Below are 55,372 nucleotides of genomic sequence, written 5' to 3' on the forward strand. Positions count from 1 at the left end.
CTGAGATCGAGGATGCAACCACCTGGTTGGCGCCGGTGGCGACGGCAACGACGGGCGGAATGTTGTAGAATATCAGCAGTGGGGTGATCAGAAAGCCGCCGCCCACCCCGAACATCCCGGACAGGAAGCCGACGGCCGCACCCATGCCGAGAATGATGAAAATATTCACCGACAATTCTGCGATAGGCAGATAGATTGTCACAGCCGACCCCGATTTGCGAGCTGCCCGGCGGGCAGGCGTGTTCCCACGTCCCGTTCGAATAGGGCACGATACGGCGAAATCATTGCCATAGGCTTTCGATCAGCGACATGTGGCCCTCTAAACATCCATGGATTATGAATAATCGGGCTTTTTTCAGGTCCTGTGACAATCCGGAGACGGTGAGCGCTGTTGTTTCACTGAAGGACACGTGCTCGGCCGAGCCCCCTGAGGTCCTGCGTCATTGAAAGCCGGCCGTCCCCCGCCTAGATTGGCTGGCGACGAGATGTTTTGCGAGGGTTGCGTGAGGTTAGGCGTTCGGGTTTTGGTGCTGGGGTTGTCGGTCGCGGCAGCGCCCGACGTTGCGCTTGCACAGTGGCAGGCAATCGAGGAGGTGCGGACCTATCCGATCGCCGGCAGCTCGGGCTCCGAGCTCTATCGCTCGATCGGCGAAAACGGGCCGCTGGTCGGCGGGCAGGCGCGCGTCATTGCCCACACCACCTTCAAGCTTACCTGGACCCGAAAATACGAGCCGCAGAACAACACCTGCGTCCTTGTCACCGCCAAGCCGAAACTCGTCATCTTCTACACGCTGCCCAAGCCGTCCGCTCCTCTGGCCGGGTCGGTAAAAGCCAGTTGGGATGCCTTCCTCGACGGCGTCCGCAACCACGAGAAGGTTCATGGTGAGACCATCGTCGACATGGTGCGGCAGATCGAGGCTATGAGCGTCGGCCTGTCCGCGCCGGACGATCCCGACTGCCGCAAGATCAGAGTGGATCTGACGAAGCGCCTTGGCGAGCTGTCCGCTAGGCAGCGTCAGCTTGGCCGCGATTTCGACCGAACCGAAATGGGCGACGGCGGGAATATCCGTGGGCTCGTCCTGAAGCTTGTGAACGGCCCCTGACGGCGAATGCCGCGGGGCCGGCGTTCAGCGTTCTCAGCCCATTGCCGCGACAACTGGCGCCACGTGAGGCCACACTTCCATTGCCCCGCGATAGATCATGTGCAGAGCGACATAAAGGATGATCGCGAGACCGACATAGGCAATCCAGTGGTAGCGGTTCAGCAGTCGGGCGATGAAGTTGGCTGCGATACCCATCATGGCGATTGAAAGAACGAGACCGATGACGAGAATGGTCGGATGCTCGCGGGCAGCGCCTGCGACGGCCAGGACGTTGTCGAGAGACATGGACACGTCGGCCACGACGATCTGCGTGGCCGCCTGCACGAAGGTCTTCCGTGGCGCGGCGGAGCCGTTCGCATTCGCGCCTTCGGCATCGGCGGCTTGGCCGGCGCGAAGCTCGCGCCACATCTTCCAGCAGACCCAGAGCAACAGAATGCCACCGGCGAGCAGCAGGCCGATGATCTCCAGAAGCTGCACCGTCACGGTTGCAAGTGCGATGCGTAGAACGGTGGCGGCAATAATGCCCACCAGAATGGCTTTCTTCCGCTGATCGGGCGCGAGGCCCGCTGCCGCCAGGCCGATAACCACGGCATTGTCGCCGGCCAGAACCAGGTCGATCAGAATGACCTGCAAAAGCGCCACCAAACCGGCCGACGTGAAAATTTCCATCATGCGATAATGTCCTTACCCTACGCGAAGCGCCTCCCCGGCGTAACCAACGCTTAAAGGATGGTTCGCCAGCGGATCAAGTGCCGTCGCAGCGGCTCAAGCGTTTAAATTTCGGCTGGCGCGGACGGTTCCGCATGATCGCTACATTGATGTCCGGGAAGGCGATGGTCGAAATCTGCGGCGATATCAGCTACGGTCACCGAACGAAAGCGTTCGAGCAAGAGTGTCTCCGCCGCCCGCAACGCGTCCCCGAGCTTGGCATCGACGGCCTGTTCCACAAGACAGTCGGGCTGATCGACCGACGGCCCGATGGCAAAGATCGGCGGCTCGCCGATGGCCCGATAAATGTCGAGAAGAGTTATTTCATCGAGGCCGCGCGCCAGCTCCCAGCCGCCGCCGTGGCCCTGCTCGGAGCGAACATAGCCCTGCTGCCTAAGGCCCGCCATGGTGCGCCGAACGACGACCGCGTTCGTGCCGAGCATTTTAGAAATCGTGTCCGAGGTTGCGCGCTTGTAATGGCGATCCATGTGGATCAGCACATGCAGCATGCGAGATAGGCGACTGTCGCGTCTCATCCGAGTCTTACTCCGTGTCCCCATCAAGCTAGCCCGATACGCCATCTGTAACAAGATGGGTTACGTGTATTGACGGAGCGTCGCTATCCGTAACATATGAAGATGCAAAAACAGGAGCACGTCATGTTTTACGATGTCATTGTCATAGGCGGCAGTTTTGCCGGCCAATCCGCGGCCATGCAGCTGGCGCGCGCGTCGCAAGGTTCTGGTTGTCGACGGCCGCAAGCCGCGCAATCGCTTTGCGGGGACCTCGCACGGCTTTCTCGGCCAAGATGGAAAGGCGCCGGCGATAATCATCGATGAAGCGTCGCGCCAGCTTGCTGCCTATCCAACCGTCACTCAGATCCACGGGGAGGCCGTTCAGGCAGGCCGGGAGAAGGGTCAATTCAGTGTCAGCCTTGCCGACGGCCGGCAGATGCCTGCTGCGCGCATTGTGCTTGCAACAGGTGTTCGCGATGAATTGCCCAACATCGCCGGAATCGAAGAGCGCTGGGGCAAGACCGTCCTGCATTGTCCCTATTGCCACGGCTATGAAGTCGCCGACCGTCCGCTCGGACGACGGTCGCGGGCATATTTGCGGCTGGTGATGCGGCAAGGCCGATGGCAAATGCCACGCTCGCATCGGCGGCCGGCGTGATGGCCGGCGTGGCCGCACACAGATCGCTGTTGATGCCGGCCTAGCGCCTATACGCGACCGGAGACCAGCCAACGCAAATGCCCGGCAGACGTGTTCCTGCCGGGCATTTGCATTGTCCTCGTCAATCAGGCTTTCGTCGCCGGTGCCTTGTTGCGCGCGAGCAGCGCCTTCACGGTGTCGTCGTTGATCTTGCCGCTGGGATCCTGCCCGATGGACTTCTGGAAGCTCTTGATGGCGGCAACCGTCTTTGCGCCCATCTCGCCGTCCGGCTGACCGGCGTCGAAGCCGCTGTTGTTCAGGATCGCCTGAATGTTACGTATCGCCCGCTTCATGTCGACAGTCGATGTCTTTGTGGCGACACCGGCCCACTCGTCGGGCACATCGATCGCATTTGCCTTGTTGTCCATCGGCTCGACCTTCCAGAGGTCGGCCTTGGCGCGTGCCTTCTCGAGCTGATCGGGCTTCATTGCGTTTGCGACTTCGTCGCGCTTCTGGGAGGCGTCCTTGTCGCCACCCTTGGCTGCGATCGCAAACCACTTGTAGGATTCCGTCAGGTCCTGGACCACCCCGTTGCCGCGGGCGCAAAGGATCGCCAGGTTGAACTGGCTGTCGGTGATGCCGAGGTTGGCAGCCTTGGTGAACCAGTTGGCCGCCGACGTGTAGTCCTGCTGGCCAAGCGCGCCGGAGGCGTACAGGACGGCAAGGTTGTGCATGGCGCTGGCGTTCCCTTGAATGGCTGCCTGCTCGTAGTACTGCTTGGCCTTGTTGATGTCGCGCGGGACGCCGGTGCCCTTCTCATAGATGCTGCCGACACGGTATTCGGCCGGCGCGAAGCCCTTGTCGGCTGCGAGCTGGTACCAGGTTGCCGCCTCCTTCGGGTCTGCAGCCAGGCCGGCACGGCCATCGCTGTAGCGCGCGCCGATTTCAAACAGTGCCACTGGATCGCCGCCCTTTGCCGCATCGGCAAGCGACTTCGGCTGAACGGCGTCCGGAACCGCGATCGTCGATGCAGCCGGCGGCGCTGCCACGGCGGCCGTTGCCGGGGCACTGTCTTTTAAGACGAAGCCGGAGGCATCCTGCGGCGCGCCGGCGGGGGCAAGCGGAATGGCATCGTCACCGCCCAGCGGCGCTGTGGCGGTCAGGTGCTCGGCTGAGGCAGGTTCGGTCGTCGGAGACGGTAGCGGTGCAGCGGCGGCCGGCGGTGCCTGCATGTCGGCAGCGGGAGCTTCGGGCGCGGCGGCGAGCGGCGCAGGAGCCATGCGAGGCTCAGGCGCGGTTTCGCTATCTGTGGGGAGCTGCTGATTTCTTGTGTCGGCCAGCGTCGCGACTTCCAAGGAAGGAGCCGGTGCGCCGTTTGTCAGGGTGCGGGCAAGCGGGAACGCCATGATCGCCAGTAGCACGGCGCCGACCGCGAGCAGGATCGGGCGGCGGAAACGGGAGAAGGCGCTCCCTTTCGCTGGATCCTTGGTCTTGGTTTTCTTCTCGCCTTTTTGGTTTGCGCCCGCGTCCACTTCCATGGCCGCCGCTTGTGCGGCCCGGCGTGCAGCGGCAATATAGTCGGCGCGGTCCGTGTCGCTAGCGGGCTTGGGGTTGTTCCGGGCGGCATTCTGGCTTGCGCGCACGCGCTCGAGGATCTTCTTGACGTCGGGCGCGCCGGACCCAGGCTCCAGCGGTTCGTTGGCCGCTTCCGGCGGCATCACATCGATCGGGTCGATCGACGGTGCAGGATGGATGATCGTGCGTTCGCTCGTCTTGGCTTTCTTGCTCGGCAGCAGGCGCTTGCCGAGGCTGACGAGCAGGCTGCCCTTTGCCTGCGCGGTAGCGGGTGCAGGTTTGGTGGCCGCCTCGATGGCAAGCGCGCTAGTCTCGATCGAGGCCATTGCCGGAGCATCGTGGCCGACGTCGTGGTGGAGCATCGTCGGCGCTCCCCGCGTGCCGAATACGGCCGGCTTGTCCGCGTCCTCGGCGCCTGCCGGGATCAGCGAATAGGGGTCGACAGTGAAATCGACACCAGCTGCGGGCATACGTGGGGCCTGACCGACGCCGCGGCCCTCCATGTCGTCGAGCCTGTCGGCGATCTGGACGAGGGTTTCGTGCAGCGCCTGGAAGGTCTTGTGCGTGCGCTCCTCGCTGTTGCGGCTGAGATCCTCGAGGTGGCGCAGATCGGCGGCAAGCGCATTGAGGGCGGAGATGTCGGCGGACGCAGCACCGCCGTGAATGTTGCCGTGGCGTACATAGGCTTCCACCACAGCCTCGGCTGCCTGGCGGGCCGCTTCGACGATGTAGTCGTCGCTTGTCGCCAAATGGTCTTCGATCGCGCCCATGCGGCGGTCGAAATCGGCCGGAATTTCGGCACCCGGCCGCGGTTCGCTCATCAGCGCAGAAAGATGGGAGATCTGATCTTCGAGATTGCGCAGTGCCTCAGTATCGCTAGCGGGTGCGGCAGCGCTCTCGTCGAGGCGCGCGGCGATGTCGCTGAGCCTGCCTTCGATCCGCAGAAAGGCCCCATCGTCGATCGGCGCAGAGAGGGGCTGAAGCGGCTGGAACTCCATCTCGTCGATGCGGCGGGCAAGATAGTCCAGGCGCTGTGCGAGCACGTCGTTGACGGCGCCGCTTTCGAGCGCGTCGATCTTGCGGGAGATATCGGCAAGCGCGCCGGTCAGCTCCGGCTGCGGTGCCGCCCTCTGGCCCTTCTCGAGCATGAGTGAGAGATGTTCGAGCCGTTCGTCGAGCCGAGAGGATGCCTCGACATTGGCGAGCTCCTCGACGCGTGCCGTCAGTGCTTCCAGACGGTCGGCCAGATCGTCGGTGGGGGCCGCCCGGTTAGCCACGCTGTGACCCATCAATTCTATCTGTTCCGCAAGGCCGTTCAGCCGGCCTTCGAGACGATGCATCAGGGCCGTGTCACCGCTGGCAGTTGCACGGCCAGTTGCGGCAATCGCCCGGCTGATCTCGTCGAGACGGCTGTCAACTGCGGCGAACTGCTCGGACATCGCCCGGTCATGCGGCTGGATCATGCTGCCGAATTGCTCCATCGCCGTCGCAATGGAGATCAGCTTGTCTTCGAGTGCGCGCACAGCCGGGCTCTCGCCCATGCCGCCGATGTGGCGCTTGATATCGTCGAGACGGTAGGCAAGTGCTACCAGCTCTTCCTGCAGGCCGGCGGTGTCCAGCGCGTGCAGCTGGGTTTCAAAGCCGTCCCAACGGTCTTCTATGTGACGCAGCGAATCCTCGCGCGCCAGCCCGTCCATCAGCGAACGCAGTTCCTCGAACTCGCCGCGCAGGCCGTGGGCATCCGCAGTATCCGAACGGCCTGCGAGCTGATTGATGCTTTCCGCAAGCCGACCCATGTCCGCGTGGATGTCACTGGCGAAATGCCCGCCCGCAGCACTTGTCGTGATTTCGCGAAGCTCGCTGCGCAGCGCATTCATTTCGCGGGTGACGCCTTCGGAAATGTCGCGCTTCAGATCCTGACGCAGGTTGACGAGCGCCTGCGCGATTTCGGTCATCGTGTCGTCCGACGCACGGTGGGCAGCGACCGGTGCTGCCGGCTGCGGCATCGCAGCGCGTGGCGCGGGGAGAGGGCGTTCGGGAGCGGGAGTGTGAACAGGTGCCGATTGCCGCGGATACTCGGTCCGCTCGCGCGTCGCATAAGGTGCTTGCTCGCGCACGGTCGGCCGTTCGCGGTCTGCATCGATCATGCGCTGGCGTCGACGGATTTCCGCCAGCGGATCAGGCCGGGGCTCGGCGGCGTAAGGCGCTCGCGGGGCGTAGGCTTCGGACAAAGTCTCGTGTTCGGGCGCGGCCGGGCGTGGCCGCTGGTCCCGGACGCTATTGCCGATCAGGCCCTCGATTCGAGCCTCGAGCCCTTCGATCGTGCGGTTCAGCGCATCGAGCGACGCTCTGTCGGAATGCCGTGGGGAATTTGATCGCGATCCGTTCATCTTCTTGCTCGCTTCGACTTTCCGAACCCTCGTCAGGGTCGATCTTTGGGCTTTTCCGTCAGCGCCGCACCGGAGTGCGAACCAGAGAGCGCCGTTTATGAGGAAGTAATCAATTAGGCTTTCCTCAACCTGTACGGCTTAGCGGCATCCATAAAACGCGAGACTTGAACCAAAGAATGCAAGCCGCCATTGCTCAACAAGCACCATTCACGAAACGTGGTAAACAACCCGTTAATCCGCGTGCAAATTTTCTAATTTTTGATGAATCTCGGGAGGCTTCTGCACCGAAACATGCCGCAGCGAATCCGCGCGCGTCGCAAGGTCACGTAGGCAGGAATGCTATGTAGTTGTCAGAAGGATTCCGTCCACGGCCGCAACTCGATCTCGTGCGACCAGGCGCTTCGATGCTGCAGAAGGACGCCGATGTAGCTTTGCGCGATAGCCTCCGGATCGAGCATGCCATCAGGCTTGTCCGGATTTTCCGGTCGCACGGCGGATCGGATTGCCCCGTCGATGACGAAGTGCGCGACGTGAATGCCCTTCGGTCCGAGCTCGCGGGCCGCGCTTTGGGCGAGGCCACGAAGCGCGAACTTGCCCATCGCGAAGGCTGCCGACTGGGAAAATCCCTTGATACTCGCCGTGGCGCCGGTAAACAGGATCGCACCCCGACCGCGCGGAATCATGCGTCTTGCTGCCTGCTGGCTTACCAGAAAACCGCCGAACGCACTGACGGCAATTGCCTGTTGTACCTCGCTGGGATCGAGTTCGGTCAAGGGGCCGCGGACCCGGCCGCTGGCATTGTAGATCACGACCTCGGGGTCGCCGATGGCGTCGGCGACATCATCGAACAGCGCGGTGACGGATAACGGCTGCGCCGCGTCGGCGGCAAATACCTTCGCGCCCGTCACGTTCGCCACACTCTTCAGCTTGTCGACGCCGCGTGCCGCCAGCGCGACCTTGACGCCACGCGCAGAGAGGTGCCGGGCCAGTGAAGTACTGACGCCGGGGCCGGCCCCGACGATGAGTGCTGTGCCATAGGGAAAATCGGTCATGAACAGGCTCCTCCGGATCGATGCATCTCGGAATTAGGTATTGGGAAGGCACGGAACCACCGGTAACGGAAAAAGAATTCGGCGGTCTTCAGCAGAATCTATGGAAAGGAGGCCGGGCCAACTGTCTGGTTGCCGGCGACCAGCGGGACTAAACCCGTCGCGCCTTGATTGTATTCATCACGAAGCTCGTCTCGATCGTATCGACGCATTTGAGGCGGGCGATCTTCTCCTTGATGAAGCGTTCGTATTGATCGAGACCGGCGCTCATCACCTTCAGCACGTAGTCGCGCGACCCGGTGACCAAATGGCACTCCAGAACCTCGTCCCACTCGCGCACCGCATTTTCAAACATCTGGATCTCGTCCTCGTGCTGGCGGCTGAGACGGACGGAGGCGAGCGCTGTCATCGTCCAGCCTTCGATCGCCGGATCGATGACGGCGGTATATCCCTGAATGATATCAGCCTCTTCCAGCCGCCGCAGCCGGCGAAGACAGGCCGAGGCCGATAGTCCGACGCGCTCGGCGAGCTCGTTGTTCGCGACGCGGGCGTCGGTCATGAGGACTTTCAGGATCTTTCGGTCCATGCCGTCTGCAATTTTCTGCGCCATAAAGCTTCATTCTCCGCAATAAGTTGTCTCATAGGGCTCGTGCGCGTGGCAAATAGCAAGGACTGTCGGCGGGTTTTGATATAATTTGCAAGCTTCATCGGCATCCATCCAGGCAGGAGACGACAATGACCGCGCCGCATCCCTCCAAGACCCATATCGGCAACCACGCCCTGCATCCCGAAACGCAGATGCTGAACTACGGGTACGATCCGGAACTATCGGAAGGCGCCGTCAAGCCACCGGTCTTCCTGACCTCGACTTTCGTATTCAAATCCGCCGAGGACGGCCGCGATTTCTTCGACTATGTTTCGGGACGCAAGGAGCCGCCGGAAGGCAAGGGCGCGGGCCTCGTCTATTCCCGCTTCAATCATCCGAACAGCGAGATCGTCGAGGATCGCCTTGCCGTCTACGAGCGGACTGAAAGCTGCGTCCTTTTTTCCTCCGGCATGTCGGCCATCGCAACGACGCTGCTTGCCTTCGTGCGCCCCGGCGATGCCGTGCTTCACTCGCAGCCGCTATACGGCGGCACCGAGACGTTGCTTGCGAAGACGTTCCTCAATCTCGGCGTTAAGGCTGTCGGCTTCGCCGATGGCGTTAGCGAGACATCGGTGCAGGCGGCTGCGGAGGAGGCCATGGCAAAGGGTCGCGTGTCGGTGATTCTCATCGAAACCCCCGCCAACCCGACAAACAGCCTCGTTGACGTCGCGATGATCCGCCGGGTTGGCGATGCGATCGGCAAGAAGCAGGGACACACGCCCATCATAGCCTGCGACAACACGCTGCTCGGCCCGGTCTTCCAGCGCCCGATTGAGCATGGCGCCGACATCTCGCTCTATTCCCTGACGAAGTACGTGGGTGGTCATTCTGATCTGATTGCCGGCGCGGCAATGGGTCCCAAGGCTGTGATGAAGCAGGTGAAGGCCCTACGCGGCGCGATAGGCACGCAGCTCGATCCGCATTCCTGCTGGATGCTTGGCCGCTCGTTGGAAACGCTGCAGATCCGCATGGAACGGGCAAACAGCAATGCGCTCGCAGTCGCCGATTTCCTGCGCGCCCATCCCAAGGTCGAGGCGATCCACTATCTGCCCTACCATGACGCAGCTTCGCCGCTCGGGCGAACGTTCGCGGCGCAGTGCACGGGCGCTGGGTCGACCTTTTCCTTCGATATCAAGGGTGGCCAACCGTCATCGTTCAAATTCCTGAATGCGCTTCAGATCTTCAAGCTGGCAGTCAGCCTCGGGGGCACCGAATCACTTGCGAGCCATCCCGCGACTATGACGCATTCCGGCGTCCCGGCTGAGGTCCGTCAGCGCATCGGCGTGCTGGAATCGACCATTCGCCTGTCGATCGGCATCGAGCATCCGGATGATCTCATCGCCGATCTGACGCAGGCGCTTGACGCAGCGTGAAGATGCTGCGGCGGGTTAGGCCGCCGCCGTCTCCCTGACGTCGTCGAGCAGGAAATGCACCGTCACGTATTTCGTCGTGTAGTGACGCCCGCTGTCGGCGACATTGTCAACGCTGCCGCCATCGGCCGGATGCCAGCGGTGATAATGCGGGTTCGTGGTGATCAGGGTTATCGCTTTGCCCGCAAGCTCGCCGCCGAGCCTGTAACGCATCTCGGCCAGTGGCCAGATACGTTCATACTCCTCCATCGGCATGCTGACCTTCAGGGCCTTGCGGCTGACCGCTTCGGTGTGCGATCCGTCCTCATGTTCGATCAACGGCAGGTCGAGTGTGACTTCGTCTGCGCCGTTCAGGATGGAGTTGAACTCTTCAGGCCACGTCCGTCTCATGAAATCGCTCCTCCCAAGCTTTTTCGTCGGTTAGCCAGCAAAATCTAGCGTGTCTTGGCGCAGATGCAAACGGTCGTTGCCGAATTTTGCGGAGAGAAATGCGTACAGCATTGGAACTGTTCAACTTATCCACCCTCGTGCGAGGAAATGGGATCATCGCCAAGCCGGTTTTCGGCCGGCGCGGAGGACCCGTCGAGCAACCGCCCTGATACCACCTGACGGCACGTGAACTCGTCGAAGCTTCAAAGAGTCTGTCTTGATCTCGGCCCGCGCTGCGTCATCTACCGGCCGGAAGGCATCCCGGCCCGCCAGAACGGCGCCGCCTATTGTTGCCAGCGGACAGCAATATATGTGCCCGAATGCTTACCTTCGCGGCCGTAGGTGATCTCCGCCCCGAGCGTCGTTGCCATTGCGTTGATCAGGCGCGTTCCTAGACCGGTTCCCTTTGGTCCACTGGCGCGGTTATATCCGATTCCGTCGTCCTCGACGGACAGAAGGGCGATGCCCTCGGCGGTTGATTGCAGGACGATTCGCACCTCGCCGATTCCCGCCGGATAGGCGTATTTCGTCGAGTTGGTAACAAGCTCGATCAGTATAACGCCGAGCGCTACAGCCCTGTCTGCAGACGTAGCAATCCGACAAAGATCAGGCTTCAGCGATATGCCTTGGGCAGCTGCATTCGTGCTCTCGAGCTCTGCAAGCAGCGGGCCCAGATAGACGTTGAGCTGCACCTCTCCGACATTCTCCGAGGTGTAGAGGCTGCGGTGAACGCCGGCGATTGCGGTGATGCGGTTCTGGGTTTCGTTGAGTGCCGTCTTGGTCTCTTCGCTGCCGGAAATCTGCATCTGCATGCGGATCATTGCGGAAACCAGCGAAAGACTGTTGGCGATGCGATGGTTCATCTCGGCAAGCAGCAGTTCCGCCCGCTCCTTGGCGACAACAAGCTGCCGATCCGCTTCATCCTTCTCGCTGCGAAGGCGCGCATTTTCCAGCGCCTGGTTCAGCGCGCTTACGAGCAGGGGGAAGAAGTCGTCGGTCGCCGTTTTCACGACGTAGTCGGCTGCGCCGCCCTTGAGCGCCCTGATCGCTACGTCGGCATCGCTCGATCCGGTCACGTAGAGAACCGGTGTCGGCCTTCCGATCTCGGCGATCGCTTCCAGAAAATTCAGGCCGGTCTGGTTCTCGAAATAGTGGTCCAGAACGACGGCCTCGAATGCCTCGGCCGCAAACAACTCCAGACCGATCTCTATCGAAGGGGCATGGACGACTTCGAAATCGCTGCGCGCAAGAACCCGCGTGGCAAGTCGGGCAAGGGCCGGATCATCGTCGACATAAAGGATGCGCACAGATTTTGGCTACTCGTTAGGGAACTTGAATGACGGAGAAGAAGAGACCGAGATTGCGGATCGCCGTCGCAAATCCGTCGTAGTCCACGGGCTTGGTGATATAGACGTTTGCGCCGAGATCATAGCACTTCTGGATCTCGCGCTCGTCGTCGGTCGTCGTCAGCACGACGACCGGGAGTCGGCGGGTATGCTCGTTGCCCTTTATCTGCGCCAGAATGTCGAGGCCGGACATGTCAGGCAGGTTGAGGTCGAGAAGTACGAGCAGGTAACGATCTCTGCTGGGCGTCCCGTCGCGGTTCGGCCCGAGAATGTAGTCCAGCGCGTTCTTGCCGAGGGTGAACGGTACGATCTCGTTGTGAACGCCGGCGCGGCGCACGTTCTTTTCGATGAGGCGGGCGTGCCCCTCGTCATCCTCGATCATGACGATCGTGACTTCCTGACCCGTAGCTTTCATGGTTCCATACTCCGTACGATTTTGGTGAGGTCCGACGGTAGCGTCAGAGTGAACGTACTGCCGTGCCCAAGTTCGGACTCGACCGTAATATCTCCGCCCAAATTTCGGATTAGCGAGCGCACGTGTGCAAGGCCGATGCCCTCGCCACGCTGATCCTGCTCGCCGGCTCTGCGAAACAGCTCGAAGACGCGCTCAAGATCCTGTGGGGCTATGCCGCGGCCGTTGTCTTTGACGTCTATCCGGATGCGTCCCGGACCGTCGGGATAGGCATCGATGTTCAGCATCAGCGGGCGCCCCGGCATCTGGTACTTCACCGCGTTGTCGAAAAGGTTCCCGAATGTCTGTTCGAGCGAGAAGCGATCGGTGACGATGGTGCCGATCCGCGCACGCACTTCGGTGCTGCCGCCCGTTTCCAGCAGCTGGTGGTGAACATTCGCCGCAGCCGCTTCGACAAGCGCCCTGAGGTCGATCCGATCCGGCTGCAGCTTGCGGCGTCCGTCGCGGGAGATCTTCAGGATCGCGTTGATCAGCGAATCCATCTTTCTCGTCGACGAGCGAATAAAGCCGAGCGCTTCCGGAAGATCCTCTTCGACGGCCTGCCGGGCTTCGCGGATTTCCTCTGTGCTGGGCGTCTTCTCGTCGGCAAGGATATAGGTCGAAACGGCCTTCATCGCCGTGTCGAGCTCGCTGAGAAATCCCATGATGTTGACAAGCGGCGCCCGCAGATCGTGGGTGACGATGTACGCGAACTTCTGGATTTCCTGGTTGGCGCGGATGAGGTCCTGGGTGCGCTCATTTACGCGCGCCTCCAGCCCGACATTGAGCAGTTCGACTTCTTCCGTCGCCTTTGCCAGGTCGCGGACATGCTGGACAATGATCAGGACTGCGCCGCCGAGCACGAGCAGGATCGCAACCGCACCGCCGATCGTAACCCATTGCAGATTGCTGGCCGCCGAAAGCTGTGTTTCGACCAGCACGCGCAGCCGAGCATCGGTCTGCTCCAGGAAGTTGGCGAGGATCGTTCGGACCTTGTCCATGAATTCCCGGCCGGCATCGTCGCGGACCACCGCAATCGCCTCCGGCAGCTTGCCGTCCTTGGCCAGCTGAACGGTCGTGGACAGCTCGTTGATCTTGCCGTCGATCGCGGCCTTCAGTGCGTCGAGCTGCGACGCGTAGCTTGGACGCTGCGACACATTGTCGATCAGAGCCTGCCTTCGGGCCGGGAGGTTTTCCAGTGCTTTGGTATAGGGGCCCAGATAGGCCGGGTCATTCGTCAAAAGAAAGCCACGCTGGCCTGTTTCGGCATCCTGAACCGTTGTCAGGAGATTGACGATCGCACTGCGCAAGCGACGAAGTGAGGCGGTTTCGTCCGACGCAGAACGGTTCGTCTGCACCAGCCACAGAGAAGAGCCTACAATGCCGCACAATATCAGGACTCCAACGGCAAGCATGAGCAAGCTGGAACGAAAGAAAGCGGCTGTCGAAGTCATGAAGCGTCCGTCAAATCAGGTCTCGATGACTTCTACACATAGCTATCGCGGAAAGATAGCACCCTTATAATGTGCCGTTTCATCTGTTCCGTGCCAGGCGCGATGTTACCGTTTCAGCGATAGGCTTCCCGGAGCTTGGCGATGTCGAGCTTGACCATGCCCAGCATGGCTTCGGTGGCCCGCTTGGCGCGCTCGCGATCCGGATCGGAGATCATGTCGATGAGCTCGCGCGCAACGATCTGCCAGCTGAGGCCCCAGCGATCCCGGAGCCAGCCGCACTGTTCCTCGACGCCGCCGTTCTCAAGGAAGGCCTTCCATATCCGGTCGATCTCCTCCTGCGTCTCGCATTGGACCGAAATGGAGAAAGAGTGGTTGAAGGCATCGAGGGGGCCCGCCTCCATTGCGGTGAATTCCTGATCTCCCAGCTTGAATTCGATGATCTTGACGCTTCCAGGAGGACCGCTCGGACTTTCTGCGGGCAGCACCGTCAGTCTGCCCACGGACGAGTTCGGAACGACGGATACATAAAATTCGACGGCCTTGCGTGCTTCTTTCTCGAACCATAGATTTGAACTGATCTTGGACATCGGGGTGCCTCCTCCTTGGTGTCCTGAGGGAATATATGACAGCCCGAGGACGTTCTCACCTGATCGTTTCCGACAGCCAGGTCGAAAGTCCGCTCACAAATTCGAGCTGGCGTAAAATTTGACGTTTACGCAAACGTCAATATTTTGTAAGAGACTTCCAAATGCCGGTGTCGTCCGGCGTGCCGAATTGGAGGAATTCGAACGATGCCAGTCTACAAGGCCCCGGTTAACGACACACTCTTCGTCCTGAACGACGTGTTGGGTCTGGAACGCTACAACAATCTGCCCGGTTTTGCCGATGCAACGCCTGACATGATCGAGGCCATTCTCGGCGAGGCGGGCAAGGTTGCCGAAGAACTGCTGTTCCCGCTCAACTATTCCGGCGACCAGGAAGGCTGCGTTCGCCACGACGACGGTTCGGTCTCGGCGCCGAAGGGTTTCAAGGAGGCCTATGACGGCTATTGCCAGGGCGGCTGGACTGGTCTTGCGGTTCCCGAGGAATTCGGCGGCCAGGGCCTTCCCTATACGCTGCACGCCGCTGTCGGCGAATATACCTCGGCCGCCAACATGTCGCTGATGATGTATCCGGGCCTGACGCAGGGCGCGATCGCGGCGATCATCGTCCATGGCTCGGACGAGCAGAAGAAGACCTACCTCCCGAAGATGGTCTCCGGCGAATGGTCGGGCACCATGAACCTGACGGAGCCGCATTGCGGCACCGACCTTGGCCTCTTGCGTACCAAGGCCGTGCCGCAGGCTGATGGCAGCTACAAGATCTCCGGCCAGAAGATCTTCATCTCGGCCGGCGAGCACGACATGACCGGAAATATCGTCCATCTGGTTCTCGCCCGTATCGAGGGCGCACCCGAGGGGACCAAGGGAATTTCTCTCTTTATCGTGCCGAAATTCATGGTCGGCGACGATGGAGGCGCAGGCGCTCGCAATGCCGTTTCATGCGGCGCGCTCGAGCACAAGATGGGCATCCACGGCAACGCCACCTGCGTCATGAACTACGACGAGGCGACCGGCTTTCTCATCGGGGCGGAGAACCGGGGCCTCAACGCCATGTTCGTGATGATGAACGAGGCACGCCTCAGCGTCGGCCTGCAGGGCCTGGCAATCTCTGAGATCGCCTACCAGAATGCCGCGAACTATGCGCGCGAGCGCATTCAGGGCCGGTCGCTGTCCGGTCCGAAGGCGCCTGAAAAGAAGGCCGATCCGATCATCGTCCATCCCGATATTCGGCGCACGCTGATGACCATCCGCGCCTTCAACGAGGCCGGTCGCGCCTTCCTGCTGTGGACCGCGCTGAAATCCGACATCGCCCACCGCTCGGGCGACGAGAAGCAGCGGCAGACCGCCGACGATATCCTTGGTCTCGTCACCCCTATCCTCAAGGGCGTGATGACCGACAAGGGCTTCGACCATGCGGTAATGGCCCAGCAGGTCTATGGCGGCCATGGCTACATCGAAGAACACGGCATGAGCCAGTATGTCCGCGATGCCCGCATCGCGATGATCTACGAAGGTGCCAACGGCATCCAGGCGCTCGACCTCGTCGGCCGCAAGCTCGGCCAGAATGGCGGCCGCGCCGTCGTGGCGCTGTTCAAGGAAATCGGCGATTTCTGCGAGGAAAACCGCAGCGACGAGCAGATGAGCTTCTTCACCAAGAACCTCAAGAAGGGCTTGAACGACGTGCAGGCGGCAACCATGTGGTTCATGCAGCATGCGATGGCGAAGCCCGACAACGCCGGGGCCGGCTCGACAGACTACATGCATCTCTTCGGTCTCGTCATTCTCGGCTACATGTGGGCGAAAATGGCGAAGGCTGCCGAGGATGGCATTGCTAGCGGTGACATCGAGCGCGAAAGCTACCTGCGCAACAAGCTGGTGACGGCCCGCTTCTTCATGGAGCGTATCATGCCGGAGACGGCGCTGCGCAAGGTCCGCATCGAGACCGGCGCGGAGACGATGATGACGCTGGCCGCCGACGCGTTTTGATTGGCGATTTCCCTCTTCTCCCCAACGGGGAGAGGAGAAGACGCACAGAATTCACCGGCGTCACTGCCGATAGGGAGACGAGACAAATGACCGAGGTTTTCATCTACGATCACGTCCGCACGCCGCGCGGCCGGGGAAAGAAGGACGGTTCGCTGCATGAGGTGCCGTCGGTGCGCCTCGCCGCCAAGACCCTGGAGGCTATCCGCGACCGCAACGGCCTCGACACGTCAACCGTCGACGATATCATCATGGGATGCGTCGATCCCGTCATGGACGCCGGCGCCGTCATTCCCAAAGCCGCTGCGTTCGAGGCAGGCTATTCCACCAGGGTACCCGGCATGCAGATTTCCCGCTTCTGCGCATCCGGCCTGGATGCCGTGAATTTCGCGGCCGGCAAGATTGCCCAAGGGGCAGATGACATCGTGATCGCCGGCGGCGTCGAAAGCATGTCGCGCGTCGGTCTCGGCATGTCCGGCGGCGCCTGGTTCATGGATCCCTCAGTCAACTTTCCGGCCTATTTTATGCCGCAGGGCGTTTCTGCCGACCTGATCGCGACCAAATACGGTTTCAGCAGGGACGACGTCGATGCCTATGCCGTCGAAAGCCAGAAGCGCGCCGCCAACGCCTGGGACAAGGGTTACTTCAAGAACTCGGTTGTCCCGGTGAAGGATCAAAACGGCCTGACGATCCTGGCTCATGACGAGCACATGCGCCCCGGCACAGACATGCAGGCGCTGGCCTCGCTCAACGCCTCCTTCCAGATGCCCGGGGAGATGGGCGGTTTCGAAGCCGTCGGCATCCAGGCCCATCCGGAGGTCGAGCGCATCAACTATATACATCACGCCGGAAATTCCTCCGGCATCGTCGACGGCGCGGCGGCCGTCCTGCTCGGCTCCAGGGCTGGCGGCGAAAGCATGGGCTTGAAACCCCGCGGCCGCATCAAGGCCTTCGCCAACATCGGCTCGGATCCTGCGCTGATGCTGACCGGGCCGGTCGACGTCACCGAGAAGCTTTTGAAGCGCACGGGCATGACGCTTGAAGACATCGATCTCTTCGAGCTCAACGAAGCCTTCGCGGCCGTGGTGTTGCGCTACATGCAGGCCTTCGGGATCCCGCACGACCAGATCAACGTCAACGGGGGCGCGATTGCCATGGGCCACCCGCTCGGCGCCACCGGCGCCATGATCCTCGGCACGGTGCTGGACGAATTGGAACGCCGCGACCTCAACACGGCGCTGGTCACCCTCTGCATTGGTGCGGGGATGGGCACGGCAACGGTTATTGAACGGGTCTGAGTGGTCTGGCCCTCACGCTTGCGGGGAGGGTCGAGCGAATGCGAGGGTGGGGTTTTGCCACAAGCTCCCTTCCCAACGCCTCCCCACAAGGGGGGCTTAGCCGCCAGAGAATTCAGGGAAGAGGAATCCCCCATGAGCACGTACACCAATTTCACCGTCGAATCCGACGAAGACGGCATCGCCCTCGTCACTTGGGACATGCCCGGCAAATCCATGAACGTCTTCACGGCGGACGTGATGGAGGAGCTGAACGCCATCATCGACCAGACGGTTGCCGATAGCGCCGTCAAGGGCGTGGTCGTCACCTCGGGCAAGTCCACCTTTTCTGGTGGAGCCGATCTGTCGATGATCAAGTCGATGTTTACTTTCTACAATCAAGAGAAGGTAAGCGATCCGGCCAACGCCGCCCAGAAGTTGTTCGATCTCGTTGGCCGTATGACCGGCCTTTTCCGCAAGCTGGAAACATCGGGCAAGCCATGGGTGTCCGCGATCAACGGCACCTGCATGGGCGGCGCGCTGGAAATGTCGCTTGCCTGCCATGGCCGGGTCGCCTCCAATGCGAAGAGCGTCAAGATCGCGCTTCCCGAGGTCAAGGTCGGCATCTTCCCCGGTGCCGGTGGAACGCAGCGCGTCTCGCGCCTCGCGGACGTCCAGTCGGCGCTGCAAATGATGACGACCGGCCAGTCGCTGACGGCCGCACGCGCCAAGGCCATGAACCTCGTGCATCAGGTGGTCGATCCGGATCAGTTGATCCCGGCCGCCAAACAGATGATCAAGGATGGACTGAAGCCCGTCGCCCCCTGGGACGAAAGAGGGTTCAAAGCGCCAGGCGGCGGCATCTGGACGCCGGCGTCGGCCCAACTCTGGCCGGCAGCGCCAGCCATCCTGCGCCGCGAGACGGCGGGCAATTATCCCGGCGCCCTGGCGATCCTGAAATGCGTCTATGAGGGCCTGCAGGTTCCGTTCGATACGGCGCTCAAGATCGAGCAGCGTTATTTCACCGAGGTGCTGCAGACCACCGAAGCCTTCTCGATGATCCGCTCGCTGTTCATCTCCATGCAGGAGCTCGGCAAGGGCGCACGCCGCCCAGCCGGGATCCCCAAGACGGAGTTCAAGAAGGTGGGTGTTGTCGGCGCCGGCTTCATGGGCGCGTCGATCGCCTATGTCACTGCAGCGGCAGGCATTCCCGTCACCCTCGTGGATCGCGACATCGAAGCGGCGACCAAGGGGAAGTCAGTATCCGAAGGTCTGGTGAAGGATTCTATCGGTAAGGGACGTCTTACACATGAAGAGGGCGCGGCACTCCTGTCCCACATCACCCCGTCGGCCGAATTCGCCGATCTCGAGGACGTCGGCCTGGTGATCGAGGCGGTGTTCGAGGATCGCGACGTGAAGAAGGCGGTGATCGAGGCTGTTGAAGCAGTTCTGCCCGAGGGCGCGATCTTTGCCTCCAATACCTCGACGCTGCCGATCTCAGGCCTTGCGAAAAACTCGAGGCGTCCGGCCAATTTCATTGGCGTGCACTTTTTCTCCCCCGTAGAGAAGATGATGCTGACGGAGGTTATTCTCGGCGAGGAAACCGGCGACAAGGCACTCGCGGTCGCACTCGACTATGTCGCGGCCATTAAGAAGACGCCTATCGTCGTCAATGACACCCGCGGCTTCTTCGTCAATCGCTGCGTCTTCCGCTATATCCACGAAGCCTATGATATGCTTATCGAAGGCGTGCCCGCCGCGATGATCGAGAATGCCGCCAAGATGGCCGGCATGCCCGTCGGCCCGCTGTCGCTAAACGACGAAGTGGCGATCGATCTCAGCCAGAAGATCCTCAAGGCCACCGTCGCCGATCTCGGCGAAGCCGCCGTCGATCCGAAGCACCTTGCGCTGATCAACAGGATGGTCGACGAGCTCGACCGTCGAGGCCGCAAGAACGGCAAGGGCTTCTACGACTACCCGGCGAAACCGGCCAAGAAGTCGCTTTGGCCTGAACTCAAGACGTTCTATCCGCAGAAGAAGGCCGATGAGGTCGACGTCGCCGTCCTCAAGGAGCGCTTCCTCGTCACGATCGCGCTGGAGGCCGCCCGCGCGATCGAGGAGGGCATCGTCACCGACCCGCGCGAGGCCGACGTCGGCTCCATCCTCGGTTTTGGCTTTGCGCCCTACACCGGCGGCGTGCTCTCCTACATCGACGGCATGGGCGTAAAGACCTTCGTCGCGCTGTGCGGGAAGCTTGCGGCCTCGTATGGTCAGCACTTCGAGCCAACGGCGCTATTGAAGGACATGGCCGCGAGCGGCGAAATGTTCTACGGACGTTTTGATCCGTATGCAGGGCCGAAAGAGGCGGCATAGATAGGCAGCCTTTGCCACCGGGCGATACCTTCGCGAGCAGTCGACCATAGCCGCTGGCGTTCACGCCGGCGGCTATTCCAAGCCAAGTCTGCCGAACCGGCCGGGCGACTGAGGTTGATAAATCGCGCCACTATCAAGCGGGCCATTCCGATCGTGCACCTCCTTTTTGGGATCAGGAAAGGCAAGCGGCACGACTTGCCAAAAGCGCCTTGCGTTGAACACAATTTCCGAGTAAAAGCTCGGCCATCGATCTTGCTAGATGGACTTTGTTTCGGCCACTCGTGCCGTTCCTGGCGAACTTCCTCCAAAATCGGTCTTCATCGCACTTCGGTTTGGCCGGCGTGTATATTCTATGTACGATTTGAAAAGGATATCGTCATGAGCACAGGTACAGTTAAGTGGTTCAACGCAACCAAGGGCTTCGGCTTCATTCAGCCTGACGACGGCGCTGCAGACGTTTTTGTTCACATCTCTGCAGTTGAACGTGCTGGCATGCGCGACCTCACGGACGGCCAGAAGCTGTCCTACGAGCTCGTAGCTGACAAGCGTTCCGGCAAGATGTCGGCAGATCGCCTGCAGGCTATCTGAGCTTAACAGGCTAGAAATATCATCTCCGAACCGTGACCACGGATGTACTGGCACGGTTCGTTGAGATGGAAGGGAAGGTCGGGTTTGCCCGGCCTTTTTTCGTTTTGCTCTCCGTCTGCCTCGCGATCCGTCTCGACCTTGGTCAGACCAGCGCCGATGGGCGTGTGCCTCAGGCTGCCCGGCGCGCTGTCTTCGCCTGCGCGGCGCGAAGCCCGACCCAGCCGGCGCCGGTCACAAGAATGATCGCCGTGGCGTAGATGTCGGTCGTCAGCTGGTAGCCAAGCGATTTCGCCAGGAAGCCTGCGAGGATCGCCGGCAGGCTGAACGCGAGATAGCTCTGGATGTAGAAGGCGGAGAGCAGCTCTGCCCTTTCGTCGGCCTTGGCCAGCGGCATGATCGTTCCGATGGATCCGAGGAAATTGGTGCCGAAGCCGACGCCGGTCAGAACCGTTCCGGCGAGCAGCAGCGGCACGCTGCCGTGATGGACGCCGGCAACGACCGTCAGGATGCCGAGCGTGGTCGCGAGCGTCCCAAAGCCGAGGTTTTCCATCGCGGATTTGCCGCGCCTGAGATAGACGGCGGTGGCGCCGGCCACCATCAGCGCGGTTACTACGGAGCCGCCCGTGAGTGGTGCATGGTTTCCTGTGGTGCTCACGACGAGGGAGGGCACCAGCGACAGATAGAAGCCGCCAAGCGTCCAGTTGGCGATATTGATCGGCGTTACCAGCGCGAGTGAGGGCCTGACCTGCGGCGGTATTGAAATACGCGGCTTCAGCGATCCCCATACGCCCGGCCGCGTTCCGCCCGTCTCGTCTGTGGCCCAAATTGCCGCCGCCTGGACGATGAAGGCAACCAGCAGGATCGCGTAGACCAGATGCAGCGGAAACGGCCCGTACTGGATCAGCGCGCTGGTCCCGATCGCGCCGATTGCCATGCCCGAAAGCGGTGCTATGGAATTGACGAGCTGTCCCTTCGCCCGATCGACATCCACCAGCGCCGCCCCGATGGAAGCGCCAGCAATGCCGGTCGCCAACCCCTGCACGATCCGCCCCGCAATCAGCCAGCCGGGACCGCTGGCAACCACGAACAACGCCATCGCGATGATTTCCAGGACCAGTGCGGAAAAGATCACCGGCTTGCGGCCGAGATGGTCGGAGATTGAGCCCGCAACCAGCAGAGAGCAGAGAAGCGCAAAGGCGTAGACCGCAAAAATGACCGTGATCAGGACCGGGGAGACCGCAAAGTTCTCCTGGTAGATCCGGTAGAGCGGCGTCGGGGCCGCGGACGCACCGAAGAATGTCGCGAGCGTCACGGCGTGGAAACTGATGGGATTTGGCTTTGTCTCTATGGATTCACTGGCGCCGAACATATATATGCCTCTTAAAGCTAAGTCGTTGCGTTAGCCGCATGTAGGCGCGATGCAGGCTAAAAGCAAATAGTTTGCGTTACCAAATGCGTCAAAGATTTTGAATCACGACGCTGCGAAGAAAAGGTTAGGTCGTTGCATTGGCGGTAAAAGAGAATCTTCGCCCGGGCGGGCGCAGCGCCAGGGTCCAGGGATCCGTGCACAAGGCGGTTCAGGCGCTGTTGAAGTCGACGGACCGCGCCGAGGTCACGATCCCGATGATCGCGGCCGAAGCCGGCGTGACTCCGTCCACGATCTATCGCCGCTGGGGCGATCTTCAGGAGCTGCTCGCCGACGTCGCTGTGGAACGTCTCCGCCCGGACATGCAGCCGGTGGATACCGGCAGCGGCAAGGACGATCTTGAAGCATGGGCCGAGCAGTATGCCGAGGAGATGTCGTCGGGCATCGGTCGTGAGATGATCCGGGACGTGCTTGCCGCGCGAGACAACGCGAATGCCTGCATGTGCTACGCTTTTACCAGGCAGCAGATCGAGCTGATCGGCAAGCGGGCGAAAAGCCGGGGCGAGGCCTTCCCGCCCCTCGACGCTGTCATCGATCGCGTCGTGGCGCCGATCATATATCGTATCCTTTTCGGCGACGAGCCGACTGCAGATTACGTGCGCGATCTGGTGGCTGGTGTCATGGACTGCGAAAGCGTCGCTACTCCGCGGCAGCGCGCTTCTGCGCGGAAATCTGGATGATGTAGGCCCGAAGTGCGGCGGGCCGCACAGGTTTATGCTGGATGCCAATCGCGTGACGCTCCGCCTCGGCGCGAACCTCCGGTGTGCGGTCCGCGGTGACGATCAGGCCGGGTATGTAAGACGCAAACTGCTCGCGCGCAGCAAGGATGGCGGCGACACCTGTCCCGTCGCCAAGATGGTAATCGGCGATGATAAGGTCGGGCGCTCGCTGGTGGCTGTCGAGCCGAGCTATTGCGGCCAGCGAATTCGCCGATTGAACATCGCAGCCCCAGCCCCCGATCAGTAATTGCATCCCGTCGAGTATATGCGGTTCATTGTCGATGCAGAGGATTTTCAACCCCTTGAGATTTTTGCCCGGCCGGTCAGCCGGTGTTGCGGGCGTGGCGACGTTGGCCTGCCTAGAAGTTTCGCGCGGCATGACGATTCGGAAATCCGTGCCCTTGCCATGGGTGGAGTGCAGCTCGACGGGGTGACTGAGTACGCGCGCTATGCGGTCGACGATGGAGAGCCCGAGCCCAAGCCCGGAGGCCGTTCTGGCACCTTCGTCGAGCCGCGCGAACTCCTTGAATACGGTTTTGAATTTTGATGGCGGTATGCCTATGCCGGAATCCAGGACCTGGATCATCACCTGATTGCCGCGGCGGCGGGCTCCGATCAGCACCTTGCCGCTGATCGTATACTTGATGGCATTGGATACGAGATTCTGGACGAGACGGCGCAAAAGGTTGGGGTCAGAGCGAACCCTGAGCGATGTCGGCATGACGACGAGCTTCAGTTTCTTCTCGCGGGCGATCGGCGCAAAATCCGTATGAATGCGCTCCAGAAGATCGGCAAGCGGGACCGAGGCGAGGCGTGGGCGCATGGCGCCCGTATCCAGCCGCGAGAGGTCGAGCACCGCCCCGAGAATGCTCTCGACGGATTCCAAAGCGGAATCGATGTTGCGGACGATGGCGCTGCTTTCCGACTGCCCCATCCGTTCCACCAGCGCAGAGGAATACAGCCGTGCCGCATTGAGCGGCTGCAGGATGTCATGCCCCGCGGCAGCGAAGAAGCGGGTTTTGCCAACGTTTGCCTCGTCGGCAACCGCGCGCGCCTCGACGAGTTCGTGATTGACGCGGGTGAGCTCGGCCGTTCGCTCGGCAACACGCTGCTCCAGCGTTTCGTTGGCTTGCTTCAGCGCCCGGTCGGCGGTGACGCGCTGGGTGATGTCGGTGAAAGTGGCGACGATCCCCTTGTCGGGCATCGCGTTGGAGCGAACTTCGATGATGCGCTCTCCGCCACCGAGAACAAGTGCAAAGGGCTTGTCGAGGGTGAGGAAATGCCGGACGGTCTGGCCGACGTCGCCGGTGGGAACATCGCCCCGCTGGCTGAGGATGGCAACGATCTCCGAGAGCGGGAAGCCGACTTGGCCCGCGGTTTCGGGAAGATCAAGCAATTGCCGGAAACGCCGGTTCCAGATCGTCAGGTGGTTCGAACTGTCGAAGACGGCGATCCCCTGATCCATCTGCGAAAGCGCCGTCTGCAGCATATCCTGGTTATATTGCAGAGCCTCGCTCGCCTGGTCGAGAAGCCATGCAGTATCGGCCGAGGCATCCTCGACCTTCTGCAGGATCAGTGACAGAACGAGACGCGCCGATGACGAGCCGATGGCGCTGCCGAGCAGCTGCTCGGTGAAATGGATGAGGGCCATGTCCGCCGGATGCTCGTCCTCCAGTTTTCGGCCGGAGTTCTGCTGGTAGGTTTGGAACGAGCGCTCCATCCGTTCTTCGCCGAGATAGCGCGAGATGGTCACCTTAAGATCCCCGACGCTGATCCGGGTTTTCCAGCCTCGCGTGGCAAATTGCGATCGGGATTGCCGCTTGACGAAGATGCCCGCCTGGATGCGCTCGAGCGGCCGCGCGTTGCGGGTTACCGAGCCGATGATGAAGAAAGCCGTGTTGACGAGCAGGCTCATCAACGTTGCGTTAACGAGCGGGTCGGAATTGGGCGTGGTGAAGACGGTGGTACCGGGAAAGATGAAGCCGAGCACGGCGCTCGCAACCGAGGAGTAGTCTGGGCCGCCGAGCGAGGGAAGGAACAGCAGGTAGATCCAGATCACGAAACCCGAGGTAAGGCCGAGGATTGCGCCACGCGCATTTGCCCGCCGCCAGATCAGGCCGCCGAAGAGCGAAGGCGCCATCTGGGCGATGGCGGCGAACGAGAGCAGACCGATCGAGGCGAGGCCGGTAGTGCTATCAGTGGAGCGGTAGTAGGCATAGCCGAGCAGCAGCACGGCGAAGATCGCGCTGCGCCGGATATTGAGGAGTGTCTTGGCAAAATCCTCCCGCTGTCCGGTGCGCCCCGCGAGCTTGCGGTGCAGGAAGATCGGCATGACGATATCGTTGGACACCATGATCGAGAGCGCGACGGAGGCGACGATCACCATCGCCGTCGCTGCTGAAAAGCCACCGATGAATGTGATCAGCGAGACAAGCGGCATTTGGCCCGCAATCGGAAGCGAAAGCATGTAGAGATCCGCATTGCCGTTGCCACCAAAGGTAAGCAGTCCGGCGATCGCCATAGGAAGCACGAAGATATTGATGGCGACGAGGTAGAGCGGGAACAGCAAGCCCGCGAGCCGAAGTTCCTTTGAGGTCCTGTTTTCCACCACCGTGACATGGAATTGCCGCGGCAGCATGATGATCGCGAAGGCGGAGAGTAGTGTCAGGGTGATCCAGCGGCTGATCGGCGTCTGGTAGCTCAGGGCCGAATGCACCAGCGCATTGTTGGAGGCCTTCTGCCAGAGATCAGCTGGCCCATCGAACAAGAGCCAGACGACGCAGACGCCTGCGGTCAGGAAGGCGAACAGCTTGACCACGGATTCCATGGCGATGGCCAGGATCAAGCCGTCCTGATGCTCTGTCGCATCCGTGTGCCGGGTGCCGAACATGATCGCGAAACACGCGAGCACCAGTGTTACGAGCAACGGGAGGTCGAGGAAGTAGAGATTGCCGCTGCCGATGCCGTAGTCCGATGGATTGAGCATCGCCGTCACGGTGCTCGACACGGATTTGAGCTGCAACGCGATGTAGGGAATGGCGCCGACAAGCGAGATCAGCGCGACGATCGTCCCGACCGTCGAGTTCTTGCCGTAGCGCGCGGAAATGAAATCGGCAACAGAGGTGAGCTTCTCGGCCTTCGCGAGTTCGATGATCCGCCGAAGGACAGGCATGCCGAGCGTGAAGACAAGGATCGGGCCGATATAGATGCCGGTGAACTCGAGCCCGCGCTGGGAGGCGAGCCCGACGCCGCCGAAGTAGGTCCAGGATGTGCAATATATGGCAAGGCTCAGAGCATAGACGGCCGGTCGCCCATCTGCAGGCACGCCAAAGCGCCTGCGTCGACTATCACCGTGGCTTGCGACGGCAAAAAGCAACAGCAGGTAGCCGAACGCGGATGCGACTATGACCCAACCTGGCAGCATTGACCCTCCCCGGCGCCTGCGCGGCGGTTCTCCCGGACGGTTTGAGACTACGGCAATTGCAGCGCTTTGGAAATTGGGCGGCATCTAGGCCTTAAGTCAAAGAGACGCGTGATATGCGAAAATCTGTAATTTGCAATTGAATAATTACATCGAAGATGTAGCTAATAAAAACAATGGCCTGTCAGTAGGATTGCATCAAAGGGAGACAGATCGGATGCTCAACGAGTTCAAGGCGTTTATTGCTCGCGGCAATGTTATGGACCTTGCTGTCGGTGTGATCATCGGCGGTGCCTTCGGCGGAATCGTCAAATCGCTTGTCGACGACATCATCATGCCGATCGTTGGTGCCATCTTCGGCGGTTTCGACTTTTCAAACTACTTCATTGGTCTGTCGTCCAACGTCAACGCGCCGACCTTGGCTGCTGCCCGCCAGCAGGGCGCTGTTCTCGCCTATGGCAGTTTCATCACCGTACTGATCAATTTCATGATCCTCGCCTGGATCATCTTCTTGTTGGTAAGGGGCGTTAACACGCTTCAGAAGCAGGTGGAAAAGCAAAAGAAGGCTGCTCCGGAAGAGGCCGCTGCGCCGCCGGCAGATGTTGTCCTTCTCACGGAAATTCGCGATCTGCTGGCCAAGCGCCCGGCGGTCTGATCGAAGGGAAGAGCTTTGCCGGCGCGGCCGGGCTCATCCATCACGGAAATCGATATTGCATCACCGATTGTCATGGGATTTGGCCTCATATTTGATTTATGAAGGCGAAAACCGGAGTGATGCATGTCGATTGTGAATAGTCTCAGCCCGCGCGCCGTATCGGCGCCTGAAAGCGGGATCGTCGAAGTCGTCAATTATGCTCGTGGTCGCGAAGGCCTGCTGCCTCTTTGGGTCGGCGAGGGTGATCTGCCGAGCCCCGACTTCGTCAACAGGGCGGCGATGGACGCGCTGGCTGCCGGCGAAACCTTCTACACCTATCAACGTGGCATTCCGGAGCTTCGCCAGGCTTTATCGCACTACTACGTCCGACATTTCGGGGTCAGCCTGCCGGTGGAGCACTTCTTCGTCACCGGGTCAGGTATGCAGGCGATCCAGATTGCGGTGCAGGCGCTGACCTCGCCCGGCGACGAACTCCTCTGTCTGACGCCGGCATGGCCCAACATCGCCGCGGCACTTGAGATTGCAGGGGCCCGTGCTGTCGGTGTGCAACTTGAGTTCGAAGGCGGCAAGTGGGCGATCGATCTCGAGCGTGTCGAAGCGGCGATCACGCCGAAGACCAAGGCTCTGTTCGTCAACACGCCATCCAACCCGACGGGCTGGACCGCTTCGAAACAGGATCTTGCCGCGATTCTTGCACTGGCGCGTAAGCACGACCTCTGGATCATGGCGGACGAGATCTACGCTTGCTACTACTATCCGGGAGGCCGTGCGCCCTCGTTCCTCGATGTGATGGAAGCCGAGGACAAGGTTATGTTCGTCAACTCCTTCTCGAAGAACTGGTCGATGACTGGCTGGCGTGTCGGCTGGATCGTGGCGCCGCCGCAGACAGGCCAGGTGCTTGAAAACCTTATCCAGTATTCGACATCGGGTGTTGCCCAGTTCATGCAGAAGGGCGCAGTTGCAGCGCTAAACGACGGGGACGCCTTCGTGCAGGCGAACATCGACAAGGCACGGCGCTCGCGCAACATTCTCTGCGATGCGCTGATCGCAACCAACCGCGTCGAAACACTAAAGCCGGATGGCGCGCTCTATGCTTTCCTCAAGATCGACGGCGTGACAGACAGCCGCAAAGCGGCGATCGACATCGTGGACAAGACTGGTGTCGGCCTGGCCCCCGGGACGGCATTCGGCCCTGGAGGCGAGCTGTTCCTGCGGGCCTGTTTCTTGCGTGATCCGGCGCAGATTGAGACCGCGGCCGACCGGCTGTGCGACTACATCCTCAAGCTCTAGATGCTTCCGATGCCGTTCGGGTGGGCGTTACGGTGGAATTCCCCGCCCGAAATGACGCGTCGATAAAATTGTAGCGAAACCCGAAGTCGGTATCTAACCACGTCTCCAAACATACCGGGCCCGAGACCGTCGGACGGGCCCTTCGATAAGAAGTTCATAAAGGAAAGCTGCTTCAGATGTCCCCCGTGAGATGACGTTGGGAAATGCGGGACATGGCAATTTTGGTCACCGGCGGAGCGGGCTATATCGGTAGCCACATGGTCTGGACGCTGCTCGACGCAGGCGAGGAAGTCGTTGTGCTCGATCGTCTGTCGACCGGCTTTCGATGGGCGGTCGCACCCGGTGCACGCTTTTACCTTGGCGATGTTGCCGATGTGGATGTGCTGAAGGTGATTTTCAACGAGAACGACATCGAGGCCATCATCCACTTTGCCGGCTCGGCGGTGGTTCCCGCCTCGGTCTCCGATCCGCTCTCCTATTACGACAACAATTGCGGAAAGACTCGCGCGCTGATGAGCGCGGCGATCGATGCCGGCGTCCGTCACTTCGTATTCTCCTCGACGGCCGCCGTATACGGTCCTCAGAGGACATCCGATCCAGTCAGGGAAGACGCGTCGCTCAATCCGGAAAATCCCTACGGCCAGTCGAAGCTGATGACCGAGTTCATGCTCCGCGATGCCGCGGCCGCCTATGATTTCAATTACGTGGCACTTCGCTACTTCAACGTGGCCGGCGCTGACCCTGAAGGCCGTGCCGGGCAGTCGACTGCCAGTGCAACGCATCTGATTAAGGTCGCTTGCGAGGCTGCGCTCGGCAAGCGCGGCAGCGTCAATGTCTACGGCATAGACTATCCGACGCATGATGGTACCGGCGTGCGCGACTACATCCATGTCACCGACCTCGCCGTGGCACATCTGAAAGCCTTGCAGCATCTGCGCAAGGGGCGTGGGTCGCTGGTTGCCAACTGCGGCTATGGCACCGGTTACTCCGTGCTCGATGTACTCAACATGGTGACCCGTCTGCACGGGCATTCCTTCAAGATACATATGGCCCCGAGGCGCCCCGGCGACGCTGCAAGCGTCGTTGCCGATTCCACGCTGGCGCAGCGCCTGCTCGATTGGGCCCCGAAGCACGATTCCCTCGAGACGATCGTTCGCAGCGCGCTCGATTGGGAGATGCTGTTGCTGATGAACCGGAATGGATCTGCAGGCCATTCATCGAGTGCGGGCAGCCCCATCTTTCTGATGCGGCCGGCAATTCTCGACCTTGCGAAAAGCCAGCGTTAACCGACCTGCGCCAGCTTCCTTCACCCGCGGCCATCGACTATATGGCCTAACGCGATAAGTTCTTGGGGAATAGGTCGTCGTGTCCTCCCTGCAGTGCGAAGGTCGCATGGAAGGCGGCTATGCTGGATCTATCGACGGCAATCGCAACAAGGAGACGGGAATGCACGACAAAGTCGACGACGTGGTACTGGAGCGTCGCGGCTCTGCAGGCATCATTCGGCTGAATCGGCCGCGGGCCTTGAACAGTTTGACGCTGATCATGATCCGGTCGATCGGCGAAGCGTTGGACCAATTCGCTGCCGATGTGAACGTCGCGACCGTGGTCGTGGCAGGGGAGGGCGAGCGGGGCTTCTGTGCCGGCGGCGATATTCGCGCGCTGCATGAAAGCGGCCGGGACGGCACCACGGCTGCGGAGAACTTCTGGCGCGAGGAATTCCGGCTCAATCACCGCATAGCTACCTATCCGAAGCCCTACGTCGCGCTCATGGACGGGATCACTATGGGCGGCGGCGTAGGGCTTTCTTCGCACGGCCGCCATCGCGTCGTGACGGAGCGCACCAGATTTGCAATGCCGGAAACCGGCATAGGCTATTTCCCGGATGTCGGCGCGACATGGCTGTTGCCGCGCGCTCCCGGCGAAATCGGCACCTGGATGGGATTGACGGGGCTGGAAGTGGGAGCCGCCGATGTCATTTACGCCGGGCTCGCCGATGTCCTCGTTTCCGCATTTCAGTTGCCGGAGCTTTTGGATACGCTTGCCGGCCTTTCGCGGGGGGCCAGTCACCGCGATGTCGATGCCGTTCTTAAGAACCTCTCTGATGATCCGGGGAGAGGGCCTCTCCGGGAAAATGGCGACATGGTTCAGCGCACGTTCCGCTCCAACAAGGTCAGCGAAATCCTGCTCGCTCTCCAAGGAGAAGCCTCGGACTTTGCAGCCGAGACGCAGCGTGCGCTGCAAACGCGTTCGCCAACCAGCCTGACACTCGCACTGCGCCTGTTGCGCGAGGGCAAGCAGAGTAGAAACCTGGCGGAGTGCCTTCGCCGAGAGTTCGGCGCCTGCCTGCAAATACTGAAGAGTCCCGATTTCTACGAAGGCATCAGGGCTGCCGTCATCGACAAGGACCGCAATCCGAAATGGATGCCGCCGACCCTCGAAGCGGTCGATCAGTCCGCGATCGATGCTTTCTTCCATCAGCCCGAGCCGCCGCTCGCCCTGTAGCGGGCGAATCAGAAGCCCCGTGCGCCCGGCCTAAAGCGGGAGGTCGGGTATGTATTCGCGTCGGGTCAGCTTCAGGGTCCGGTCTGGCTGCAGGATGTAGGTCTCCAGCACCTTGATTCCGCGCGAATCGTAGAACGAGTTTTTGATGACGCTGCCGGGCGGAGACATGGTCAGCTTGGTGCGCGGCTGCCCATTGTAGGTGATGCTGCCCGGAATGGGCTTGACCTCAGCTTCCCCCGTCGTGCAGCCTGCAAGAAAAGCGGCTCCAAGAACCGCCGATATCAAGACTTTCATCGTCACCACCCGAACCGCATCGTTGTCTATATGGCGCGAGACGAGTTATGCGCCAATAGTGCCACGACCGAGCGGTCAAGAATATCGCTGGTATTAGCAGGCCTTGTGCAACGAAATCCCGCCCCGCAGCGTTAACCAGTACAGAAGTACGTTCGGAGGCGATGATGGTACTGCGATTTCAGACGTCGGAAGACCACGGAGACTGTTGTGGCCGCGGGCATAGCTTGGCATCGACGCGGGCATCGGTAGAGAGCGCCTTGAGCGTAGCTGAAGACCTCGATTCCACCGAGATTATCGTGACGGTCCTTGGCCCCTATGTTGTCCTGGAAGGGTTCGTCCGCGCTAGGGACGACATAGCGCGCGCTACCGATATCGCCGAAGAGGTGGTGGGCAGGGGCCATGTTCAGGCCAGGATGTTGCGTCGATAACGCCTCCGCCCTCAGCGGTACGCCTGGTGCAGACAGCCGCAGTCATGAAGTCGCCTACGTCGGTGCGATAAGGCTCCTACTCCCAACCCAAACCTTGAGATACCCAAAACATGCGAAAGAGGTAGCGGGCAGGCGGAACTAAACTTGGTATTTATTAGTTATCGCTTAAATCAAGCACGGGAGAAGGGAATGAAGCGTTTTCTTCGATTTGGAATGCCAGCTTTCGCCTTGGCCACTGGCGCGTTTGCCCTGCCTGCCTTGGCGTCGTTGGAGTTCACCGGCGACTATTCCGCTCTCGCGCACGACGACATTGCATTGGCGGAATATGCCGGTGCTGTCTCCTGTGCCACGCCAAGTGCGCACTACGTTCCCTCGTTCATCCGCACCCTCGACGGCACCATCATTGGCGTCGGCTACGTGGAAGTCGAAAGTGCGGCATCGGGCTGTTGAGTGGTTAGATCTTTGTTAACCATGAGGTCTATCCGAGATCCATCAAGCACTTCGCGGCTGGTCGCATAGCGAGGTTTCATGGCTGGACTGTGGTGGGTAAGTGTTTGTTGCTCTGAGGAAACCGACGAGGCTCGTCTGCTTGTTTCGAAGCAGAGGGTGACGAGCCTCTGACCCTCATCATGATGGCTGACGCCGTTCTATTGAGGTGCAGGCTCGCATGACAACGCCTTTCTTCCGAGCCCCACGACAAGCTATGGCGAGGGTTAAGCAAAAATAAACTATCGCGTTGTTTCGATACACTTTCCGGCAGGAGTTCCGGGCGTGGTCGCTCAAATCTGGTTCAATGCACCCGGAGTTTTGCTTCCTCGGCCGCGGCCACGAACTCGGCGCGAGCTTCTTCGAGGCTCTTGCGGCCGTCAAGCGCTGCGCGGCACGTGCTTCTGGCTTTGAGATATTGCAGACCGCGCGCGTTGGGCCAAAGTTCGGTCAGGCACTTCAGTGCGTCGAACGGCCCCAGAACCGTACGCGCTTCGGCCGCTTCAAAGCCCACATGGATCGGGTCATTCCATTTTTCGCTGGCCATCGGCGCACTCCTCCATTGTTCACGTCAAAACATGCATAGCGCTCTGATCGCTCCTCCTGCGAGCAGTGTGCAAACGTATTTTAGCTACAATTTAAAAACCCGCAAACGGGAAAACGCCAGGCATCCGAAGGGTGGTGTTGGTGAATTGCGCTTCTACGCATGATCCACCCCGAATTAAGCTGGGGACCCAATGATGCGCAGAAGCAGCCGCGTCGTCAGTCACATATGCGGGTCGTTTTCGTCACCACGCGCCCATGGCTCTGGTATCTGACTGTCTTCATCCGGCAGTCGTACCGTACGGGATGGCGGCGGTCCCAATCGCGTGGATGAGCCCTGTCGGGATAGCCGTAATAAGGGCGACGATCATCGTGGTGGTAGTATCTGTCGTAGCCGGGATTTCCGACCGTAACGGTGAAGCTATCGGCGAAGGATGGCATCGCCGTCGCTGTCAGCGATGAAATGGCGACGATAGCGGCGGTAATCAGCTTTCTCATGCAAGTCTCCGTTCGTTTAGCCCTGTTACAACGCCCCGACGAGGCGATTGTTTCAAACCTATGCCGCGCCGAATGAACGTGCCCTGCGAGGTCCGTTCAGCCAGCGGTCATCCGGACGGGGACGAACTGACCCATCAAAACCTAAGGTTTTCGGGCACTTGGGCGTCGTGCGGCAGATCTTAGACCTGATGGCAGGGTCTTTCGAAACCGGGCACCCATCCGCGGGTCATGCCGCGGCTCATTGCGCCTTCGGCCAGCACGAGTTGCTGCCGCAGATAGCGGATGTCTTTAAGCAGGGTGGCAATGGTGGCCCGCGAGTCATCGACGTGCCAGGCGAGTGCCGCCTCGATTTGCCGATTGAGCCCGTCGTCCATCGCGACCTGTTGCGGGCGCGGGATTTCCTTCTCCACCCATGCCAGTTCCTTCGAACATCAATGAGATTGGATGTCAGGACGCGTTGAGATCCGCGATTTCGCCATGCTGGGCCAGCAGGCGGGGAGAGGTCATGTCGCCGCTTTCCTCGTCAACCATGACCGCATAGGCAGCAACTCCGACGAAGCGGGCCGACATCGACAATGCGATCTTCTCCGCACTGACCGCATTCGACGCCTGCCGCATCTCGCCGGGAACGATATTTCCGCGGTTCTTCTTGTAAGGCAAGATGATGAACTTCTCAGACATCGACATGGCATTCATCCTAATTTGTTCTCAACATGTTCTGGTTCTTGCACGAAGTCAATGCGCGCGACTGCATCCCTGTCGAAGCTTGGCCGACGGCAAGTGGGCGGGCTATCGAATGGATTTTTCCATGCGAAAGTTTGTCAACGTCTGCCCTCGCTTTTCCACGCTCTGGCGGGCGAGCGTGACGAAACCCTTGCATTCGAAGAAGGGCCTTGCGGTCAGGCTCGCTTCCGTGAACACGCGCCTGAGCCCCTTTACCGCGGCTTCCGCCTCGACCGTTGCCAGCAACAGGCCGGCTGCACCGATGCCCTGAAAATCCGGATGAACAAACAACATGTCCAGATGGCCATCAGGCTCCAGATCCGAAAAGCCGACGGGCACCCTATTGCGCTCGGCGATCCAGGTGGGCCGGCTTGATCTGCGTCGCGCCCATCCCCCTGGGTCGTCCACGTGAGCCCAGGCATCGACCTGCGCTTGACTGTAGTCCTTCGACGCAACCTCCCGGATTGCCCGGAGAAATAGGTCTATCGTCGCATCGCAATCCGCCGCGACGTAGGGCCTGACCGTAAGCGTGCTCATCGCAACGTTGAGTTCATCGCCGTTCATCGCTTGTCTTCCTCATGCCCCGGGACGCGCCATCCCGGGTGGGATCGAATCGATGAGGCCCTATTCGCAAGCGAAGAAAGTCGAGTAATTTCCGGCGACGGAAATGCCCGCGTATCGCAGATTGGGTCGAAGCATATTCGTATTATGGGCTGAGGAGTTCCTCCATCCGGAAAAAAGATGCTGTGCATTTTGATAGCCGACTCCCACGTTTTCTGCACATATTCCCTTCAGCCCAGCAGCCCTAGCTTGCGCCGATCTCTGGCGGAAGCCGTCGTGGTTCATTGTTCGCCGGGCTGCCTGGTCACGGCTGTGTTGCCGCGCAAGGGCTTTCAAAGTGCCATTTGCCGCCAACGGAGGCAGGCCACGGCTTGTCCTGTAGGAATTGATGAGGACCAGCGTCTGCGGGCCAAAATCGACTGTCAATTCCGGCGGCTGTGCCGCACCGATGGATCCCCCGATCAGAACCGCAAGCGCAACTGTCTGTAGGATTTTCATTGTCGGATTCCCCTGCCTACCCCCAAAACGCTTCGCCTCGGTGCTTTCATTCGTAACTGCTCCGCGGTGAAAGTTCCACCCCGCGTTCGGCTGCGTGGCAAGGCCGCAAGCGCGTTGGGCCGTGGTTAGACCTGCCGGTTTGGATGTGTTTCGCGCGTTGCTTCGAGGCCGAGATCGATGTCGCCGTAGAAGGTCGCACGGCTGCTACATGCGGCAAGCGCGGACTAAGGACGGCCACCTAAGAAACGCGCTGCACGGATATTCAGGTGCTGAACTGTCTTGCAATGGATTTTTGTGAAGAGAGCTGGTGCTGCCGAGTGGGATTGAACCACCGACCTCACCCTTACCAAGGGTGTGCTCTACCACTGAGCTACGGCAGCGAGGACCAGACGCACAACCGAACCGGCTGCATTGCGTGAACGGGGGGGCTATTGCCACAGCTTCACGGCAAGCGCAAGACGCAATTTCCATCTTCGCATAGAATAAGACGAGGGCACTTTTGAATCTGTGCAAATTCGGGTAAGCCTGCAGCATGAGCGAAGACACTGAAAAAGCCCAGACAACCCGCAAAGCCGAGATCGAACGTCAAGCGAAATTGCGCCGCGACCGGGCTGCCGAAAAACTTCGGGAAAATCTCTCACGCCGAAAACAGCAGACGCGCGCACGCCGATCCGGGCAGGCGGACGAGACAAATGGACTGCCTGCCGCAAAAATGGACGAATCGTAATGTTCGGTCCGCGACGAATTGAAGCGTTTTGTAAATTCGTCTAAACACCCGCAACCTTTTAAAAGACAGCCTTTCAGAAAGGCGGGCCCCGCCCGTAAGAGCACATGGATCGTATTAGAATTGTCGGCGGTAATGAGCTCAATGGCATCATTCCGATTTCCGGTGCCAAGAATGCCGCCCTGCCGCTGATGATCGCCTCGCTGCTCACCAGCGATACGCTGACGCTCGAGAACGTGCCGCACCTGGCCGACGTCGAGCTGCTGATGCGCATTCTCGGCAATCATGGCGTCGACGTTGCGGTCAACGGTCGCCGCGAACGACAGGACGATGCGTATTCGCGCACCATCCACTTCACCTGCCGCACCATCGTCGATACTACCGCTCCTTACGAGCTGGTGTCGAAGATGCGCGCCTCCTTCTGGGTGATCGGCCCGTTGCTTGCGCGCGAAGGCCAATGCCGCGTCTCGCTGCCGGGCGGCTGCGCTATCGGCACGCGTCCTGTCGACCTGTTCCTCGATGGCCTGGCGGCACTCGGCGCCAACCTCGAAATCGACAGCGGCTACATCAACGCCACGGCGCCGAAGGGCGGCCTGATCGGCGCGCGATATATCTTCCCGAAGGTTTCCGTTGGTGCCACGCACGTCATGTTGATGGCGGCAACACTTGCTCGCGGCACCACCGTCATCGGCAACGCCGCCCGCGAGCCTGAAGTTGTCGATCTCGCCAACTGCCTGATCGCCATGGGCGCAAAGATCTCCGGCGCCGGCACGAGCACGATCACCATCGAAGGCGTGACGTCGCTGTCGGGCGCACGCCACCGCGTTCTGCCTGATCGCATCGAGACCGGCACCTATGCCATGGCCGTCGCCATGGCCGGCGGGGACGTTACGCTCGAAAACACCGACGTCGCGCTGCTCGACACGGCGCTCGAGACGCTTCGCCGTGCCGGCGCGGAGATTTCGCCGACCAACAACGGTATGCGCGTTCGCCGCAACGGTGCCGGCATCCGGCCGGTCGATATCGTCACCGATCCGTTCCCGGGCTTTCCCACCGATCTGCAGGCGCAGTTCATGGCTTTGATGACGCGCTCTACCGGCATCTCGCATGTCACCGAGACGATCTTCGAGAACCGCTTCATGCATGTGCAGGAACTGGCCCGTCTGGGCGCAAAGATCTCGCTCTCTGGTCAGACGGCTAAGATCGAAGGCGTGTCGCGGCTGAAAGGAGCGCCTGTCATGGCGACCGATTTACGTGCCTCCGTTTCGCTCGTCATTGCCGGCCTTGCGGCCGAGGGCGAAACGATGGTGTCGCGCGTCTACCACCTCGATCGCGGCTTCGAACGTCTTGAAGAGAAGCTCACCCGCTGCGGCGCGCTCGTCGAGCGCGTCAGCGAATAAGCAAAGGGCGAGCCTCGCGGGATGTGCACTGCATATCCCGGTTGCGAATTGGGCTGTCGCGCCTTATGTCCGTTGTCTGACGGCATCGCCATCCCGGCGATGCCCTTGGCAATGGGGTGCTGCCTGAATGACCGACCTGAAGCTTGTTGCGCTTGATGGCGAAGATCTTGCCGTCGTTTCGGCACACATGCAGGATAGCGTTTTCAAGGTCGCCGATATCGCGTGGTCGCCGCGCGACGCGCAGTTTTCCATCGCGGCCAATCGTTTTGTCTGGGAAGAGGCCGGCAGGAAGCGCAAGGGCTTCGAGCGTCGCCGGACCGCGCTCGTCTTCAAGCGCGTGCTGGCCGTGCGTTCGACCGGCATCGACCGCAAGAACCGCGACGACGTCCTGTCCCTTCTCACGGTCCGCTTCGAAACCAAAGGCGAGGGACCGGAGGGCACCATCGAACTCGCGCTCGCGGGCGCTGCGACCATTGTGTTTGATGTCGAATGCATCGAAGTTCAGCTTGCGGATATCGGTGGCGCGTGGGAAACCGCATCGAAGCCGCGCCATCCTGGCGCCTAGTCTCAGTTTGATCGAGTACGGAAGAGGAGTATCGGCGTTGGCAATCTGGCTGGATCAGTCGTCGGAAGGTTTCGAACAGCGTTTCGCGGCTTTCCTGACCACGAAGCGCGAAGTATCCGAGGATGTGAACGCCGTGGTGCGGGCCATCATCAATGACGTGCGCGCCCGCGGCGATGTTGCCCTGGCCGAGTATTCGAAGAAGTTTGAGGGGATCGATTTCGCCGTGACGCCGATGCGCGTCACCGAGGCCGAGATCGACGCTGCTGTCGAAGCAGTTCCCGCCGAAGTGCTGGGCGCGCTCAAGGTCGCCGCCCTCCGCATTGAATCGCATCACCGCCGCCAGCTGCCGAAGGACGATATATACGAAGACGACATGGGCGTCGGCCTCGGCTCCCGCTGGACGGCCATCGAGGCGGTCGGTCTCTACGTGCCGGGTGGGACGGCGAGCTATCCGAGCTCGGTGCTGATGAACGCCGTGCCGGCCAAGGTCGCAGGCGTCGACCGCATCGTCATCGTGGTTCCGGCAACAGGCGGTCAGGTCAATCCTGCCGTGCTGGCGGCTGCAAAAATTGCGGGCGTGACGGAGATCTATCGCGTGGGCGGCGCCCAGGCCGTGGCGGCTCTTGCCTACGGCACTGAGACGATCGCGCCGGTCGCCAAGATCACCGGTCCCGGCAATGCCTATGTGGCTGCCGCCAAGCGCCACGTCTTTGGGACCGTCGGCATCGACATGATTGCCGGTCCCTCGGAGGTGCTTGTGATCGCCGACAGGGACAACAATCCCGATTGGATCGCGGCCGATCTCCTGGCCCAGGCCGAGCATGACGCCAGCGCGCAGGCGATCCTCGCCACCGATGACGTGGAGTTCGCCAAGTCGGTCGAGGCGGCGGTCGAACAGCAGATGAAGACGTTGGACCGCGCCGAGACGGCGGCGGCGAGCTGGCGCGATTTCGGGGCGATCATTCTCGTGAAAGACCTGAAGGACGCTATTCCGCTCGCCAACCGCATTGCGCCCGAGCACCTGGAACTTGCCGTTGTCCATCCTGACGCGCTGCTTGACGGCATCCGCAACGCCGGTGCGATCTTTGTTGGCTCGCATACGCCCGAAGTGATCGGGGACTATGTCGGCGGATCGAACCATATATTGCCGACGGCGCGTTCGGCTCGGTTCTCATCGGGGCTTTCGGTCCTCGACTTCGTCAAGCGTACGTCGATCCTGCGCCTTGGACCCGACCAGCTTCGCATGCTGGGTCCGGCGGCGATCGCGCTTGCCGTTTCTGAAGGACTCGACGCACATGCGCGATCGGTCGCGATCCGCCTCAATCTGGAGCGGTAGGGCATGGCCACGGGCGACTTCCGGCTTTGCGACGTCGTCCTGGACGACACCATCGGCCGATCGACGCCCGATGTCGAGCATGAGCGCGCCGTCGCCATCTTCGATCTCATCGAGGAAAACACCTTCACGCCCATCGGCCACGCCGGCGGGCCCTATCGGCTGAACATTTCGCTGGTCGATGCCAAGCTCGTCTTTTCTATCGCGACCGATGTCGACGATGCTGTTGCCACCCACATTCTGTCGCTGACCCCGTTCCGGCGTATCGTGAAGGACTACTTCATGATCTGCGAAAGCTACTATGAGGCGATCCGGTCGGCCTCGCCGAGCCGCATCGAAGCGATCGACATGGGTCGGCGCGGTATCCACAACGAGGGTTCGCAGACGCTGAAGGATCGTCTGAACGGCAAGATCGACGTCGATTTTGACACTGCCCGCAGGCTCTTCACGCTGGTCTGCGTGCTCTACTGGCGTGGATGAGAACGATGGAAGACGCGGGAAGAAAGAGCGAAGGGGCGAGGCCGGGCGCTATCCTCTTCATGTGCGGCATGAACTCCATCCGCTCCCCCATGGCCGAGGCGATTGCCCGTAGCCTTCTGCCAGGCAATACCTATATACGGTCTGCAGGCGTTCGCGCCGGCGAAAGGGATCCGTTCGTCGATGTCGTTCTGGAGGAAATAGGTCTCTCGCTGGGGCGCCATCATCCACACACGCTGGAAGAGCTCGAGGACGACTATTTCGATCTCATCATCACGCTGTCTCCGCAGGCCCACCATGCAGCGCTCGAACTGACGCGCGCCAGCGCCGTTGAAGTCGTCTACTGGCCGACCATGGATCCGACTGTCGCGCAGGGAACGCGAGATCAGATTCTCCACAGCTATCGCGAGGTTCGAAACTCTCTCAGCGATCACATCGAGAGCCGGCTACTCAAGAGAAACGGTATTGCCGCACAATCGGCATGAAACAAATAACGGAAACCCGATCAATGAGGTTCACAAACCTCCCCTGATTGTGTAGTTTCCGCGCAAATTTTGAGGCGGCCGCTGCCGTCATCTCAACCGACAGGAAGAAAACCCTTATATGCCTAAAGAAGAAGTCCTAGAATTTCCGGGTATCGTCACCGAACTGCTGCCGAATGCGACGTTCCGCGTAAAGCTCGAAAACGAACACGAAATCATCGCTCACACGGCTGGCCGCATGCGCAAGAACCGCATCCGTGTTCTCGCGGGCGACAAGGTTCTTGTGGAAATGACGCCCTACGACCTGACCAAGGGCCGCATCACGTATCGTTTCAAGTAGGCTTGGCCCTAAGCCTCACAAGGCTTTCGCTTCCGTCTGCCCGGTGGTCGAGGTTCCATGACGCTCAAATTCAAGCTCATTCTGGCTTCCGGCTCGCCTCGCCGCGTTGACCTGCTCAATCAGGCAGGGATCGAACCGTCGCGCCTGATGCCGATGGACATCGACGAGACGCCAAAAAAGTCGGAGCATCCGCGCTCGCTCGCTCGCCGGCTCTCGACCGAGAAGGCGGAGGCGGCCCTGGCTGCCATCAAGGGCGACATGACGTGGAAGGGCAGCTATATCCTTTCCGCGGACACTGTCGTTGCGGTCGGTCGCCGTATTCTCGGCAAGGCCGAGTTCGCCGACGAGGCGTCCGCCTCGCTCCACCTGCTGTCCGGCCGAAGCCATTGGGTCTACACCGGTGTCTGCCTGGTGACGCCCGACCGGAAAGTTCGCCAGAAGATCGTCGAGACCAAGGTGCGCTTCAAGCGCCTTTCCGGTTTCGAGATCGAGAACTATCTGGCCTCGGGCCAGTGGCGGGGCAAGGCCGGCGCCTACGGCATCCAGGGGCTGGCCGGCACATTCGTGCAGAAAATGGTGGGTTCCTACACCAATGTCGTTGGTCTGCCACTTTATGAGACCATTCTGCTTCTGACCGGTGAGGGCTTCGATGTCCACAGCCGGTGGCCCGAGGGCTGAAGCCGACGGGCGAGAAAATCCCGAAGGACGAACTATGTTTGACGAAAAGAAAACCAGCGCCAAAGTCGAGCCGCTGCGCAAGACGCGGCCTTGCCCGGAATGCGGCAAGTCTTCGCACCGCGAACACTATCCCTTCTGCTCGAACCGCTGCCGCGAAGTTGATCTTTCTCGATGGCTGACAGGCTCCTATGCCATCCCCGTTGCCGACGATGAGGCGAAAGCGGAGTATCCCGACGAGGATTGAGCAATCTTTTCCACAGGGAAACCATTAATTTTGCTCGCGAATCTGGAAAATTCCTTGAGCTATCAAAAAACTCTCATTTGACGCTTGCCATGGCCGAACAAGATGCTATAACCCCGCTCGCTTCCGGGGTGAACCAAGCCCCCGCAGTTCTTCATAGCGGGAACTGCGACGAAGTCGGTTAGCCCAGATAGCTCAGTTGGTAGAGCAGCGGATTGAAAATCCGCGTGTCCGTGGTTCAAATCCGCGTCTGGGCACCACTCCTAATGCCTTCATTCAGTCCCGGTTGTTTTTCTGTTTTGCGTGTTGGATTGTCGGTGAAGTGGCATTGGCGCGAGCGTTCCTCGTCCGGATACCTAGCAAAGAGCGAGATGACATGCCCAAGAAGGAAAAGCTCGAACACTCCGAATTCGCCGGCGAATTCACAGACGACGATGTCACGGTTCTCGTCGACATATTCCGACCCTCGGGCACCAACGGTGACTGGACGATGCAGGTCATCACGCAGGACGAGGATCTGATCGAGTGGGAAGAACCATTCGCGACCGACCGCGAGGCCTTCGATGAATTTCTTGCGACTGTTGAGCGCGACGGTATCAGAACATTTCTCGATGACGCGGACCCATCCGTCCATTGAGTACGTCCGCCTGTGGCCTGGTGTCGTGATTGGGCAACAATATGTCGCGTATAAGAACTCGCGAAAATAATCCGAAACTAAAGTGGGCCGCACCGAAAGAATAGTGCGCGTAAATCGCGCCGGGAACAGCACACATGAAGGCGTCGGAATACAGAGCCGCACTTGCGGTCCTAGGGCTGACTGCGTCTGCCGCAGAGAAGCTGTTTGGGGTAGATCAGTTGACAAGCCGCCGATGGGCCTCTGGTGAGCAGGAGGTGCCGCGTGCCGTGGGGTTGTGTCTGCTACTGATGGCCTCTCACAACACCTCGGTCATCCAGGCCCAGATACTGGCCGATGGGGTCGATACAAGGTTCGCCCGGTCGGCCTAAGTCCGACAGAAGACACGCGTCCGGCTACGAGGGACTGGCGCCGTCGGGGAGGCTCAGGCAGCCGTCGTTTGCACCATCTCTCTGAGCATATCGCAAAGGCTTCTTGCATCATCATTGGCGGCGAGCATCTGCATGCGGTCTTGCGCGAGGCAAAGGATCGCCTGGATGCTTTCAAGTTCGCTCCAGCCCGCTGCCGTCGACGCGGTGACAAAATCCTGAAAGGCAAACTGCATCGCGTCCTGGCAGCGCAACTCCCGGTCCGGATCATCGCCGGCGACAAACGGCCTGTAGATGTCTCTCATCTCACTCCTCCGCATATCAGCATAAGAACCACAGTGGCTGATAGAGCTTAAGAAACTGCTGATTTAGTTCTCCGCGCGGTATTCGCAGTATAGCTGGCGACAAAAATCCATGTTTCTCGTTCTCAATTTTTCGTCGCGATGGTAGTACTGGCGGTCGGAAAAACGGAGGGGAATATCTATGCCACGTATTGCGCAGCTATACTTCAAGACTGCAATCCTGTTCCTGATCGTCGGGATCGCTATGGGATTGAACATGGCGATTTCACAAGACCACAGCGTCATCGGCGCTCACGCGCACTGTAATCTGCTCGGCTGGGTGACGATGGCGATTTTCGGGGGCTATCACGCCCTCAATCCCCGCAAGGCCGAACGCCGCCTCGCCATGATCCAATATTGCGTCTACACTGCCGGTATCGTGCTGATGGTGCCGAGCCTGTACCTGATGCTGCTTGGCAATGCCGCGATGGAGCCGATCGTCGCTATTGCATCGATCGTAACGTTCATTGGCGTCCTGCTCTTTGCCTTCATCATCTTCTCAGGCGAGGAAGTGGCGATGACGCCGTCGCCGCAATCCTATCGATGATCGCTGCCGTATATTCATGTTCCAACGCTGGCGGTGCTCTCCCGCGAGGTAGAGCACCGTCCACCGTTGCTAGTGCACGATCTGAATGCGAATTTGCTCTTTTGCTGCGTAGGAGTGGCAGTCGGTCGCCGCATCGCCGACAAATATCACGTCGCCATCTGAATCGAAGAGACCCCAGCAGGGCTCGTCGTCAACGTACACTTTCCTGACGTAGCCAAACGGTTCGGCATCGAAAAAAACGTTGGGTGCAGCTGCAACAGTTTCAAGTTCTCGCATGGACAGCTCCGATGAGTCGCTTCTGTATTAGTGCATGCGTATATTGCCTTCCCAAGCTGACGCGGAGCTATCCTGAAAAATAGGGAAGGGAAATTGAGCTTGACGTTCCGGCATCGTGCGATCTGCGAATCGCTGGGACAATTCGGCCCGGCACTCATAGGCTGCCCCGGATCGCCCGAAAATCATGACGCAGCCAAGGCACTACCAAGTGCATTGCGCGTGGCTGTTGAACTCCCTATCTAGGGCCGGAATTCATCATTGAAGGATTGTCCCATGGCCGATTTGAAGGCTCGTCCCCGTCCCGTTGGCGCCACTGCCGTCCTTGGCCGTACCGGCTTCCCGCACGTCACTTCAGCCACCAAGGGCGAGATCGATATCGTCACTGGACCCTCGCAGCCCGGGTTCAACCCGTTGGACCTGCTCTACTCGTCGCTGTCGGCGTGCCTCGTCCTCAGTGCCCGCATCGCCGCGAGCCAGCTCGGCGTTCTCGACAGGATCACTGAGATCACCGCCGACGTGACCGGAGAGAAGGCGACCGAAGGGCTCTCGCGAGTGCAGAAGTTCAATATTGCCTTTTCCATCAAGGGCGATGTCGATGAGGAAATGCGCCTGAAGATCGCGCATGCGGCGGAAGACGAAATTTGCACGGTGAGCAACACCATCCGTGGCAATCCCGAGTTTTCGACCGTCATTTCGGGCTGATTGATGCCTTTTTCGCCGCGGGCACGGCAAATCGCCGTGTGTTGCTGATTTTGCCCGTGCCTGTCGTTCTGCGACTATTCTCTGCAGATCGCTTCTGTTAGTCGGCTGTTGGAAGGCGTCGCACACAAGTGCGACGCAGAAAGCACCGGAAACATGTCGCAGGCCTCATCCGCCGTCACCCAGCCCGCTCCGGCCAATCGATTTGCCCTGACTGCCCTGGTTCTGGGTGGTGCGGCGATAGGTGGCTCGCCGATTTTTGTGCGCCTATCAGACGTCGGCCCGATGGCGACCGCCTTCTGGCGCGTGGCACTGGCGCTGATCCCGATCTTCATCTTCTCGCTCGTCAAGGGCAGCGACGCAGGCCCGAAGCCGCAGAAGCTGTCTGAATACGGCATGCTGATCCTGCCGGGCGTCATTCTCGCCATGGATCTCGCTGCATGGCATCTCTCCATCACAGTGACATCGGTTGCAAACGCAACGCTGCTTGCCAATCTGGCGCCTGTCTTCGTGACGGCGATCGGGCTTGTGTTCTTCCACGCGACCGCGACGCGTGTCTTCCTCTTCGGATTGGCGCTTGCGCTTACCGGCGTGGTCATCCTGAAAGGCGGGCCGGCCGCGCTCGGCAATGGCGACTTGCGGGGTGACGGCATCGCAATCGTCGCGGCAATCTTCTATGCAGGTTACATTCTCGCAATCGGCAAGCTGCGCAGCCGCTTCGATACCATCCGCATCATGCTCTGGAGCACGACATCGGCTGCCGTCTGTACGTTCCCGCTGGCATTTTTCTTCGAGGGTCACATGTTGCCGGCAACGGTGCACGGATGGGCCATGGTTTTAGGGCTGGCGGTCGTCAGCCACGCGGGCGGCCAGGTGGCGATCACCTATGCGCTTGCCTATCTGCCGCCGGCGTTCTCGTCACTGACGCTGCTGCTGCAGCCCGTCGTGGCTGCGATCCTCGCCTGGATCTTGCTGAGCGAGCCGATCGGCCCGATGCAGGCGGTCGGCGGTATGGTGGTGCTCGCCGGGATTCTGGTGGCCCGGCGAGGTTGATTACGCTCAGGCAACCACGGCTTGCTCGACCCGGCGCGCGTCGAGAATCGCCAATGCATCATCGACTGTAGGTGCAAGGGCCGCCCTGTCGCCGTTGCATGTGCCCCAAGCCTCAATGAAGCTGCTGGTCTTGCCGTAGCTGTTGTCGAGCACGCAATGATCGGCTCCGATCAGCACGGACATGATGTGTCCATGCATGCGGTCGGTGATCACCTGTCGCGCCGAACTCAGGAGCGCAACGCCGCGATCGAAGCGCTGCTGCGCCCGTTCGCGATAAGCAAGCTCCGTCATCCTTGCGCGACCGCCGATGCGACCCGTCATCAAACCCTTGAGGATGGCGGCATGCTTCGTCTGCCGCTGGAAATCGGCGGGGTCGTCGGTCCAGTCGGACTTCACCGTACCGGGACGGATCGTCGCGGCCGTAAGATCCTGCGCTGCGCCGACCTCCACATCATCGCGAAGGTTCAGTAGCAGTTCGTGCTGCGGTGCCGGGCGTTTCACCGGGCCGATGCAGAACGCCATGTCGGGGCACATGCGCACCTCGCACTGGAACCATAGCTTGGCAAATTCGAAGCTCTTCTTGTCGCGCACAAGTAGCGTGAAGTTGCCGTGCCTTTCAATGGCGCGTGCCATACTGTCGATGTTTTCCTGCGCGCGGAACTGGATCGTCTGCGGCATCTGCACGATGGGTCGGCCCTGATACTGGCCAAGCAGGTATTCACGAAAGTTGCTGTAGTGCGGCCAGACGTCGCCGAAGTTGCCGCCGCCGTTGATGAAGATACGGCCATGGCCGATCGCACCATCCATGCGCTCGCCGTCGAAGGTGGACATCTCGCTGACATAGGACGGCCGCGCGCGGTGGCGCTCGAAATAGGCAAGGGCGCCGAGCCAGATGGCGCTGTCGCCGATATTGGTGTGGTTCGGGAAATTCAGGAGCGCAAAACGCTCGGAAGGATCGAAGAGATCCCCGTGGCAATTGGTGATCAGACCCTGGAGGCGATTGATCGTCATGTTGTTCGATTCAGGCATGGAAGGCTCCTTGTGTCACTGACAAGAGGTCTGCATGGAAGCTCATGTTCTCTGCGTATCGGCCTGTCTGCGCGAAGGCAGCAAGGAGAGAGCGAGCGCGATATAGGGGCGAATGGCCGAACGGCCGAAGGTCGGCAGGAAGGCAGCGTAGATCAAAGCACCGAGGCCAACGCTGAGGCCCAGCGAAAGCCATCGGTTCGCCACATGGGCGACGATGACGGGATGGGCGAGCCAGACGCAGATTGCCATGAGCGCCGCGCCGCAGAAGGGTACTGCTACGGCCCTGAAAGTGCCCTTGGCGTCAATGCCGGCATATTTGCTCAGCACATACTGCTGGTAAGGCATGGTCAGCCAGGCGCGCAGCGTATAGCCCGCAGCAACGGCGACAACGCCGTAGGGAACGAGCAGCCAGGTCAGCACCAGCGTTGCGCCAAGCTGCAGCGCGGCCACCGAAAGGATCGATTCCGCCCGATTGACGGCCGACAGCGCCGAGGACGCGAAGAAATTCATGACGAACGGCACCGACATCAGCACGAGCACGGTGGCGATGTCGCCCGCATTGCCCCACTTGTCGCCGAAGAGAAGCGCGATCATGTCGTTGGACAGTGCGCCGAAGCCGAGAAGCAGCGGGATCGTGCCAAGCGCCGCAGCGCCGACGATCTTGTTGTACGCATTTCGGAAGGCCACCCGGTCATTCTGCAGCCGCGACAGCGTCACCAGGGCCACGCTGCCGATAGGCGCGAGCACCGCTTGTCCGATCAGTTCGATCAGCCTCCAGGCGATGCGATAGCGGCCGACTTCAACCGGGCCGTACCAGCGCGAGATAAAGATGTCCTGCACGCGGGCAAGCAGCATCCACATCAGCTGCGTGACGACGAGGCTGATGCTGAACAGAAAGACCGAACGGAACAGCGGGACGTTGAAGCGGAATTTCGGCATCCAGGGATAGGCGACCCAGCCAAGTAGGACCGTTACCACAGCGTTGACGGCGGTCTGAGCGACGAGTGCCCATACGCCCCAGCCGAGGTAGGCGCACACCACGGCGGTGATCCCGGAAAGCAGGCTGGCGGCGATCGCCTGCGCTGCGAGGTTCTTATGGCCGAATTCGCGGGCAAGGCGCGCGTTGTGAATGACCGCGAGCGAGGATACCGGCAGCAACGGCGCCAGCCAGCGCAAGATGCCTGCGACGGAGGGATCCCGGACCAGATCGCCGTAATAGGGTGCAAACACGAAGACGATAGCCCCCACCATGCCGCTGAAGGCAATCGTCGCCCAGAAAGCGGTGTCGGCGAGCTCTTCGTCAAGATCGAGCTGCCGGGTGATGGCATCGCCAAGTCCCGCATAGGCGAGAACGCGCCCGATCTCCACGAAAAGGCTGGCCAGCGCGAAGGTCCCGAAATCGCCTGGGCCGAGAATTCGTGCGAGGATGACGAAGATCACGAAAGTCGCGACGGTGCTCCAGGCAACGCGGATGACCGACCAGAGGACGGAGAGGGCGGTTTTCTTCTTGAGCTCGGCGCGGGCAATTGCCGTATCAGCCATTCACTGTCCAATCGAATAGGCGCGAGGAATCGCGCATTTGTCCTGCTGGCGCTAGGCCGTTAAGCGGGGCGTCCCGACTTCTGGCCTCGCCAATAGGCGAGCATGCCGGTGAGGTTGTCACGAAGCTGGCTGCGATAAGTGAGGCCAAGCTCGTCGCTGAGCTTGCGGCGCCCGATCGCTTCCAGAACAGCCTGCCGGATATCCCAGCGCAGCATGCCGCGCATGTTGGAGCGGCGGTCGAATAGATATTTGGCGTAGAGCGCCCCGTTGCCGAACGCGTAGCCGCTCTGGAGCTTCTTGACGTCGCCCAGCTCCCGGCGTCCATGGAAATGCTTGACCGCAAAGTCAGGCAGATATTCCACCCGGATGCCGGCGTTGAAGGCGCGGTGCACGTAATCGGTGTCCTCGCCGGAGCGGAACGGCGAGCCGGCCCCGAAGCGGGTATCGAACAGGCCCACCTTCTCGATGAGCGTGCGCGGAAAAGCCATGTTCGCACCGTGAATGAAGCCGCCGGCATGCAGGTCGCTGGTAAGCACTGCGGGATCCAGCTCGGTCTTGATCGTGACAGGCAGGTCGCGTGCGTCTCCAAGTTCAATCCGGCCGCCACGAATGACAGGGTGCTTATCGGCTGCAAACAGCGCCGCGAGTCGGCTGAAATAGTCGGCAAAGATCTCGCAATCGTCGTCGGTGAAGGCGAGGATGCGACCTCGCGCTGCCTTCAGACCGGCGTTTCGTGCAACGGCAAGCCCCGCTGTCCCCTCGTAGATCAGGTTGGCGTTGATCGGAGCGCTCGTCGCCCATTCACGCACGAGGTCGGAGGTAGAATCGGTGGAACCGTTGTCGACAAAGACCAGTTCCAGTCTGAGGTAGCTTGCCTGGCGGGCGGCAGTAGAAACGGCATCCAGGCAGTTCGTCAGTCCATATGCCCGATTTCTCGACGAGATGATCAAGCTGATGTCCACGGGCTGAGGAGGCATTCATTTTCCCCTTCTGCGGTCGATGTTGAAGCGAGGATAGGGCGCACATCCGGCCTCGACAAGGAACATTTTGCATTGCAGCAAAACAGTACAGGAGGTTGAAAAACCAAAAGAATGTGGTGATTTCTTGCTTGTTTATTATAAATCGCTGCGGATGGGTTTTAAATACGAAATAATACGAATCTAAAGAATAGTAATTGTAATAATTCGTGTTTTCCAAATATTGGAATCGATAGATTGTTTAGTGTTTACAAATGTTTTCACGATCTGAATTGAAGGTATATTTGAGAAATTTGCATTTTTATGTTCTGGCCGCGTGAGGTTCGTATCGCGGCGCGTCATTTGCCATTTACGGTTCTTCGCACTTGCGAAAAGCGCGATGCCGGAAAGAATAGTGTTTCGACTTGCACGGATTCATTGGTGAAATCGCCAGACCGCTTCATGATTTGCCGCTGCACACGGGTGGCCTTCGCTTCCAGAAGCGGCGCCGCAGCAGTAGTCACGCAGACGTTCTGCGCACGAGAACATCACGGCTGAACGGTGATAGTCGGCAATGCTTCAGAGTCCGGAGGCAATGCCAACATAGACCGTGGCATTGCTTCCGGACGGCGGGGGAACATGGTCATTACTGGTCTTCGTTCAGCCATTTGCGAATAACAGGCACATCTGCGTCCCCAAGATCATGGCCACTGGGGATGACGGTCGAATCAACCGTGGCGCCAGAGCTCTTCAGGCGGGACTCGAGATCGGTCGCATATTTGCCGTAGGCGTCTGTCTTTCCGCTAATGACAAGCAGGTCCGTGCCCTTGAGGTCGGCATGCGGGAAGTCGCTGAGAACCGGCATGGAACGTAGTAGCACTGCTTTATGCACCAGGTTCGGGTGGAGATAGAGCAACGAGTTCAAGAGATTTGCGCCATTGGAATAGCCGACATAGACGAGCTTTTTCGGGTCAAGCCCATAGGATTTGACGGCCCCGTCGATGAAGGCCGCGAAGGCTTCCGCCTCGTTCTTGATGTCCTGCTGATCGAAGGAGAAGGGCGTGATGCGCTTGTACCAGCGCGGGATACCCTCTTCCGTGGCGCGTCCGCGTACGCCGAGCAGCGTGGCGCGGGGTGCCACCTGGTGCAAAAGCGGCATGAGCGTCGTTTCGTTTCCGCCCGAACCGTGCAGCAACACCAGAACGCTGCCGTCCGGATCGGGCGGCGTGTAGAACCGGTGCACGAAGGGCAGCTCTCGATAATTGATGCGTGGTTCGCCAGGCATCGAAAATTGCGGCAGCACGACCTTCAGGTGCTTGAGGTCGGTGATCGCGTCCTTGGGAACGAAAAGTTTGCTGCCGAGCGTGTTCTGCGGTTCGTCCACCGTCATGCCGGGCTTGTCGGTCGCCAGCTCGATCAGCGTTCCTCCCGGCTCGCGAACGTAGAGCGAGCGGAAATATTTGCGGTCATGCATGTTGGTGGCCGACGTGCCCTCCGCTTCGAGTACTTTGTGTACGCCGCGCAGCGCGTCGCCGTCTGCCGCCCGAAAGGCGACGTGATCGAATGTCCCCGTTCCCGGTGCGCCGGACCAGAACCCCTGGGCATTACGGATATCGATGATATCGCCCGATTGTGAAACAAGCCGGTCTATGTTGCCGCGATTTTCCTGGAAACGGTAGCCGAAGTGGCTTTCCACGAAGCTGCGGCTTTCCGCCGGCTTCTCCGTTAGCATCGTGGCGCCGCGTACCCGCTGGATTGCATGCGCCAGCGGAACGCCGGCGCCCTCCCATACCGCCTGAGACTTGAGCTTCGGTGCGCCGGCAAGCTTGACGATGATATTGTCGGGATCTTTCATCCGCATAACCGGCTCGCCGAATTCGTCCGCGGGACCTTCGGATCGAAAGCCGAAGCTCATGGCGCGCGTCAGCCAGTAGCCGATGCTCGTCGGATCGATCGCCAGCGACAGCTCGCTCAGCTGGCCGAAGCCGGCGCGCCCTGGCGCACCGTCCTCCCAAACGAGAAACGTGACGAGCGAGCCGGGTGTACCGGCGGCGTCGCCATAAAAGAGATGGAGCTGTGTTGCATCCTCGAAGCCGGCCGTCTGCTTGACCAATCGCAGGCCGAGGAAGCCTGCATAGAAATCGACGTTTGCCTGCACCTTTCGGGTAAGAAGCGTGATGTGATGAATGCCAGATACCATGGAAAGCAGCCCGGATTGAATGGGGGATAGAAACAGCGCGGAGATAAGAGCGAGTATGAGTGTCATGCCGTTGCGGATGGAGTGTGTCGTTGTTGTTCTGCACACAGAATTAGGGCATCCTCGCGGGGCTGCAAATCCAAAGTGTCGATGCCCTTGAGCGCCAGCTCCAGCTGCCGCAGCGTTGGCGGCTTGACCATGTAGGCGCGCGCGCCGAGCGCCTTGGCCCGTTGCCTGTCGTCCTCGTCGCTCGATGTGCTGAGAACGCAGACGGGCATCCGGTTCAACCGTCCATTCGCCGAAAGCGCGCTCAGCACCTCGAACCCGTCCATGATCGGCATATTGATGTCGAGCAGCATCAGGTCGATCGGCGGATCACGGCCACCGATTGCGCGCTCTTCCAGAAGCCGCATGGCATCGCGCCCGTTGTTTGCGATATGAAGATTGAGCCTGACCTTCTCGCGCTTCATCAACTTGATCTCGATCTGTACGTCGGCGGGGCTGTCCTCGACGAGCAGGACTTCCGCCGGGCGCCGAGGTCGCTCCGCACGCTGGTGGGCCCGCTGTTCCTGTTGGACGCTGTGAGGCATGTCCAGCGCCGCGGGCCGCGCAAGCGGCAGTTCCAGGATGAACGTCGCCCCCGCGCGCGGCCGTCTTCGCACCAGATGGCTCCGCCGTGCAGCTGCGCGATGCGTTTGCAGATGGCGAGTCCTAGCCCGGTCCCCTCGACGTTGCGTCCGACAAGGCGCTTGAATGCCTGGAAGACGAGTTCGCGATATTCCGGATTGATGCCCGGGCCGTTGTCGCTGACAGAAATCCGCCAGCGCGCGCCGTCGTTCTCAGCGGAAATCCGCACCTCGGAACTATCTTCATCACAATAGTGGATGGCGTTCGAGACCAGGTTCTGCAGAAGCTGCACCAGCAAGGTGGCGTCGCCCATCACGGGCAGCGCGGCTCGAAGGACGGTTGCCCGGCGGCTGGCAGTACTGAGGTCATCAAGCAGAATTTCTGCATACATAGCGATATGCCGTAGCGGCGACTGGAGATCATGGGATGCGATCGTCAGGAAACGCTTCATACGTTCATCGTCGCCGGCTGATGCATCTGACCGCTCGGATGACATGCTGAAAACCTCCAATCCCAAGCGGCCGGAGAATAGAAAGCGGGCGGCGGTTCTGCAACCGGCGCCCGCTTAATTTCGCATCGGCAAATCTTCTTAGCCGGCCGACTTGCGCGGCTCCGGCGGAAGGATTTCTGCCTTTGCCTCGGTGGCTGTGACAGCCGCACGATGGCGGCGGCGCCAGTCGCCGAGGAAGAGCAGGATCGGTGCTGCGATGAAGACCGACGAAGCGGCCGCAACGAGGATGCCGAATACCATCGGAACCGCGAAGCTCTCCACCGCGCTGCCGCCCCAGATTGCCATTGGAAGCATGGCGAGGAAGGCCGTGGCGCCGGTGTAGAGGCTTCGTGCCAGCGTCTCGTTGATCGACTTGTCGATGATCTCGCGAAGCGGCATCGACTTGTAGAGGCGCATGTTTTCACGCATGCGGTCGTAGACGACCACCTTGTCGTTCACCGAATAGCCGACGAGCGTCAAAAGAGCTGCGATGGCTGTCAGGTTGAAGTCGAGGCCGGTCAGCGCAAAGAAGCCGACGACCTTCGTCACGTCGAGGACGAGCGTTGCGATCGCGCCGACCGCGAACGGCCATTCGAAGCGCCACCAGATGTAGAACAGCATCGCAAGGCTGGCGAGCACGACCGACATAATGCCTGCCCATGCCAGCTCGCCGCTGACCTTCGGTCCGATGACGTCGGTACCGGTGACGGTGGCCTGCGGGTCGAGCTTGACGATTTCATCCTTCAGCTTGGTGACTGCGGCCGTCTGAGCCTCTTCGCCGCCTTCCTGGCGCTGCGCGCGCACGGCCATGGTATTGTTGTCGCCGAAGGACTGCAGCGAAACCTCGCCGAGCCCAAGCTCGTTGAGCCCCGTGCGGAAGGCTGACAGGTCTACGGTGCCGCTCGTCTTGACCGACATCTGAATGCCGCCCTTAAAGTCGACGCCATAGTTGAGGCCCGGGGTGATGAAGAGGACGATTGATGCGACCGACAGGATGGCCGAAACCGTCACACCGATAAATCGTGCCTTCATGAAGTGGATGTTCGTGCCATCGGGGATCAGGTGCAGCGGCAGAAGCGGCTTGATGTGGATGACCTTCATCTTGCGGCGGCGGGCGATCGCGATCATCACGACGCGCACGATTGCCACGGCCGTGAACATCGAGATCATGATGCCGAGGCCCATGGTGACCGCGAAGCCGCGAACCGGTCCGGAGCCGAACCAGAAGAGGATGGCGGCGGCGATCAGCGCTGTCATGTTGCCGTCGACGATCGTCGAGTAGGCGCGGCTGAAGCCGGCGTCGATGGCGGCAAACGCGCTCTTGCCCTTGCGGGTTTCTTCGCGGATGCGCTCGTTGATGAGGACGTTCGCGTCGACTGCAAGGCCGATGCCGAGCACGACACCGGCGATGCCGGGTAGCGTCAGGGTCGAGCCGATCAGCGTCAGGCCTGCAAAGGTCAGGATGACGTTGAGCGCCAGAGCGGCGTTGGCCAGGAGTCCCCAGGCACCGTAGAGGAAGAAGATGAAGGCGGCGACGAAGGCGAAGCCGATCAGGCCGGAGTAAACGCCTTTCTTAATGGCGTCGGCGCCAAGATCGGCACCGACAGTGCGCTCTTCGATGACGGTGAGCTTGGCGGGCAGGGCGCCGGCGCGCAGCATGGCGGCCAGCGTCGTCGCGCTGTCGGCGGAGAAGCTGCCGGAGATCTGGCCGGAGCCGCCGGTGATCGGTTCGCGGATGACGGGTGCGCTCAGCACCTTGTCGTCGAGTACGATGGCAAAGGGATTGCCGACGTTCTGGCGGGTGATCTCAGCAAAGCGGGTGGCGCCTGCACTGTCGAAGCGGAAGCTGACGACCGGCTCATGCGTGTTCGGATCGAAGCTCACACGAGCATCCGACAGGCGGTCGCCCGAAATCTCGACGCGGTCAAGAACGGGATAGGCCTCGCCCTTTTCATCCTTCAACATCGTCACGCCGGGTCCCGGCGCGTTGGTTGGTGAGAGCATGTGGAAGGACATCTTCGCGGTCGAACCGAGAAGCTGGCGAAGGCGTGTGGGATCCTGGGCGCCCGGCAGCTGAACGAGGACGCGATTTGCGCCGATGCGCTGGATGGTCGGTTCGGCGACTCCCACCTGGTCAACGCGCTGGCGGATGACCTCGAGGCTCTGCTGGACTGCCGAATCGACGTTGCTGGCGATGCCGGCAGGCGAGAAGCCGACCGTAATGTTGCCGCCGCTTGCGTTGACCGACAGATCCGACTGGCCGGCGCTGATGCCGGTCCCGATCGTATTGCCGAGCGTCTTGAGCTGGGTCACCGCAGCGTCGCTTTGCGCCGGATCGGTCAGCACGACGACGATCTGGTTCTGATTGCGAACCACCGATTTCGTGGCGATGCTCTTTTCGCGAAGCACGCGGCGGGCATCCTGCAGAAGCGACTGCAGCCGCTCGCGGGTCAGGTCCGCTTCATCGACTTCGAGAACGAGGTGCGAGCCGCCGCGAAGGTCGAGGCCCAGGGAAACCTGGCTATGCGGCAGCCAGGAAGGCATGCGCTGCAGGACGGATTGCGGCAGGGCGTTGGGCAAGGCGATCAGAACGCCGAGGAGAATGATCACCGTGTAGGTGATCACCAGCCATGGTGAAGTGCGCATATGGTTGTTTATCCTTGATAACGCCTGAGCCTGCGCGTGTGGCGCGGGCGGCGTGTCGTAAATGCAGATAGGAAGCGCCAAGTCAGGCGCGCGTGATCAGGCCGTTGCCGGCGGCGGGCCGTGCGAATCGTAGGCTTTGGCGCCCGTCGCATGAAGTGGCAGGCCAAGGGGCAAAGAGAGTGACGGACCGCGACCGAAGGCGAATTTGATGGTCGGCGGATTTGCAAGGATCGCTTTGCCGGAATCGTAGGCCACATATTTCGGCGCAACCCTGCGGTCGGCCGCGAGAATCCCGCGCACCACGTCCCGCGCGCTGAGTTGCAGCGGCTGGCCTTCCTTGCTCGAAGACGAGAATGCATTCGGCCCACGCGCCGGACCCAGAACGAGGTTGCCGCCAAAGAGAAGTCCGATGTAGGCGAAGATCGCGACGGCAAGAGAAACGGCAACACGACACGTCATGCGGCGCGTGTCGAGCCTCATCCCGTGGTCGTCTGCATTTTCAATCTCGAACCGGCTCAACGGCGCAGAAGTCTCTCATTCTTTTTCAATGTAAGGCGTTTCTTCGGCCCGGATTGTACCAGCCTCGGCCTCGTCTTCATAGTCTGCACTGTCATGATGCACTTGAGAGAGGCGGTCAAGCATGCCCATCGCGATTTCCCGCTCGCCCATTATGACTGTGTCGGCGCCGTATTCCTTGAGTTCTTCCACTTCCGCGTCGGAGTGGGCACGGGCGACGATGAGGACGCCCGGATTGGCGGCGCGCCCCTGTTCCGCCACGCCGCATGCCTCGAAGGCATTCGGAATCGCGATGACGAGGCTTCGCGCGCCGGCAAGGTTCGCGAGGTTCAGCACGTCGCGCGAAACGGCGTTGCCGCTGATGACCTCGATCCCCTGATCTCTGAGTTCGGAAATACGCTTGTCTGAATCCTCGATGACGAGAAAGGGCGTTCCCGAGGACTTCAGGTTTTGACCGACGATACTGCCGACGCGGCCGTAGCCGACCAGGATGGCGTGTCCGCGAAGATCGGTCTTGCGCACGTCGTCCGCGACAGCCAGCGGCACTTCGGCGGGCTCGGGGACTGTCTCTTCCTTAATCTCTGTGACCGGCTCTTCGCGTTTGGCCGGTTCGAGGAGCGGACGCAGCCGGTCGCATGCATAGAAGACAAGAGGGTTGAGGATGATCGAGA

Annotated in this window: 54 protein-coding genes, 2 tRNA genes and 3 pseudogenes (2 of these 59 running past the window's edge); 28 read left to right on the forward strand and 31 right to left on the reverse strand. The window is 60.7% G+C overall.

Features of this window, described 5'->3' with window-relative positions; genetic code table 11:
- Positions 1-202, reverse strand: the start of a protein-coding gene (locus tag AC1D2R_RS02535) for a sulfite exporter TauE/SafE family protein (protein WP_477964420.1). 719 nt of this gene lie to the left of the window's left edge; the window shows 202 of its 921 coding nt (coding positions 1-202); the start codon lies at positions 200-202; its stop codon lies beyond the left edge, outside the window.
- 301 nt (positions 203-503) lie between these two features.
- Between AC1D2R_RS02535 and AC1D2R_RS02540 the strand changes: the two genes are divergently transcribed.
- Positions 504-1,103, forward strand: coding sequence for a DUF922 domain-containing Zn-dependent protease (locus tag AC1D2R_RS02540; protein ID WP_477964422.1), 600 nt, complete (start codon positions 504-506; stop codon positions 1,101-1,103).
- Positions 1,104-1,136: 33 nt separating this feature from the next.
- Here AC1D2R_RS02540 and AC1D2R_RS02545 read toward each other — a convergent pair whose 3' ends face one another.
- Positions 1,137-1,772 (reverse strand): TerC family protein, encoded by a 636-nt coding sequence (locus AC1D2R_RS02545; RefSeq protein WP_477964641.1) that lies wholly within the window; start codon positions 1,770-1,772, stop codon positions 1,137-1,139.
- Positions 1,773-1,876: 104 nt separating this feature from the next.
- Entirely contained in the window at positions 1,877-2,347 is a 471-nt protein-coding gene (locus AC1D2R_RS02550) for an Rrf2 family transcriptional regulator (RefSeq protein WP_477964424.1), read from the reverse strand.
- Positions 2,348-2,470: 123 nt separating this feature from the next.
- On the opposite strand from AC1D2R_RS02550, the pseudogene AC1D2R_RS02555 reads away from it, so the two are divergent.
- Positions 2,471-2,903: pseudogene (locus AC1D2R_RS02555) on the forward strand (FAD-dependent oxidoreductase); the annotation flags it as partial.
- A 206-nt stretch (positions 2,904-3,109) separates the two neighbouring features.
- On the opposite strand, the gene AC1D2R_RS02560 reads toward AC1D2R_RS02555, so the two are convergent.
- From AC1D2R_RS02560 to AC1D2R_RS02570, 3 genes are all read right to left on the reverse strand, one after another.
- The gene (locus AC1D2R_RS02560; RefSeq protein ID WP_477964426.1) at positions 3,110-6,928 is read right to left on the reverse strand and encodes a peptidoglycan-binding protein; all 3,819 of its coding nucleotides are present in this window, start codon (positions 6,926-6,928) and stop codon (positions 3,110-3,112) included.
- 350 nt (positions 6,929-7,278) lie between these two features.
- Complete coding sequence (locus AC1D2R_RS02565) at positions 7,279-7,980, reverse strand: SDR family NAD(P)-dependent oxidoreductase (RefSeq protein WP_477964428.1); 702 nt, start codon at positions 7,978-7,980, stop codon at positions 7,279-7,281.
- Between the two features lie 148 nt (positions 7,981-8,128).
- On the reverse strand, positions 8,129-8,587 hold the full coding sequence (locus tag AC1D2R_RS02570) for an Lrp/AsnC family transcriptional regulator (protein ID WP_477964430.1): 459 nt from the start codon (positions 8,585-8,587) through the stop codon (positions 8,129-8,131).
- 125 nt (positions 8,588-8,712) lie between these two features.
- On the opposite strand from AC1D2R_RS02570, the gene AC1D2R_RS02575 reads away from it, so the two are divergent.
- The gene (locus AC1D2R_RS02575; protein ID WP_477964432.1) at positions 8,713-9,996 is read left to right on the forward strand and encodes a cystathionine gamma-synthase family protein; all 1,284 of its coding nucleotides are present in this window, start codon (positions 8,713-8,715) and stop codon (positions 9,994-9,996) included.
- Between the two features lie 15 nt (positions 9,997-10,011).
- Here the strand turns inward: AC1D2R_RS02575 and AC1D2R_RS02580 are convergent, their stop codons facing one another.
- From AC1D2R_RS02580 to AC1D2R_RS02600, 5 genes are all read right to left on the reverse strand, one after another.
- Positions 10,012-10,383: a hypothetical protein gene (locus tag AC1D2R_RS02580; protein ID WP_477964434.1), complete on the reverse strand. Its 372-nt coding sequence runs from the start codon at positions 10,381-10,383 to the stop codon at positions 10,012-10,014.
- 323 nt (positions 10,384-10,706) lie between these two features.
- Positions 10,707-11,729 (reverse strand): sensor histidine kinase, encoded by a 1,023-nt coding sequence (locus AC1D2R_RS02585; protein WP_477964436.1) that lies wholly within the window; start codon positions 11,727-11,729, stop codon positions 10,707-10,709.
- A gap of 16 nt (positions 11,730-11,745) precedes the next feature.
- Positions 11,746-12,183: a response regulator gene (locus AC1D2R_RS02590; RefSeq protein WP_477964438.1), complete on the reverse strand. Its 438-nt coding sequence runs from the start codon at positions 12,181-12,183 to the stop codon at positions 11,746-11,748.
- Positions 12,180-13,673 (reverse strand): sensor histidine kinase, encoded by a 1,494-nt coding sequence (locus tag AC1D2R_RS02595; RefSeq protein ID WP_477964440.1) that lies wholly within the window; start codon positions 13,671-13,673, stop codon positions 12,180-12,182. The genes AC1D2R_RS02590 and AC1D2R_RS02595 overlap by 4 nt, the downstream gene beginning before the upstream one ends.
- Positions 13,674-13,786: 113 nt before the next feature.
- Positions 13,787-14,260: a VOC family protein gene (locus AC1D2R_RS02600; RefSeq protein ID WP_477964442.1), complete on the reverse strand. Its 474-nt coding sequence runs from the start codon at positions 14,258-14,260 to the stop codon at positions 13,787-13,789.
- A gap of 204 nt (positions 14,261-14,464) precedes the next feature.
- Between AC1D2R_RS02600 and AC1D2R_RS02605 the strand changes: the two genes are divergently transcribed.
- From AC1D2R_RS02605 to AC1D2R_RS02620, 4 genes are all read left to right on the forward strand, one after another.
- A complete protein-coding gene (locus tag AC1D2R_RS02605) occupies positions 14,465-16,261 on the forward strand; it encodes an acyl-CoA dehydrogenase C-terminal domain-containing protein (protein WP_477964444.1) in 1,797 nt (598 codons plus the stop codon).
- A gap of 86 nt (positions 16,262-16,347) precedes the next feature.
- Positions 16,348-17,556, forward strand: coding sequence for an acetyl-CoA C-acetyltransferase (locus AC1D2R_RS02610; RefSeq protein ID WP_477964446.1), 1,209 nt, complete (start codon positions 16,348-16,350; stop codon positions 17,554-17,556).
- Positions 17,557-17,688: 132 nt separating this feature from the next.
- Complete coding sequence (locus AC1D2R_RS02615) at positions 17,689-19,905, forward strand: 3-hydroxyacyl-CoA dehydrogenase NAD-binding domain-containing protein (protein WP_477964448.1); 2,217 nt, start codon at positions 17,689-17,691, stop codon at positions 19,903-19,905.
- Positions 19,906-20,283: 378 nt separating this feature from the next.
- Entirely contained in the window at positions 20,284-20,493 is a 210-nt protein-coding gene (locus AC1D2R_RS02620; RefSeq protein ID WP_037060969.1) for a cold-shock protein, read from the forward strand.
- A 169-nt stretch (positions 20,494-20,662) separates the two neighbouring features.
- On the opposite strand, the gene AC1D2R_RS02625 is transcribed toward AC1D2R_RS02620, so the two are convergent.
- Positions 20,663-21,862, reverse strand: a complete 1,200-nt coding sequence (locus AC1D2R_RS02625) for an MFS transporter (protein ID WP_477964450.1) — start codon at positions 21,860-21,862, stop codon at positions 20,663-20,665.
- Positions 21,863-21,999: 137 nt separating this feature from the next.
- Here AC1D2R_RS02625 and AC1D2R_RS02630 point away from each other — a divergent pair, with 137 nt between their 5' ends.
- Positions 22,000-22,599, forward strand: coding sequence for a TetR/AcrR family transcriptional regulator (locus tag AC1D2R_RS02630; RefSeq protein WP_477964452.1), 600 nt, complete (start codon positions 22,000-22,002; stop codon positions 22,597-22,599).
- On the opposite strand, the gene AC1D2R_RS02635 is transcribed toward AC1D2R_RS02630, so the two are convergent.
- Entirely contained in the window at positions 22,559-26,062 is a 3,504-nt protein-coding gene (locus AC1D2R_RS02635) for a PAS domain-containing hybrid sensor histidine kinase/response regulator (protein ID WP_477964455.1), read from the reverse strand. The genes AC1D2R_RS02630 and AC1D2R_RS02635 overlap by 41 nt on opposite strands.
- Before the next feature lie 214 nt (positions 26,063-26,276).
- Here AC1D2R_RS02635 and mscL point away from each other — a divergent pair, with 214 nt between their 5' ends.
- The 4 genes and pseudogenes from mscL (at position 26,277) to AC1D2R_RS02655 (ending at position 30,509) form a co-directional block, all read left to right on the forward strand.
- A complete protein-coding gene (gene mscL, locus AC1D2R_RS02640; RefSeq protein WP_477964457.1) occupies positions 26,277-26,714 on the forward strand; it encodes a large conductance mechanosensitive channel protein MscL in 438 nt (145 codons plus the stop codon).
- Between the two features lie 123 nt (positions 26,715-26,837).
- Complete coding sequence (locus AC1D2R_RS02645) at positions 26,838-28,004, forward strand: pyridoxal phosphate-dependent aminotransferase (RefSeq protein ID WP_477964459.1); 1,167 nt, start codon at positions 26,838-26,840, stop codon at positions 28,002-28,004.
- 212 nt (positions 28,005-28,216) lie between these two features.
- A pseudogene (gene galE, locus AC1D2R_RS02650) lies at positions 28,217-29,249 on the forward strand (UDP-glucose 4-epimerase GalE).
- Between the two features lie 201 nt (positions 29,250-29,450).
- Positions 29,451-30,509: an enoyl-CoA hydratase/isomerase family protein gene (locus tag AC1D2R_RS02655; RefSeq protein WP_477964460.1), complete on the forward strand. Its 1,059-nt coding sequence runs from the start codon at positions 29,451-29,453 to the stop codon at positions 30,507-30,509.
- A gap of 30 nt (positions 30,510-30,539) precedes the next feature.
- Here the strand turns inward: AC1D2R_RS02655 and AC1D2R_RS02660 are convergent, their stop codons facing one another.
- Positions 30,540-30,803, reverse strand: a complete 264-nt coding sequence (locus tag AC1D2R_RS02660; protein WP_477964462.1) for a hypothetical protein — start codon at positions 30,801-30,803, stop codon at positions 30,540-30,542.
- 164 nt (positions 30,804-30,967) lie between these two features.
- Here AC1D2R_RS02660 and AC1D2R_RS02665 point away from each other — a divergent pair, with 164 nt between their 5' ends.
- A complete protein-coding gene (locus AC1D2R_RS02665; RefSeq protein WP_477964464.1) occupies positions 30,968-31,231 on the forward strand; it encodes a BON domain-containing protein in 264 nt (87 codons plus the stop codon).
- A gap of 189 nt (positions 31,232-31,420) precedes the next feature.
- Positions 31,421-31,681: a hypothetical protein gene (locus tag AC1D2R_RS02670; protein WP_477964466.1), complete on the forward strand. Its 261-nt coding sequence runs from the start codon at positions 31,421-31,423 to the stop codon at positions 31,679-31,681.
- A gap of 340 nt (positions 31,682-32,021) precedes the next feature.
- On the opposite strand, the gene AC1D2R_RS02675 is transcribed toward AC1D2R_RS02670, so the two are convergent.
- The 7 genes from AC1D2R_RS02675 to AC1D2R_RS02705 all read right to left on the reverse strand — a co-directional run bounded on the left by AC1D2R_RS02675 (position 32,022) and on the right by AC1D2R_RS02705 (position 34,920).
- A complete protein-coding gene (locus AC1D2R_RS02675; RefSeq protein ID WP_477964468.1) occupies positions 32,022-32,264 on the reverse strand; it encodes a DUF982 domain-containing protein in 243 nt (80 codons plus the stop codon).
- Positions 32,265-32,479: 215 nt separating this feature from the next.
- The gene (locus AC1D2R_RS02680; RefSeq protein ID WP_477964470.1) at positions 32,480-32,758 is read right to left on the reverse strand and encodes a hypothetical protein; all 279 of its coding nucleotides are present in this window, start codon (positions 32,756-32,758) and stop codon (positions 32,480-32,482) included.
- A gap of 179 nt (positions 32,759-32,937) precedes the next feature.
- On the reverse strand, positions 32,938-33,132 hold the full coding sequence (locus AC1D2R_RS02685) for a hypothetical protein (protein WP_477964643.1): 195 nt from the start codon (positions 33,130-33,132) through the stop codon (positions 32,938-32,940).
- 73 nt (positions 33,133-33,205) lie between these two features.
- Complete coding sequence (locus AC1D2R_RS02690) at positions 33,206-33,445, reverse strand: hypothetical protein (RefSeq protein ID WP_477964472.1); 240 nt, start codon at positions 33,443-33,445, stop codon at positions 33,206-33,208.
- Between the two features lie 102 nt (positions 33,446-33,547).
- The gene (locus AC1D2R_RS02695; RefSeq protein WP_477964474.1) at positions 33,548-34,045 is read right to left on the reverse strand and encodes a GNAT family N-acetyltransferase; all 498 of its coding nucleotides are present in this window, start codon (positions 34,043-34,045) and stop codon (positions 33,548-33,550) included.
- A gap of 60 nt (positions 34,046-34,105) precedes the next feature.
- Positions 34,106-34,540 (reverse strand): CAP domain-containing protein, encoded by a 435-nt coding sequence (locus AC1D2R_RS02700; RefSeq protein ID WP_477964476.1) that lies wholly within the window; start codon positions 34,538-34,540, stop codon positions 34,106-34,108.
- Positions 34,541-34,845: 305 nt separating this feature from the next.
- A tRNA-Thr gene (locus AC1D2R_RS02705) sits at positions 34,846-34,920 on the reverse strand.
- A 152-nt stretch (positions 34,921-35,072) separates the two neighbouring features.
- On the opposite strand from AC1D2R_RS02705, the gene AC1D2R_RS02710 reads away from it, so the two are divergent.
- The 11 genes from AC1D2R_RS02710 to AC1D2R_RS02760 all read left to right on the forward strand — a co-directional run bounded on the left by AC1D2R_RS02710 (position 35,073) and on the right by AC1D2R_RS02760 (position 41,417).
- Positions 35,073-35,267, forward strand: a complete 195-nt coding sequence (locus AC1D2R_RS02710; RefSeq protein WP_037060802.1) for a hypothetical protein — start codon at positions 35,073-35,075, stop codon at positions 35,265-35,267.
- Positions 35,268-35,371: 104 nt separating this feature from the next.
- Positions 35,372-36,664, forward strand: a complete 1,293-nt coding sequence (murA, locus tag AC1D2R_RS02715; RefSeq protein WP_477964478.1) for a UDP-N-acetylglucosamine 1-carboxyvinyltransferase — start codon at positions 35,372-35,374, stop codon at positions 36,662-36,664.
- Positions 36,665-36,791: 127 nt separating this feature from the next.
- Positions 36,792-37,229 carry a DUF2948 family protein gene (locus AC1D2R_RS02720; RefSeq protein ID WP_477964480.1) on the forward strand — a complete coding sequence of 146 codons (438 nt, stop codon included), beginning with the start codon at positions 36,792-36,794 and terminating at the stop codon, positions 37,227-37,229.
- A 37-nt stretch (positions 37,230-37,266) separates the two neighbouring features.
- The gene (gene hisD / locus AC1D2R_RS02725; RefSeq protein WP_477964482.1) at positions 37,267-38,565 is read left to right on the forward strand and encodes a histidinol dehydrogenase; all 1,299 of its coding nucleotides are present in this window, start codon (positions 37,267-37,269) and stop codon (positions 38,563-38,565) included.
- Positions 38,566-38,568: 3 nt separating this feature from the next.
- Positions 38,569-39,042, forward strand: a complete 474-nt coding sequence (locus AC1D2R_RS02730; protein ID WP_477964484.1) for a UPF0262 family protein — start codon at positions 38,569-38,571, stop codon at positions 39,040-39,042.
- On the forward strand, positions 39,039-39,524 hold the full coding sequence (locus AC1D2R_RS02735) for an arsenate-mycothiol transferase ArsC (RefSeq protein WP_477964486.1): 486 nt from the start codon (positions 39,039-39,041) through the stop codon (positions 39,522-39,524). The genes AC1D2R_RS02730 and AC1D2R_RS02735 overlap by 4 nt, the downstream gene beginning before the upstream one ends.
- A gap of 118 nt (positions 39,525-39,642) precedes the next feature.
- On the forward strand, positions 39,643-39,861 hold the full coding sequence (gene infA / locus AC1D2R_RS02740) for a translation initiation factor IF-1 (RefSeq protein WP_003545338.1): 219 nt from the start codon (positions 39,643-39,645) through the stop codon (positions 39,859-39,861).
- Positions 39,862-39,918: 57 nt separating this feature from the next.
- The gene (locus tag AC1D2R_RS02745) at positions 39,919-40,539 is read left to right on the forward strand and encodes a Maf-like protein (protein WP_477964488.1); all 621 of its coding nucleotides are present in this window, start codon (positions 39,919-39,921) and stop codon (positions 40,537-40,539) included.
- Positions 40,540-40,573: 34 nt separating this feature from the next.
- Positions 40,574-40,783: a DNA gyrase inhibitor YacG gene (gene yacG / locus AC1D2R_RS02750; RefSeq protein WP_477964490.1), complete on the forward strand. Its 210-nt coding sequence runs from the start codon at positions 40,574-40,576 to the stop codon at positions 40,781-40,783.
- A gap of 181 nt (positions 40,784-40,964) precedes the next feature.
- Positions 40,965-41,040: transfer RNA gene (locus AC1D2R_RS02755), tRNA-Phe, on the forward strand.
- A gap of 116 nt (positions 41,041-41,156) precedes the next feature.
- On the forward strand, positions 41,157-41,417 hold the full coding sequence (locus AC1D2R_RS02760; RefSeq protein ID WP_057466404.1) for a hypothetical protein: 261 nt from the start codon (positions 41,157-41,159) through the stop codon (positions 41,415-41,417).
- Between the two features lie 421 nt (positions 41,418-41,838).
- On the opposite strand, the gene AC1D2R_RS02765 is transcribed toward AC1D2R_RS02760, so the two are convergent.
- Positions 41,839-42,087: a hypothetical protein gene (locus AC1D2R_RS02765; protein ID WP_477964493.1), complete on the reverse strand. Its 249-nt coding sequence runs from the start codon at positions 42,085-42,087 to the stop codon at positions 41,839-41,841.
- Between the two features lie 178 nt (positions 42,088-42,265).
- On the opposite strand from AC1D2R_RS02765, the gene AC1D2R_RS02770 reads away from it, so the two are divergent.
- Entirely contained in the window at positions 42,266-42,670 is a 405-nt protein-coding gene (locus AC1D2R_RS02770; protein ID WP_477964495.1) for a hypothetical protein, read from the forward strand.
- 69 nt (positions 42,671-42,739) lie between these two features.
- Here the strand turns inward: AC1D2R_RS02770 and AC1D2R_RS02775 are convergent, their stop codons facing one another.
- Positions 42,740-42,946 (reverse strand): hypothetical protein, encoded by a 207-nt coding sequence (locus AC1D2R_RS02775; protein ID WP_477964497.1) that lies wholly within the window; start codon positions 42,944-42,946, stop codon positions 42,740-42,742.
- 273 nt (positions 42,947-43,219) lie between these two features.
- Between AC1D2R_RS02775 and AC1D2R_RS02780 the strand changes: the two genes are divergently transcribed.
- On the forward strand, positions 43,220-43,648 hold the full coding sequence (locus AC1D2R_RS02780) for an OsmC family protein (RefSeq protein WP_477964499.1): 429 nt from the start codon (positions 43,220-43,222) through the stop codon (positions 43,646-43,648).
- 153 nt (positions 43,649-43,801) lie between these two features.
- Positions 43,802-44,698 (forward strand): DMT family transporter, encoded by an 897-nt coding sequence (locus AC1D2R_RS02785; protein ID WP_477964501.1) that lies wholly within the window; start codon positions 43,802-43,804, stop codon positions 44,696-44,698.
- A gap of 6 nt (positions 44,699-44,704) precedes the next feature.
- On the opposite strand, the gene AC1D2R_RS02790 is transcribed toward AC1D2R_RS02785, so the two are convergent.
- The 8 genes and pseudogenes from AC1D2R_RS02790 to ybaL form a co-directional block, all read right to left on the reverse strand.
- Positions 44,705-45,727, reverse strand: a complete 1,023-nt coding sequence (locus AC1D2R_RS02790; RefSeq protein ID WP_477964503.1) for a polysaccharide pyruvyl transferase family protein — start codon at positions 45,725-45,727, stop codon at positions 44,705-44,707.
- A gap of 42 nt (positions 45,728-45,769) precedes the next feature.
- Positions 45,770-47,269 (reverse strand): lipopolysaccharide biosynthesis protein, encoded by a 1,500-nt coding sequence (locus tag AC1D2R_RS02795; RefSeq protein WP_477964505.1) that lies wholly within the window; start codon positions 47,267-47,269, stop codon positions 45,770-45,772.
- Between the two features lie 59 nt (positions 47,270-47,328).
- Positions 47,329-48,246 carry a glycosyltransferase family 2 protein gene (locus AC1D2R_RS02800; protein ID WP_477964507.1) on the reverse strand — a complete coding sequence of 306 codons (918 nt, stop codon included), beginning with the start codon at positions 48,244-48,246 and terminating at the stop codon, positions 47,329-47,331.
- Positions 48,247-48,871: 625 nt separating this feature from the next.
- Complete coding sequence (locus AC1D2R_RS02805) at positions 48,872-50,425, reverse strand: VOC family protein (protein ID WP_477964645.1); 1,554 nt, start codon at positions 50,423-50,425, stop codon at positions 48,872-48,874.
- Positions 50,426-50,487: 62 nt separating this feature from the next.
- Positions 50,488-51,407 (reverse strand): annotated as a pseudogene (locus tag AC1D2R_RS02810) (ATP-binding protein); the annotation flags it as partial.
- Between the two features lie 231 nt (positions 51,408-51,638).
- Positions 51,639-54,185, reverse strand: coding sequence for a protein translocase subunit SecD (secD, locus tag AC1D2R_RS02815; protein ID WP_477964509.1), 2,547 nt, complete (start codon positions 54,183-54,185; stop codon positions 51,639-51,641).
- A 96-nt stretch (positions 54,186-54,281) separates the two neighbouring features.
- Positions 54,282-54,665, reverse strand: coding sequence for a hypothetical protein (locus AC1D2R_RS02820; protein ID WP_477964511.1), 384 nt, complete (start codon positions 54,663-54,665; stop codon positions 54,282-54,284).
- Between the two features lie 54 nt (positions 54,666-54,719).
- Positions 54,720-55,372, reverse strand: the end of a protein-coding gene (gene ybaL, locus AC1D2R_RS02825) for a YbaL family putative K(+) efflux transporter (RefSeq protein WP_477964513.1). It continues 1,162 nt past the right edge of the window; only the last 653 of its 1,815 coding nucleotides appear in the window; the start codon falls outside the window, past its right edge; it ends in the stop codon at positions 54,720-54,722.

This window comes from Rhizobium sp. P1_C7 (assembly GCF_056406295.1).

Coding starts and splice junctions, on each gene's coding strand:
- AC1D2R_RS02735 (WP_477964486.1), top strand. CDS start 39,039: ATGAGAACGATGGAAGACGCGGGAAGAAAGAGCGAAGGGGCGAGGCCG.
- AC1D2R_RS02575 (WP_477964432.1), top strand. CDS start 8,713: ATGACCGCGCCGCATCCCTCCAAGACCCATATCGGCAACCACGCCCTG.
- AC1D2R_RS02605 (WP_477964444.1), top strand. CDS start 14,465: ATGCCAGTCTACAAGGCCCCGGTTAACGACACACTCTTCGTCCTGAAC.
- AC1D2R_RS02545 (WP_477964641.1), bottom strand. CDS start 1,772: ATGGAAATTTTCACGTCGGCCGGTTTGGTGGCGCTTTTGCAGGTCATT.
- secD (WP_477964509.1), bottom strand. CDS start 54,185: ATGCGCACTTCACCATGGCTGGTGATCACCTACACGGTGATCATTCTC.
- AC1D2R_RS02765 (WP_477964493.1), bottom strand. CDS start 42,087: ATGAGAGACATCTACAGGCCGTTTGTCGCCGGCGATGATCCGGACCGG.
- AC1D2R_RS02560 (WP_477964426.1), bottom strand. CDS start 6,928: ATGAACGGATCGCGATCAAATTCCCCACGGCATTCCGACAGAGCGTCG.
- AC1D2R_RS02565 (WP_477964428.1), bottom strand. CDS start 7,980: ATGACCGATTTTCCCTATGGCACAGCACTCATCGTCGGGGCCGGCCCC.
- AC1D2R_RS02680 (WP_477964470.1), bottom strand. CDS start 32,758: ATGAGAAAGCTGATTACCGCCGCTATCGTCGCCATTTCATCGCTGACA.
- yacG (WP_477964490.1), top strand. CDS start 40,574: ATGTTTGACGAAAAGAAAACCAGCGCCAAAGTCGAGCCGCTGCGCAAG.
- AC1D2R_RS02635 (WP_477964455.1), bottom strand. CDS start 26,062: ATGCTGCCAGGTTGGGTCATAGTCGCATCCGCGTTCGGCTACCTGCTG.
- AC1D2R_RS02730 (WP_477964484.1), top strand. CDS start 38,569: ATGGCCACGGGCGACTTCCGGCTTTGCGACGTCGTCCTGGACGACACC.
- AC1D2R_RS02670 (WP_477964466.1), top strand. CDS start 31,421: ATGAAGCGTTTTCTTCGATTTGGAATGCCAGCTTTCGCCTTGGCCACT.
- AC1D2R_RS02780 (WP_477964499.1), top strand. CDS start 43,220: ATGGCCGATTTGAAGGCTCGTCCCCGTCCCGTTGGCGCCACTGCCGTC.
- murA (WP_477964478.1), top strand. CDS start 35,372: ATGGATCGTATTAGAATTGTCGGCGGTAATGAGCTCAATGGCATCATT.
- AC1D2R_RS02665 (WP_477964464.1), top strand. CDS start 30,968: ATGGTACTGCGATTTCAGACGTCGGAAGACCACGGAGACTGTTGTGGC.
- AC1D2R_RS02820 (WP_477964511.1), bottom strand. CDS start 54,665: ATGAGGCTCGACACGCGCCGCATGACGTGTCGTGTTGCCGTTTCTCTT.
- AC1D2R_RS02550 (WP_477964424.1), bottom strand. CDS start 2,347: ATGAGACGCGACAGTCGCCTATCTCGCATGCTGCATGTGCTGATCCAC.
- AC1D2R_RS02745 (WP_477964488.1), top strand. CDS start 39,919: ATGACGCTCAAATTCAAGCTCATTCTGGCTTCCGGCTCGCCTCGCCGC.
- AC1D2R_RS02760 (WP_057466404.1), top strand. CDS start 41,157: ATGCCCAAGAAGGAAAAGCTCGAACACTCCGAATTCGCCGGCGAATTC.
- AC1D2R_RS02720 (WP_477964480.1), top strand. CDS start 36,792: ATGACCGACCTGAAGCTTGTTGCGCTTGATGGCGAAGATCTTGCCGTC.
- AC1D2R_RS02800 (WP_477964507.1), bottom strand. CDS start 48,246: ATGCCTCCTCAGCCCGTGGACATCAGCTTGATCATCTCGTCGAGAAAT.
- AC1D2R_RS02595 (WP_477964440.1), bottom strand. CDS start 13,673: ATGACTTCGACAGCCGCTTTCTTTCGTTCCAGCTTGCTCATGCTTGCC.
- AC1D2R_RS02615 (WP_477964448.1), top strand. CDS start 17,689: ATGAGCACGTACACCAATTTCACCGTCGAATCCGACGAAGACGGCATC.
- AC1D2R_RS02570 (WP_477964430.1), bottom strand. CDS start 8,587: ATGGCGCAGAAAATTGCAGACGGCATGGACCGAAAGATCCTGAAAGTC.
- AC1D2R_RS02790 (WP_477964503.1), bottom strand. CDS start 45,727: ATGCCTGAATCGAACAACATGACGATCAATCGCCTCCAGGGTCTGATC.
- AC1D2R_RS02695 (WP_477964474.1), bottom strand. CDS start 34,045: ATGAACGGCGATGAACTCAACGTTGCGATGAGCACGCTTACGGTCAGG.
- AC1D2R_RS02645 (WP_477964459.1), top strand. CDS start 26,838: ATGTCGATTGTGAATAGTCTCAGCCCGCGCGCCGTATCGGCGCCTGAA.
- AC1D2R_RS02710 (WP_037060802.1), top strand. CDS start 35,073: ATGAGCGAAGACACTGAAAAAGCCCAGACAACCCGCAAAGCCGAGATC.
- AC1D2R_RS02580 (WP_477964434.1), bottom strand. CDS start 10,383: ATGAGACGGACGTGGCCTGAAGAGTTCAACTCCATCCTGAACGGCGCA.
- mscL (WP_477964457.1), top strand. CDS start 26,277: ATGCTCAACGAGTTCAAGGCGTTTATTGCTCGCGGCAATGTTATGGAC.
- AC1D2R_RS02700 (WP_477964476.1), bottom strand. CDS start 34,540: ATGAAAATCCTACAGACAGTTGCGCTTGCGGTTCTGATCGGGGGATCC.
- AC1D2R_RS02770 (WP_477964495.1), top strand. CDS start 42,266: ATGCCACGTATTGCGCAGCTATACTTCAAGACTGCAATCCTGTTCCTG.
- AC1D2R_RS02785 (WP_477964501.1), top strand. CDS start 43,802: ATGTCGCAGGCCTCATCCGCCGTCACCCAGCCCGCTCCGGCCAATCGA.
- AC1D2R_RS02625 (WP_477964450.1), bottom strand. CDS start 21,862: ATGTTCGGCGCCAGTGAATCCATAGAGACAAAGCCAAATCCCATCAGT.
- AC1D2R_RS02685 (WP_477964643.1), bottom strand. CDS start 33,132: ATGGACGACGGGCTCAATCGGCAAATCGAGGCGGCACTCGCCTGGCAC.
- infA (WP_003545338.1), top strand. CDS start 39,643: ATGCCTAAAGAAGAAGTCCTAGAATTTCCGGGTATCGTCACCGAACTG.
- AC1D2R_RS02775 (WP_477964497.1), bottom strand. CDS start 42,946: ATGCGAGAACTTGAAACTGTTGCAGCTGCACCCAACGTTTTTTTCGAT.
- AC1D2R_RS02610 (WP_477964446.1), top strand. CDS start 16,348: ATGACCGAGGTTTTCATCTACGATCACGTCCGCACGCCGCGCGGCCGG.
- AC1D2R_RS02690 (WP_477964472.1), bottom strand. CDS start 33,445: ATGTCGATGTCTGAGAAGTTCATCATCTTGCCTTACAAGAAGAACCGC.
- AC1D2R_RS02620 (WP_037060969.1), top strand. CDS start 20,284: ATGAGCACAGGTACAGTTAAGTGGTTCAACGCAACCAAGGGCTTCGGC.
- AC1D2R_RS02805 (WP_477964645.1), bottom strand. CDS start 50,425: ATGGTATCTGGCATTCATCACATCACGCTTCTTACCCGAAAGGTGCAG.
- AC1D2R_RS02590 (WP_477964438.1), bottom strand. CDS start 12,183: ATGAAAGCTACGGGTCAGGAAGTCACGATCGTCATGATCGAGGATGAC.
- AC1D2R_RS02660 (WP_477964462.1), bottom strand. CDS start 30,803: ATGAAAGTCTTGATATCGGCGGTTCTTGGAGCCGCTTTTCTTGCAGGC.
- AC1D2R_RS02675 (WP_477964468.1), bottom strand. CDS start 32,264: ATGGCCAGCGAAAAATGGAATGACCCGATCCATGTGGGCTTTGAAGCG.
- AC1D2R_RS02795 (WP_477964505.1), bottom strand. CDS start 47,269: ATGGCTGATACGGCAATTGCCCGCGCCGAGCTCAAGAAGAAAACCGCC.
- AC1D2R_RS02600 (WP_477964442.1), bottom strand. CDS start 14,260: ATGTCCAAGATCAGTTCAAATCTATGGTTCGAGAAAGAAGCACGCAAG.
- AC1D2R_RS02655 (WP_477964460.1), top strand. CDS start 29,451: ATGCACGACAAAGTCGACGACGTGGTACTGGAGCGTCGCGGCTCTGCA.